This window comes from Protofrankia sp. Cj5, assembly GCF_917627405.1.
Lineage (GTDB): Bacteria > Actinomycetota > Actinomycetes > Frankiales > Frankiaceae > Protofrankia.
Window position 1 is genome coordinate 1 of sequence record NZ_CAKJTO010000021.1, and the last position, 52164, is coordinate 52164.

Sequence of the window (52164 nt, forward strand, 5' to 3'; positions counted from 1 at the left end):
TCGGTGGTGGGGTCACCGGTGCTTGCTCGGTCCGCCGGTCGGTCCGCTGGTCGGTTTGTTGCTCATGAGACGGAGCGTTTGTGAACAGTGAGGCTCTGTGAACAGTGAGGTGTGGAGCGCGGAGCCCACGTTCAAGCCTGCGCCGGCACGCGCACGGGGTGCCGGTACTGGCATGCCGCTAAGAGGCTCCGGCAATAGGGCGTTCGATCAGGGAGCGGGGCTGGGGTGCGTGCATCGCGAGGCGACGGAGGTGAGGCGCCCTGTGTGGGGCGTCGACCGACGAGCCGGGGTACCCGTGCATCGCGCGGCGATGGACGGGGAGCGATGACGCGAGGCGCCGACCGGGCGGCGCGAGCCGGACAGTCCTATTGCCCTCGCCTGCTCGCTGAGACCGGCCGCGGTGCCGCCACACGCGTCGTCGCGGCAACCCGACAGGGGCCTGGGCCGAACGGGGCCCGGTGGAAAGACGCAGCCAAGCACCGCATTTCCGTCATTTGACGGGATTGGACGCTCTCCCCACCCACCGGCGGCACCGTGCGGGCGAACGGATGGCACAATCACTGCCATGTCCGACAGGGGGGCGGCATCCCCGGTGCGCTGGGATTTCCTTCTCTCCTACGCGGCCGAGGATCGCCCATGGGCCGAATGGCTGGCCTGGCAGTTGGAGGCGGCGGGCTACCGCGTGCTTATCGAGGCCTGGGATCTCGTACCTGGCTCTAACAGATCAGCTCATGTACAGCGGGGTGCTCTGGAGGCGGAACGCACCATCGCCATCCTGTCCGCCGCTTACCTGAACTCCTGCTACGAGCAACCCGAGTGGCAGGCCGCGCTGGAGGCCGATCCAGCTGGATTCAAGCGAAAGCTGTTGCCGGTCCGCATCGAGGACTGCGAGCGCCCAGGAGTGCTTGGGCCGATAGCTGCTATCGACTTGTTCGGGCTGGCCGCCGATGTCGCACGCAAGAATTTTCTGCACAGCATCCGGGCTGCGATCAAGGGTCGAGACAAGCCCGCTGCAGAGCCGGTGTTCCCGTCGGCGCGCGCCATAACCGAACCGGCATTTCCGGAGCGGACCGGGGACAAACCGGCGCCAGGTGAGCCGAGCCGGCCGGCAAGCCTGCCGACGGATCCAGGAGACCTCGTGCGGCGGGTGGCCGCACAGCCCCTGGCACACCGGCCTTCCGGCGGCGTCTCAGCGACACAACGTCCGAGCCGTGACCGAGCAGATGAGCTGACCGGGTCCGACGTGCGGGAGACGGCGCTGAGACATCCCCGCGGACACGTCTCACGGAGGATCAACGACCCACGGCGGAAAGACGGGCCAACGGAGGCGGCCGGCTCCGGCGCGGCGGAACGGAGCAGGTCATCAGGAGAGATCGAGCCCGCGGCGCTGACCGCAGCGCCGACCGCTCAGATCCGAGCTGACGGCGGCGCTTGGTCCCGTGTGCCGGTAGACGGGGTCCGGTATCTCGCGGGCGTGTCGGGAGCCGCTGTCCGTGCGGCGCTCAGTCCGCTGCCCGACGGCGCGCCGGCTGTGGTGATCTACAGGCCTTCGGCCGAACGGTCCGTCGCGCTCCAGACCAGCCTGGTCGCTGAGCTGGACGCGGTGGCACGGCGGCTTTTTCCATCCTGGCTGCCCGGCGCCGAGTTGATCGATACCCCGGGCGGTGCGGGCGTCGCCGCGGTCCGGAGGCTGGCCGCCCGTATGGCCGCAGGCTCGACCATGTTCGCTCGTTATCTCGCGGACCTGGCTGAGCGCTCGTTGACCGACGAACTCACCAACGCCCGTTTCTCGCTGGAGACGCAGGCGGCCACGCTTACCCAGGTCATCGCCGGTAGTTTCGGACGGCGGCGGCTGATACTGCTGGTCGATCTGCCGCGATCCGATGATGTGCGGCGCGAGCGCGCGTTGCTGAACACCCTTGAGTGGTTTGCCTATCAGGGGCATGCCGGCGCCTGGCTGACTGGCGGCCCGCTGCTGGATACCGATCGGATTCCGGCCGTCGCGGTCCCCGTGCCGGTAGCGGCGCAGCCCCCCTGGCCCACGGCCGTTGCCAGCCGCCTCCCCAGCGAAACAGGCCGGACCCGCGGCACTGGCACTGGCGGCCCGCAGGGCGACAGCGCCCGAGTTCCAGCGGCTGAGCACCCGTGTTCGGTGGACTCGGCGTCCCTGGCCGATCCACCGCATCCACCGCATCCACCGCCTGACGGCCAGCTTCCGTAAGAATCGGCAGAGCATAAAGAAAGAGGCTCCAGGGCATGGCACATGACGATCTGACACCCAGTGAAACCGGCATCCTGCTGGTGCTGCTCGCGCACGGCCGAAGAATTTCCAACAAAGAGCTGGACGAGCGCTGGAAACTTTCTCTCACTGGTTCCGCGCGGCAGAAACTAAACAATCTCAAGTTAGTCGAGAGCAGTAAGGAAAAGGGGCACGGAAATGTTCTTTTCCATGAGTTGACTGACCGGGGATGGGCACGCGGCCGGCAGGAGCTGGCGCCTCGCCGGCCGATTTCCAGCTCAATCAAATTTGGCTACCTCGCAGCTTTCACGGAAGGCGTCGAGCGGTTTCTGATCCGCGAGCGCATGCCAGTTTCGGACTTCTTCCGGGCTGAAGCGCCATGGGTGAGCGTGCTGCCCGCGGACAGTGCCGTTACCGCCACAACCGATAGTGGCGGTAACGGTGCGTCGGCCACAGCGACCGGCTCAGCCAGGCCGCCCGATGCCGCTCCGGGCGCGATGAGCGCTGCCGACATCGAGGCCGCCGTGCGGACGGCGTATGCCCAGCTCGCGAGCCGACCTGGTGATTGGGTACGGCTTGTCGGAGTTCGTCTCCTGCTTGGCGATGTCGAGCGGGAGACGGTCGACCGAATACTGCGCGGGATGGTCCGTCAGGCCGACGTGTGGATCGTCCCCGACGAGGACCAGAAGGCCCTGACAGCGGCGGACCGGGAAGCGGCCGTCCGGATCGGTGAGCACGACAGCCACCTGCTGTTGATTGGCACAGCATGATCAGTGAGCTGGAAGCCATCGCAGCCCTGCAGCTTGACTGGGTCTATGACCTCGAAGACGTGTGGCAGCCCTCGCCGGTCCACGTCGAGGGTGTGCACACCGACACCCGCCGCAGGATCTCCGACACCATCGCGGACCTGGCTCAGACGCCGACAGCCAGGCCGCTCGGTGTGGTGGTCCGTGGTCAGGCTGGTACCGGGAAGACCCATCTGGTTGGCCGGTTGAGAGAGCAGGTGCAGGGCGCTGGCGGCTATTTCTTTCTCATCGGAGCGCCGACCGGAAGCAGATTCTGGGAGAACGTCGTCACCTCGATGATCACGGATCTTTTTCGGCCTGTTGACGGCGACCAGACCCAACTGAGCAGATTCCTGCGCGGGTTGTGCGGGCTGCTGGGCGTCTCCGCGGAACTGACCGCGTCGGTGGTCGGCGACAGCGTTCTCACACCGGCCTGTCTCAAAGATTTCATCGTAGCTTTACACGTGTTCGACCGGCAGCTCGCCCGTGAATGTCAGCACACGCTACGAGCGCTCGTCCTGGTCAATTCTCGTGATCTGGACGACCAGACCGTCGGGGACGGCTTCCTGCTCTCGGTGGAGGAGCAGGAGCCAGGCGAACGGGCCCGGCGCGGCATGATACCCACCGCCAAGCAGCCGCCTGAGGTGGTGAAGGAGATCTCGCGGCTGCTGGCGCTCACCGGGCCGAGCGTATTCGCGGTCGATCAGGTAGACACCATCGTCGCGGAGACGACAGCGTCGGTGGACGGCAAGCCGGACGAGAATCGCTCTCTCCGCGAGCTCAACCTCCTCGCGGACGGGCTACTCGTCCTGCGCGAACGGACCGAGCGAGCGCTGTGCGTCCTGGCTTGCCTGCCGGTGACATGGATCATGTTCGAGCAATGGGCTGTGACGTCTGTCCGGGACCGGTTCCGCGCCATCCCACCCCTTGGCCACATCGATGATCCGGCGCTGATAACCCAGCTCCTTGTTCGACGGTTCCACGATCACTTTCAGCGTATCGGTTTCGAGCCGCCGTACCCGACCTGGCCGGTGGCTCAGGCCGCACTCGACCAGGCGCCCAGCTACACACCACGCGAGCTGCTTCAGCGGATCGAACGGCATATCCAGTCGTGCCTGTTGATGGGTACGGTCAAAGAGCTGGAGTCGTTTGCTGGAGACGATCCGCTGCCAGTACGTTATCCTCTGCCGCCAGCGGTGTTCGCGGAGTTGGACACGGCTTTCGCCGGGTTGCGCTCGACTACGACGGCCATCACGCCCGGCAACGAGGACAGCCTTGTACCGGAACTACTGGCGGCCGGTCTCACTGCCTGGATCATCGAAAACGGTGGTGCGCCCGGAGGTTTCGCGCTTGAGCCGAAGCCAAGCGCAAGGCCTCCACTGCACGCGCGGCTCAGCCGCACCATCAACCGGGATACCGGCGAGCAGATGCAGTGGGCATTTCGAGCGGTTACCAGCACGCACGGCAACGCGGCTCTGCACCGTATCCAGAGCGCCTGCGTGATGGCCGGGCTCACCCAGAGCAGCGCACGCCGGCGGTTGTTCCTGCTGCGCAACGTCGAGTGGAGTCGCGGCGTCAAGACCCAGCAGGCCCTTGCGGCGTTCGAAGCGGCCGGCGGTGTCACACTCCCCATCAGCGACGAGGACGTGGCAACCTTCACCGCGCTGGGCAGGCTGCTTCAGCAGCCGCATCCAGCTCTGCGGGAATGGTTGAATGCGCGCCGTCCAGCCAGTACGACAGCCTTGCTGATCGCAGCCCTCGCCAACGCGGCACCGGATGGGAACGACGCCCATGCGGAGCCCGGCCCGATCCGTCCGGCCGAGGATCCAGGCAACGGCGCCAACGCCAGCTCAGCAGGAGCCGGCTCCTGCGCTGTCGCTCACCGCCGTGTCAGCAGCTCGTCAGTGAGTGGTCCGCCGCTTGGTGACCAGAACAGCTACGAGAGCCATCCGTTCGAGGCGCCGGAAGAGCGGAGTGCGAATCCTGCCGACCAGGGTGCGGGCTCTCGGGCGATCACCGTCGGCCGGACAGTGGCCGCCGGCCGGCCGGCCCGTATTGATATCGAGGTGTTCCGGAAACACGTAGCGATCTTTGCCGGTTCGGGATCCGGGAAGACCGTGCTGATCCGCCGCCTGCTCGAGGAGTGCGCGCTGCGTGGCGTGTCATCGATCGTGTTGGATCCCAACAACGATCTGGCGCGGCTGGGGGATGCGTGGCCGAGCGTGCCGAGCGGCTGGCATGACGCGGATGATGCGCTGGCCGCCGAGTACCTCGGCAGCACTGACGTGGTGCTGTGGACGCCCCGTCGGGCCGGCGGCCGACCGCTGAGCCTCCAGCCGTTGCCCGACTTCGTGAGCATACGGGACGACCAGGACGAGTTTGACGCGGCGATCGATGCGGCCGTGGCCACGCTGGCGGTTCGGGCCGGTGTCGACGGCCGCACAAGCAGGGCGAACATCAGCCGAGCCGTGCTCAGGGACGCGCTGGAGCACTTCGCCCGCGGCAGCCGCACCAGCCTCAGCTCCTTCGCGGATCTGCTGGCCGACCTGCCAGATGGTGTGACCGCTCTCGACCCCCATGACAAGCACGCGAAGAGCCTGGCGCAGGACCTGAGAGCCGCGATGGTCAATGACCCGCTGTTTGGTGGCGACGGTCAGCCGGTGGACCCCGCCGTGCTGCTGACCCCGCCGGCCGGTAGGCGAGCCCGCATCTCGGTGATCAGCCTTGTTGGCCTGCCCAACGATGATCAGCGGCAGAGCTTCGTCAACCAACTACAGATGGCCCTGTTCGCGTGGGCCAAGAAGAATCCGGCCGTCGACCGGTCGCTCGGCGGTCTGTTCGTGATGGATGAGGCGCAGATATTTGCCCCGTCCGGCACGGTCACCGCCTGCACGGCGAGCACTCTCGCGCTGGCCTCGCAGGCCCGTAAGTACGGCCTTGGTCTGCTCTTCGCCACCCAGCACCCGAAAGGCCTGCACAACAGCATCCCGGGAAACGCCACCACGCAGTTCTTCGGCCGGCTCAGCAGCCCGGTGCAAATTGACACGGCCCGAGCGATTGCCCGCAACAAGGGCGGCGACGCACCGGACATCGGCCAGCTTGGCGTTGGTGAGTTCTACGCCACCAGCGAGTCCTTGACCTTCGAGAAGATCCGCACCCCGCTCTGCCTGAGTCACCACCCGGCATCTCCGTTGACAGATGAGGAGGTCGTCAGACGGGCAAGGGGAGATTGAGCCCTGGCGCATCCCGTCGGGCCTGGACGATTCCCCCGTGGGCCGGGCCCGGAGACCACGACCCGGCCGGCCACTCCCGAATGTCCCGATCATCCAGTGAGCCACCGAACCAGCTGACTTCAGCTGAAGTCAGCCGCGCGGATCCGACGATCTACCGGACCCGACCGGTTATCAATGGTTGATCGATTGTTGCGTTTCCAGTGGGTGTCCGCGGGCTTCTTGATTTTTTTGGATTCCGCCGCGGCCAGTATTCGTCGGCCTGCATGCGGTTGGGGGCGGAAATTCGGCACGTTGCGTACTCGGTCCCGCGCGTAATATCCGGAGGGTGATTATCCGCAATGACGAACTCGTGGCCTGGTGCCGCTCCAAGGCCTCATTCGCCGCGTTGTGGATTAATAATTCTGAAGTATTGTGAATAGACATCCAGGTGAACTGGACATATGCTTCCGTTCGATTGAGAGCGCCCGGCAAGAGGGGGGTTGATCAGGGAGCGGGGTTGGGGTGCGTGTATCGCGAGGCGCCGGAGGTGATGGGCGTCGACCGACGAGCCGGGGTGCCCGAGCACCGCGCGGCGATGGATGGGGAGTGATGCCGCGAGGTATGTGCCCCGACCCCCGCGATAACCCCGCGATGCCGCGTCCCCTCTTGCTGGTCGCTCTCTTAATCGTCATGTCCACGCGACCTTGGGAGGGTGTCGGATGGGCGGAGTTCTTGTAGCGGATGCCGATGGCAAGTTGCACGTCCGCACGGATACGGATGATACGGATATCGAACACACTCCTGGTGCCGCCGACGGTGACACCAGGAGTGTGTCGGTACGCCGGGACAGACAGCTGGTCCCATCGGTGAGCCGTTTCCGGGGCCTACGGGTGCCGGCTGATTCGGCAGCACCCGATGGCTGGGCAGAAGAGTTCAACCGCCTCCAGCGGAACCTTATCAGCCTGTGTCAGCGGACAGTTCGGTGGCAGCGGGAACGTGACGAAGCCATAGAGCTGTTGATGCGGGAGCGGTCGGAGTACCGCGATGCGGTGCGGCAGCGGCGAGAACGCCTGCGTAAACTGACCGACGCCGCGGGCCGGCACTGGGGCGACTATTTTTCAGGACTCAGTTCCGGAGATACTTTCGCCACCGACGATGTGGATGTCGATCCGCAGGCAACGCTGTGCTATCCGGCGACGTGGCTGCTGCCGGATGAGCCGCTTCCGGAGGCTGCGGAAGTCGTTGACAATCCGGCGGCACCCGATGAGTGGGCCGAAGAGATCAGCCGTTTCCAGCGGAACCTCCTGAATCTCGAGCGGCACGCGGACCGGCTGCGGCGGGAACGTAACGAAGCCAAGATTCTCTGGGCATGGGAGAAAGCGGCCCATATTGATGCCGAGTGGTGTCACGAAGAATATTTGACTGATCTGCTTGCCACCGTGCACCGGTACCGGGACGTGTGGCCTATGCAAAATTCCCGACCATATGATCTAGGCGATGACATCGTCGCGAGCCGGTGTGGGATGCCGGAACTGGCCGGTGCTCTTGATGCGCAGGGGCTTCCCGGACTGGGCGGGGACGTCTCGGGTGTGTCACCATCGGATGATGATCTTGATTTGCTCTTTTAGGGCGTGTTTCGACAGCCAGGCCAGCTGTCTGGCTCGCCGTGGCCAGGGCCGCCTGGACGCGCCTCGCTGATCGAACGACGACTTCCGAAACACGTCGTAGGGCGTTACGGCAAGAGGGACGTGGATCAGGGAGCCTGGTTGGGGCGTGTGCCTCGCGAGGCGCCGCCCGGTCGGCGCAAGCTGGACAGTCCTATTGCCGAAGCCGCTAAAGATTGCCAGTCATTGCTGCTCGTGGGTGCCGGGCGCATGGGACGGTGTGGGGTGCCAGCAGCTGGCCTGGTGTGTTCCGCTCGGTCCTTCAGCCTGCCTTGGCCGCCTGGTCAGTGAATGTGAACGAGTGGCCTGAAGTTTCAGGTAGACGCCGGTGGCCGAGTTCTGGCACCCCATGGGGACGTACCGTGTGCCCAACCGGGCTCAGCCGAGCGGCGCCAGCAGTTCTTTCTTGCCTTCGAACGCGAAGAGCAGCAGGTCGACCATACGGAAAGTGTGGTTGTCCGGTCCGAGTGATGGCCGCCAGCTCGGATCGCGGACGATTGAGGCATTGCTGCCCTCCATCGCGCGATGGAATACCTCCGCCACGATCCGGCCACCTACGCCGGTGAGGCGGCCGCCGTTCAGTTCAGCTTCCCGCAGGATGTAGAACCACAGCGGGGTGTTTTTTGCGAACGAGTCCTTCTGGTCGGCCGTGAGCTGGTCGAGGGACGCGCCCTGGTTGCCGGCGATGATTTGAGCGGTGGTCAGGGGCGGGACCTCTAGATACTCGGCCAGTTGTTGGCCGCTGCCCAGTCTGACCATACCGGCGCGTGTCAGGTTACGGAACGCGAGGTTTAGTTGACGTCCAGCCGCGTGGACTGTGGCATCCCGGCCGCCGAAGGTGCCCAGAGGCAGCTGCTGCAGCGGGTTGACCAACAGGGTGTCGATACGTTTGGTGATGTTGAAGTCATCAGAGTCGACAGTGAGATCGTCACGCTTGGCTTCGCTGAAGTCGTATAGCCGGCGGAAGTCGGCAACCCAGTTGCTGGGCAATTTCAGGCCACCGATGTTCGGGTCGTTCAGATTATTCACCGAGCCCGCCGGCGCCAGGATTCCGCTGGTGCCGGAGAACGCAAAAAGGAGTAGCAGAGTGGCCGGTATACCCTGTTTCTTGTTGAAGATCGCGTTCCATTCATAAGCGTCGCGTACCATGCTGTGGCCAAGCCGGTAGGCCGCGACGGAGAATTCGATCGGCATGGTGGGAAGGTCGCCAGGCTGGATGTTTCTGCCACCATGCTGTGGGTACCAGCCGAGGTCGCCATAGGCTGCCGGTACCTCGAAGAACCGGCGTCCGTTTGTGAAGACATCGGTGACGATCGCAGGATCGACCACGCGTGGCAGGAAGTCGGTACGCAGCATCCACTGGTAGTGCCTGACGACAGTGTTCCGGGCGGCGGAGAAAAGCTGCACGCTCGGTGTGCTGCCGGCCAGCGTACGCACGACGCGATTGTGAAACCTGATGAACGCAAGGTGGGTCTGCGCGACCGCGAGGTTCTCATCATTACGTTGGTCAGGGATGTTCGCCAACCGTTGATCGGCCAGCGTTGGGCCCGTGCCGACCCGCGGCAGGTCGAAGCCGTCATGCGGGGCCCGGGCGAACGGGTTATCGGCTCCTGGGGCGCCCTGGCCCACCCCCGTCGTCGACCCGCTCTTGAGGCTGACTCCGTCGTCGGCGTAGAACCGCGGATCCTTCTGCGGGCCGCGACCGTAGAGCGAGTCGAGATCAAGCGACGGTGACCGGCCCTGGACCAGCTCATCAACGGTGACGTCCTGGCCGAGTCGGTCGCTGTTGTTGTCCCTGGTCAGATCGTGGTCGACGAACTGGCCGAGATAGGTGAACCCGGAGGGGATGCCCGAGCCAGGGCTTCCATGATCTTTCGTGCTGGACTCGGGGTCACCACCGGCCGGGTCGGTGGTCATCGCGGTCGCCACCGTTTCCGCGATCAGTCGCTGGGTGTCGTCAATCGGCGCCCCGACCGGTCCCAGCCGGGAGAATCGGAACTTGCGCACCTCGGCAATCGCCGATGGGCGAACAGTGATCGGCTCGTCGTTACTGTCGAGCGTCAAGATTCCTTCGCCGATGACGTAGTAGTCGTCTCGGTTATGGCGTTTCATGCGCAATCCCTTCGATATGGTGATCGGCGCGCCGGGAAATGTCGGGTTTCGGTTTCAGGAAATTGATTTCTTGGCTGACTGGGTTTATTGAGAACTTAGAGCGACCGGTAATAGGGGACGCGGTGTCGCGGGGCCAGGGCACGCACCTCGCGTCATCGCTCCCTGTCCATCGCTGCACGGGTGCCCCGGCTCGTCGGTCGCCACCCAACACCTCCGGTGACTCCCTCCGCTGCCTCGCGATGCACGCACACCAGCTCCGCTCATTGATCCACACCCCTATTGTCGGGCGCTCTCCTAGATGACTCTAAATCGCTATATTATATTTTGAATTGTTTCTTGAGATCTTCGTGTGAGATTATGAATAATTTTTGATTTTTATCATTTATCCGTTCTCGAAATATTTAAAAACTCCTGTCGGGGAGGCGCCGGTGAGAATTAGCTAAGATGCCGGTGAGCCGCCGGTGGAAGAAGCCGCTCCGCTCTGCTGGCAGAGTGCCATGAATGCGTTGTTTGGATTTCGATTGGTAACAGCTGGTCAGAAGACCGGTGTGGTGGCTCCGTGCAGAATACAGCTGTTCGGGAATGTCTTCCGCCAGTGGACGGCCCGACCAGCCCAGTAGCCGTCGGCGGTTGCTGTGACAGGGTCATAGATGAATGGACAGATTGCCCCCGGATCCCCTTGAAGCCTGCCAAGGTCACCGCCAGCATTCACGATAGCTTTACACGCCGGGCCCGGGTTGGGATGGGTTGTCGCGCTGTTCGGTGGACAGAACAGCGTGACCGGTGTGGCGCCAACGTATGGTGATTCGCCCTTGGCAACGGTGAGGATCAACGCCCCGGTCGTACGAGCCACTGGGCTGGCTGTGGCTGCAAACGTTGGAGCGGTGGCCGCACCGGCGAGCAGTAATGATGTCACGGCAAGTAAGACCCAGCGGGCAAGGTTCCTTTTCGCCGTCACAATAACCTCCTCCATCGTGATCGTCGATTCTCCCGCCGAGAACGTGACCCTCGACGGTGCTGCGACGCGGAAGGTGAGTCACCGGAAAATGGTCCGGAAGGTCCAGGGCTGTAGCCATATCCCTGTAACTCTTACGGTACGTTATGTTACAGGCCAAATTCATGTACATAGGTTTTATGTGTCAGAAAAATGACATCGAACATTATCCAGAAGTCGGATCGTAATCCACGTTGCTGTGTATGCGCGCCGCTTCGCCCCTTCCGGCCAAGGTTCGGGCGAGGTACGGGCAATGCTCACCGGCGCCCGAATGAGGTGAGTCCAGTGGGCTCCAGAATCCCGATATGGGCGGTGACCTGTGCGTTTGCCTGTAGCGCTGGGGTCGCGTCGACCAGTCGGATTCTCATGGTACAATCCCCGCCCTCTGCCCTGACGCGGTAAGCAGTGTCTTGCCGGCGGCGGCCTCGCGGAAACATCCTGGCGTGTCACTTTGCGGACATCGTGATGTTCTATGTGAGGACCCTTGACTCCTCGACGAGGATGTTTCCTCCTCGCTCGAGGAAGCTATCCCGCAGGCGCCGCGGCCGGCGTGCCGGGTAGTCGGAGGCAGGGGGCCGCATCGATCGAAGCGAGCCGAGAGCGGACAGCTCACGTCAGGTGGATCCACGTCGCGATCGAGGGGACTCCTTGTTGATCGACTATGAACAGCATGTACCAGCCGGGCGGCGCGATGTTGGGATTAGCAGTAATCGTGACGTCGAGTGAATCATTTTCTCGGGAAACGATCTGGAGGTCAACGAGGCGTTGGCCGCTGTCAAATGAATGAGTTGTGACACAATTTTTGATCAGCGAAGCCCACCGAATCGTGTTCGCCTGTGCTGTCGTAATCGTTACGGTTTGGCCGTAGCTCCATTCCTCCTGCGCCGTACCGATGACCGGTCGAGGTCCCTTGAACAGGTAGGGAGGGCTGAAGACCTCGATACGCATCTCCTCCTCCGGATCCGGAGGCTCCCAGTTGATCTGCTGCCCGCCTTCGGGGTTGCCGCCGGCCGCGACGACGCGACCGTCGGGTAGCAGCAGCGCCGTCGAGTGATAGAGACGTTGCACGGTGGCTGCGGCCATCAGGCTCCAGGTGTTGGTAGCCGGGTCGTAGATCTCGCCCTGCAGCCGGGCTAACGGCTCATCCTCCTGCTTCAGCGAACCACCACTGACAAAAACCGTACGGTCAGGCAGCAGGACGGTGTTCAGATGCAGACGGGGAAGTCCTATGGGAGCGCCGGCATGGTAGATGGGGTCGGCCGCCTTCAGGTCGACAATGGACACCGCGTCGGTGGCGTCGGTCTTATCTGGCTTACCCACCGGACCGCCACCGATGATCATTATTCGTTGATCCTGGGCCGGCGGAAGGATGACGCTGGCTGACTGATTGCGCATGTCAGGGGCGAGCAGGTCCTGGACCTGCTTGGTGGTCACCGGATCGTGCGTGAGATCTATGATGCAGGGATCCACCTGCAGCGGGTCGTCCATCCGGCCACCGGAGAAAAAGATCTTGCCGCTGGCGAGTAAGAACAGATGGGCGTATAAGGGCAGCCCGGGAAAACCGCCGGCGAAGTGTCGGATGTGCCAAGTATCTGTCGCGGCGGAGTAGATCTCAAGAGAGGTCTTCGGCAGATCACCGCCGTTGTCGCCCAGGCCGCTCGCCGCGAGGATTTTTCCGTCCCCCAGAGTGATCAGTGTTGGATACCAGCGTCCCTGTGCCATATTGCCGACAACGGACCATTTCTCGGTGGTGAAGTCGAAGATTGCGGAGTCCTTCCGGCCGCGGAACGGATTGTAGCCGATTGTGCCGCCGGCGGAGAGGAGCCGGCCGTCCGGAAGGAACGCGTCGCCACCACAGAAGAAGTCGAATGGTTTGTGGTTCGCGGTGCGCAGCGTCGGTGGGTGGGAGAAGGTATTATGCGGCGGACTCCACACGACGCTGGTGAAGATCCCCTTGCTCTCGTCGCCGAATATCGGGCTGTTGAAGCGGGTCGCGCTGCTTCCCGAGCCGGCGAAAAACAGCACCTTGCCCTTCGGGAGCAATGCGGCGTGTACGGCGAGGACACCGGAATGGAAGTCGAGAACCTCCCATGATCCTTCCCTTTCTGGGTCATGATCAAGATCGATGATCTCGTACAGGCCGGCGTTCTGCTGCGGACTGTTGTCAACCATAAATGCAAAGAGGCGGTGTTTGTTGTTCGTCTTGGCGACCGCGATGCCGCCGCCCTGGTTTTCGAAGGAGAACCAGTTCGGCACCCCCAGCCATGGCCCCCAGTCGTCGGCCGAGATCCCGTCATTACCAAGATTCTTGCCAACGCGGTAGAATGCCTGGTTCTGTCCGATGGGGCTGTCGATATTGAAGATGATCAGATCCTGGTTCCCATCCTCATCCAAGTCGACAACCGCGATACCGCAACCCTGGTTTTCCCAGGAGAACCAGCCCGGCACATCGATCCATGGTGACCATCCCGTGACATTGCCATTGATATCGACGTTTTTGCCGATGCGGTAGATCGCGCGGTTGCCTTGGGGAGGATTGTCGATCGTAAGCACGATCAGGTCGCGGTTGCCTTGGTCGTTCGGCGGTGTCACCGCGACCGCGATGCCTTGGTTCTCCCAGGGGAACCAGTCCGGGATGGTGATCCACGGTGTCCAGCCGCCAGCGACGTTGCCCGATGCGTCGAGATTGCGGCCGATCCGGAACAGGCCCTGATTTTGCCCGATGGGGTTGTCGACCATCGCGACGACAAGATCCTGCCGGCCGCTGCCATCCAGGTCGGCCAAGGCGATATTTCCGCCTTGGTTCTCCCAGGAGAACCAGTCCGGGATGGTGATCCACGGTGTCCAGCCGCCGGTGATCCGACCGGCGTCGTCGAGCGTCTTCCCCACACGATAGAGGCCCTGATTCTGTCCGGCTGGGTTGTCGACCATCAACACAACCATGTCCTGCGTGCCATCGTTCGCCAGGCTTCCGACGGCGATGCCGCCACCCTGGTTTTCGAACGAGAACCAGTCTGGTACCGGTCGAAACAGGTTTACCATGACCGTTCCTCCTCGTGATGCCGGCGCTGGGCGCTGTCACTTGGCAGGGTATCCTGAAAGGATCTTCATTGTTGTTCGTCTTCGTCAAGGAGGGGCTGTTCGTGGCTCGTGGCAGCTGATGTGCTCTTGTGTCAGGGCTACCATCACCCGGTGAGAATTGTAAACCACCACATGTGGCCACACCATCGTTTCCTGGTGGGATTTCGTCAGGTTGGGGAGATCATTTTCATCCGCGGGACGATCGCCGTCGATGATCGGCGAGTGGTGAGTGCGGATTAAAGATCTTGAAAAACTGACATATATGTGACCGCTTCCGTGCCTGCTCCCGACGGGTTGGCGCTTGCGTTCGGGGTCTCTTCGGGGTGTCTTCGGGGTGGTGGCCAAAGGCTGCCGGAAAGCGCGATAGAAAAGGTGCCGATGACGAGGCCGCGTGCGGCGAGGACTCTCTCGACATCCCGGCAGGACGGGGCATAGCGCGGATAACAGCCGGGCGGGGCTGGCTGGGCCGCGGCCCGCTGGCGTGGCACGGTCCGTCGTGTGGCGATGGGTAACCCGCCCAGGAGATGCTCGGCCTGGGCTGAGGTCCAACAACATTGGGAGACCACGACGGCAGGGTGAGTACCGTGACGAACTGGCTGCGATAATGGGCGGCGCGACGATTTTTCCCGTTGGCCGGATGCCCAATGATCTGGGCGGCTCTCTTCCCCCAGGCCTTGGCGCCACGCCGGATCGCCGTCACACCGGGCGGGGACGGCGAGGTGCCCGCCGGGCCGCTATCGCCGTGCTGTCTGTGCTCCTGGTCATGCTCTTGGTCGCGGCCGGCGGTTTCGGGCTGCTTCTTGCCGTGACCCCATCCACGGCTGACGCGCGACAGCGTGTACAGGCGCTGGCCGCGGCCGACGGTGCGGCACCGCTGGCTGGGCCGCTACCCGATCGGGTCGTGCGGGCGCTTCTCGCAACCGAGGACACCCGGTTCTTCTCCCATCACGGCGTGGACCCGACCGGCGCCGTGCGTGCCACCGTGGCTTCCCTCGCCATGAACGGCGACGTGGGGGGCGCGACCCTCGAGCAGCAGCTGGCCAAGATTCTTTATACGGGTGGGCGACGCGGCTTCACCGACCGCGTCGAGCAGGTGGCTCTGGCGGTGAAGCTCGACGTCCGGTACAGCAAAACCGACATTTTGCGGATGTACCTGGACACGGTCTATTTCGGGCACGGCTACTATGGCGTCACCGACGCGGCCTGGGGTTATTTTGATCATGATCCCGTCGTGCTGACCTGGACGCAGGCGTCGATGCTGGCCGGATTGGTGCAGGCCCCGAGCGCCTACGACCCCTACCGGCACCCCGAGGCCGCGCGAGCCCGCCAACGCCACGTCCTCGACCGTCTCGTCGCGACTGGTGACCTCACCCGCCCCGCGGCGGACGCCGTCCTCGCCGAGCCTCTTGACCTACGTTGATGGGGGCTGCCCGTTATTGTCGAGCTCCGTTGGAGCCTATGGATTCCAGCCGAAAACCTGACGAATGCGGATGATCCGTGCCTATGCGGGGCCGCCTCCGTCGGAGAGCTTGACAACCGGTGGAGGGCGGGCCGAGCGATCTGCTTGGCTCGGCGCGCGCGATGCGTCTCCGGCAGGCGCCTGTAGTGGTGGGGCGGGCTGGCGGTGCTGTGCCGACTCTCCACGACGCACCGGGCAGGGGCCGGCCTACGACGTCGTCGACCGACTTCCGCTGTCGACTGTCGACGCTGCCGGGACGCACGCGCCGCCAGCCTGAGGGCATCGTGTGGGACATCGTCGAGGCCCTCGCAAGCGGCATCGTAGGCCAGAGGTTCTTGTGTTGCTGACCCATTGCCATCGAAACCGGACGATGGGTTATCGGATCGTCCATACCGCCCCAGAATCCTGCTGAAGCTCCGCCAGCTACCCCAGGGCGGATACAACCAAGATCTAGATAGGTGGCCCCGGATGTGCCCGTGGAGAGTGGTCAGCCGCGGTCTGTGTCTTCGGAGTGGAAGAGCAGATCCTGGTAGGTGCGGCGGTAGCGAACGTCTTTGCTCTTGAGGCTGCTTGGACTCAGGGGGCCGGCGCGCTGTCCGCGCTGTGCTGAGAGCAGGGGCTCGGCAAGCTTGATCATGATTGGGCGGGTTTCTGGCCTGCCCCAACAGCCCGATTCGAACCCCCTGCTTGGGGTCCCGCTGCGAGGCGGCCGGTGCACTGACCGCTGGAGACTGCCCTGGAACCGGTGGGCGGATGCAGCGTCGACCTATTGTTTGATCATTGTTGAGCGGTGGCTGACGCGATGGACTTTGCCGATACCACAGTGTCATCGAGACGCACCGGTCAGCCTCTCTCCGAGTCCGACGGCCGCCAGGTCAGCCAGCCGTTGCCCCTGGCATCGTGGCAGACCACTCCGGCAGGTACGATCAGGGACTGCGGGCCGTTAGCTCAATAGGTAGAGCAAGAGACTTTTAATCTCTGGGTTCAGGGTTCGAGCCCCTGGCGGCCCACCACGGAGAGTGATTAGCCTCTGACCTGGGCAGATAAGTTGCACCTACCAGCCCAGGGCAGCGACTGCTACCTAAACGCCCAGCTCGGCTGCATGATCATTCGGTTCGTACGAAAACATGGTCTCCGCTTGACCGGACGCTTTAGTTGCTGTACGTGACATCGGACCGCCCGCTGGCGCTGTGGAGCGCGCCGTCGACGCCAGCCTGATGTAGAGGGTCGTGTCGATGTGCCTGGCAGGCGTACCGCTGACCACGGTGTGATCTGTCGAGATCGCGGCGCTCCCGACGCTCCCGACGCCGACTGCCCCGAAAGGGCCGGGTGCGCACGGAGTGTCGCCACGTTCGGGTCGAGGTCATCGTGCGATCAGCGAGACCGCTTCCCGTGCGGGTCCCGCCGGCGCGATCCGACCTCCCAACGGCTCGCAGATCTTCTTCTCGATCGGCTCGGCGCCGCGCTGGTCATGGCTGTGGGGTGAGCGGGAGTACGAGTAGCTGTCCGGACCAGCTGCCGATGTGGAGGTCTCGGGCGCCGTGAAGTCCTGCTGCTTGTAGTAGCGCCACGATGGAAGCGACGCTGCTCGACGTCCGCGCAGACTGGGACTGGAGCAGCTCCTGGGCTGGGACTTCCCCACCATGGCCATGGCCGCGACCCGGATCGGCCGCCCCGACCTGGCCGTTGACACCCTGCTCACGAACTCGGCCAAGAACCAGTACTCACCGGCCGGCCACGCCCTGCCGATCGGCAGCGCCCTGCCGATCGACCTCCCGGCAAACGGCGGCCTGCTCGCGGCCGTCTCCCTCATGGCCGCCGGCTGGGACGGTGCCACCGACTGCCCAGGATTCCACGCGACGCCGGCTGGACCATCCGCCACGAGGGCTTCACCGTCTGGCCCTGACATCGGTCGAAATTCGAGAACCAACGCGGCGGACTGGGGGACCATCCACGACTGCGCACATACTCGACGAGATCAGTCCTGCGGGCGATGTTCGGAGCGGTAGCGGCCGGGGGACTGGCCGACGACGCGTTTGAAGGCGCGGGCGAAGGCGAACTCCGAGTCGTAGCCGACGTCGCCCGCTATGCGGCGCAGCGGCGCCCGTCCCTCGCGCAGCAGCCGGGCGGCGACCGTCATCCGCGGGCTGCGCCTGACGATCCTGCCCCAGCCCGGACCTCGCCGCACGGATTGCCGCGGCCGAGCAGGACTGCTGCCCGTTCATCGCCTTCACCTCGCTGCTGGCGCGCTGACCGTCCCCGCTCCCCAGACCGCCGCCAGCCTGCTGGCTGACGCACAGCAGGGAACTGTCCTGTCGGCCGCGAACGTAAATTCCTTTCCGCGCGGCGGAGAGTTGCTTATGCAGTCACCGGCACGCCGCCCGATCGCCGGTCAGGCGGCACCGGCCATGTCGGCGGGGGGAAATAATGAGCATGTCATTCCGGTGGAAATGTGATGCCTGCGGTGCGCAGTATCTGGCCGGCGGGGCCGACCAGTCGGCCATCCGCGGCCATCCGGAGTACCTCTTGGGCTGGTTCGGGGGCTGTCTGGGGCGGGATCACGAGCAGCACGAGTCGCGGCCCGTAGCCGCCCGACAGCGTCACCGTGTGCGGATCGAGGGTGCGAAACCAGCTGACCCGCACCGACGGGCCGGTGGCCGTCGTGAACCGGCGAGGAATGTCGGTCCAGATGTCACCGTTCACCGACATCCGGCCGACCGTCTCACCCGCGTCCGACAGTGCTGCGACGAGCGCGGGAAGCTCGCTGGCCAGGCGCCAGGATTGCGGCCACCACGCGCCGTCGAAGGATTTTCGACCGAGTGCCACGGCCAGCGACAGCCTGCCGCTGCCGGCAGCGAGCCCCGGGCGCGCGCCCACCGCCGCGGTCCGCAGCCTCGTGGGAGCGCCGCCGTCATCGTCCATACGCGAGGAATCAGCCTGGTCGAGAAGTACAGTCATCGGGCCTGTCATCATGACGGCCGCCTCACTCCGGCGACGAGAACCACCGGATGGCCCAGACCGGTGCCGACATCGACTTGGCATCGATACCCGTGACTTTCCGGTCTGTTATGACAGTAGCACCGCGGACCCATACCCGAACGATCGCGATTTTCGTCCCGGCGCTCGTCGCGGGAGTGCGGAAGGCGGGCCGTCAGCGCACCGACGGTGGTTCGGCTTCGGTAGCCCGGTGATGTCGAGCCACGCGGCGGAGCTGGAAGATGCGCCCCACGCCTGGTATCGCGAGGAGCAGCGCGCCAGCGATCGCCGCGAACAGCAACGCGACCCCGAGTGGTAGATGGCCGTCGATTCCCAGGAACGACACGGTGACCCGCTGGCCGTTCTCCACGATGAAGATCAGAAGAAAGATCAAGATGAGAGCCGACAGGATCGCGGCGGTCCAGATACGGCTCGTCCGGGTCGACCGCACCACATGATCCTCGGGCACGCGCGGTGGGCCATCGGCTTCGGGCTGTTGGACGAAATCGGTAGCCATGACGGCTCCTTGTCCCGGGAAATTGACCCAGAAATTGGGGGCTGGCCCGATCGGCGACTGCCGCCGGCGTCCCGTCTTTGAGTATACGCCCCGATATCAGCATGCTGACATGCGCGCGAGCGGCACCCATCGCCCGCAAGGCTGAGGTTGACAAATGACGCCGGAATCTCGTCCGCACGGCCGATCGATGGGAGCTGGCGGTGGAACCGGCGCCGAGTCTCGGACGGCTATTAATCCGAGCATGGATGCCTGGCGCCGGTGCAAAGCGGTGGTTAGGCGTACAAGTCCCCCGGGGTTCGCCGGAACTTTGCCGTCCTCTGCTGCCGAACTGGCTGAAGCTCCCAACCACATCGACGTTATACCGATCGGCGATATCTCAGACCGTCGCCCTGCGCGGCATGGCCGCGAGGAGTTCATGCGCGCGAGCGGCGTGCGCGTGCTCCACGAGAACTTCGTACTTGGTGGCCACGATCTGGTTGACCGAGGCGAAGTCGCGGCTGCCGTGCCGGGTCGCCGTGCTGTAGCCGAGCTGGCTCCAGGCCAGCCCGAACACGGCCCCGAGCAGCGGCGTGGTGAAGAAAAAGCCGAGTTGGTTCCGATCGCCGAACAGGCTGAACGCGATCCCGACGAACAGTCCGATCCAGAGCCCGGACAGCGCGCCGGCCGCGGCGATCTTTCCGCGGGTCAGGCGTCCGGTGACACGTTCGATGGAACGCAACTCGGTGCCGACAATTTCCACGTTCTGCACGGGGAAGTCCAGGTCAGCGAGGTAGTCGACCACCTGCTGGGCGTCGGCGTAGTGGTCGTACACGCCCAGGGACATGGGGTATTCCAGATCCAGGCGGGCGGCGGTGAACATCTCGCTTTTCGTCATACAGGAGTCCTATTCGGTGGTGGCGCGCGGTGCGGCGGCGATCAGGAGGCGGGTGAGCTGACGGTCATCCAACGCACTCCACGTTGGCTCGTCGGGGCTGACCGTCTCGACCTTGGCCCCGATCCGCGTCTTCACGCCCACCTGTTGCGGGCGGACCCGGCTGGCAGTGCGGGTGCGCCGGGCCCGGAGCAGGGTGCTCACGAGGTACGGCGTGCAGAGGATCACGGACGCGATGATGATGATCATAAAGTCAGTTCCAACCAGTTCCACTGCACGGACGACGTGGGCATCTATCCCTGGGCTGAGCTGATGGGTGGGTCGGTGGCAGGGTCGGCGGCTGATATGAGGGTCCGGGTGGTCGGGGTGGGGTGCACATCGAGCCGGTCGACCAGGCGGGTCAGGGCGAAGCGCCGGTAGACCCGGGGACGGGCTCCGATGATCATGATGGGGATGCCGGCGTGGGCCGCGCGGTTCGCGACGCCGAGCAGGACTGCCAGGCCCGAGGTGCCCAGCGCGGACACGCCGGCGAGGTCGACGATCAGCAGCGAGGGTGGCCGCTGCAGGCCGGCCGTCAGCGCCGCACGGAACGCGGTGCGGGTGGCGCGGTCGATCTCACCGTGCGCGCGCACGATGGTCCGGTCGGCCGGGGCGTAGATGTCGGTATGGAAGCGGGAGGCGAACCTGTGCGGGCGCCGCGCCTTCGGCGTGGGGACCGGGAGGAGAGTCTTCGTCATGGTCAGTGGCGCGACGTGGTGCGTCGACGTCCCCGTGGCGCATGTCCAGTCGTCCCGGTGATCAGGCGAACGGCCAGCAGAACGATGACAGCCCCAACGATCGCGGTGATCCACGTCGACACGTTGAAGAACGTGTGGAGGGAATGGACGTGGAAAAGCACCTTGGCGAGCCAGCCGCCGAGCAGGGCGCCGGCGATCCCGGCGATTCCCGCGACGACCCAGCCGGTACGTTCCCCGGTCAGCCTTTCGGCGATCAGGCCGGCGATGAGTCCCAGCACGATCCAGGCGATGATGCTCATGGTGCTCCCTGCTGTCTGATTCCGGCGGCTTGGCGGTGTGCGGGATGGACGTCGAGCGTCACGACCAGGCCGGCGTCGAGGAACTCCTGGAAGACCGCGGGCTGGGCGCCACGGACAGTGATCCGGCTCCCGCGCCGCGCGGCCCGGGACGCGGCAGCGAGCAGCACTTCCAGGGCGGCCGCGCCGAGGGACGGCACTTCGCCGAGGTCCACGACCAGCAGCGGTTGCCTGGCGTGCATCCCGTGGTCGAGGGCGTCCCGGAATGTCGCGGCGACCACGCCGGCCGCGGAGAGGAGGTGGACGGTCGTGACCTGGTCGTGATGCGAGGTGACGATCCCCACCGCGGCCCCGGAGGGACCGGAACCCCGACGCAGGACCGTGAGGCCTTGGCGTGCGTTTTCGGCTCCGAGCTGGGCCAGCACGCGGGGCCGTTCGGTGCTGTCGAGGGGTCCCAGTAGAACGTCGAGAAAATCGCGCCGGTACTCCACTACGTTCGCCCGATCCCAGCCGACGGTCGATGATCAAGGCGTGCCTGGCCACGCGGCGGCGACCCACCCAGCGGCCCGGTCGGGGATGACGAGGAAACGCAGACGGAAATAGTGGCGCAAAGGCGATCGGAGGCCTTGGACACTGTCACAGATGACACCCTGAGGACGATCACTTGGCGGCGCTCGAGCGTGAGTAACACACTCGCGGTCCCGCGGCAGCTACGCGGCGTTCCCGATCCCGAGCCGGCTATGTCCTAGCAGGCCGAGCATAGCCCGAAGAGCACCCGAATGTCGACGAGGCGTCAACAGGCGGCCACGCTGCCGCGCGCGGCAGCGTGGCCGCGGTGTCCGCCCGCCCGCCCGCGCGATGCATCGGTGTCCGAACATCCCCACGCTCGGCCCAACCACGGACGGAAGTTCACGATCGAACGCGTGCTAGGGCGCTGTGGTAGCTTCGGCATCGGCCGGATCTCTACGAATATCGACGTCGAGTCGGTGTCGCCTCCCGGCTGCGGCCATCTGGCGGCTCTTATCGCCGGGGTTAGGTGACCGTCATGAAGACGGGCCGAACATCCACACTTCTCTACCAGGTCGACGCCGCCCAACTCAGCGACACGATCGCGCACCCACCCATCGCCCAACCACCTGCGGGCTATCGTCCCGGGCCGGCCGCTGGCCCGGCACGGAGGGCAGACATGCAGGTGACGCGGCCATGACAGAGTTCGACGATGAGATCACCGTTGTCGCGCCGGCACTGAGTTTCGAGCAGGAACGGGCCGATGACCTCGACCTGCGGGCGGGCCTGGCCGGTCTCGCCGGCCTGGTGTCCGGGTCCCTCGACCTTCAGGAACTGCTCACCCGGGTGGCGAGCTTCGCCACCCGAGCGATCCCCGGCGCCGACGGTGCCGGGGTGACGTTGCTGCGCGCCGACCGGGAAGGCACCAAAATCGAGGCACTGGCCGCGAGCGCGCCGTTCGTCCGGGACATCGACGAGATCCAATACGTCGTCCTCAACGAAGGCCCCTGCATCACCGCTACCCTCGACCGGCGCACGGTCCGCTCGGGATCCCTGGGCGGCGACCGCCAGTGGCGGCGTTTCGGCCCGCGGGTCAGCCGCCTCGGGGTGCACAGCGCCCTGTCGCTGCCGTTGCTGCTACCGGACCAGGTGGTGGGCGCGATCAACGTCTACGCCCACGGCAAGGACGTCTTCGACGACCACGCCGCCGAACTCGGGGAACTGTTCGCGGCCCCGGCCGCGGTCGCGGTCCACAACGCCCAGGTGCTGACCCAGGCTCTGAACCTCACGATCCAGCTACAGACCGCCCTGTCGAGCAGGCCCGTCATCGACCAGGCCATCGGACTGCTCCGCGGCCGTACCGGCGCGACCGCGGAGGAGGCGTTCGCGCGGCTGCGCGCGATCAGCCAGCACGAGAACGTCAAACTCGCCGTCGTCGCGCAGCGCATCGTCGATGAGGCGGTCCGTCGCGCCCGCGCCCGCAGCCACCAGACGTAACCCGACCGCCCGTCCGCCGCGGTTGGGCGGCCGGCCCAACCGAGTACCGTGAAAGACGGCACCCTTGGATGCGGGGCCCTGACTCGTGTCCGGTGCCCCACCCAGCACCGCGACCTGCGGTACTCGGCTCCGTGGCCGAAAACAGGCGTTCGGGGACGCCGTTTCGGAGAACCCCGCTGTGGACATTTCCACCGCTTGGGCCGCGGATCTCGCCGCTCTCACGGAATCACTGGACGAACCCGGCACGGATATCTCACAAACCCTGCGGCAACTCGCCGCCGACACCAAGACTGCGGTCCACTCCTATCTTGGGCTCTCGGCCATGTTCTCGGTCGGCGGACGGCGCCTGGAATTCACCGCGCTTGAGGAGGACGCCGAGCCCGAAGAAATCCGCGCCTCGCTACGGATATCACTTCCGACTAACGTCTCCGGAACCGAAGATCCCGCGGCCACCGCATCCCTGATCCTCTTCGCCGCGACGCCCGGAGCATTTCTTGACCTTGCGACCGATCTGAGCTGGCTCGCCGGGAGCCTCGACACCGCCGCCTTCGTCCTCGACGAAGACCTCACGGTGCCACCCGATCCGGACACACCCAGCGGGCTGAAAGCCCTGTCCACCGTCGACCAGGCCATCGGCGTACTGATCAGCCAAGGCAACACCCTGGAACAGGCGCATCAGCACCTCGACCTGCTAGCCGCCTACACCAGCGTCGACCGGCCCACCGCAGCAGAGACGATCCTCGCCGAACTAGACCTGCCGAGCACGACAGGCCTGCGCTCCGACGAACGGCGCCCACCGCGCGCACACGGCCCCGACCGGGGGCCGACACCCACCCAGCCGCCACGAGACCCGTAGCGCCGGATCCGTTTCGCGGCGTAAACTCAAAGTCGGGCTGACAGGTGGCGATCGCCGCTGACAGCCCCGAATTCCTGGGGCCACTGTCCCAGGAGAAGGAGCCGTCGTGGCTACCAGCACGGTCAGATACGACGCCGCCAAGAGGTCAACGCAGCACCACAGGATCTCGCTCGGTCGAGGCAAAGCGTCATGAACTTGATCCCGGTCCGGGACGAATTTCCCGAGCGGATCACAATCCTGATTCAACGCCTCCAAACCGCCTACGACGGGACGGTGCCAGGCCCCACCGTCGAGGCGGTAGTGCGCAGCTGCTACGCACCGTTGACACACGCGACGATCACGCATTACGTCCCGAACCTCGTCGAACACGCGAGCCGGGACCGGTTGCAACAGCTCATCACGTCCTAGCCGCTCAACCGGCTCACCGGCGAACCGACGCCGCCGCTACTCGGGAGGCCAGCCCCGAGGCGCAGTCGTGGATCAGTCTGATCCGATCGCCGCCATCGCGCGGGGCGGCGTACCCTCGGCGCCAGATGAATACCCACGGCCTGGCCAAATCCGAACAGGCCAGGGGTGGGACGACCTGATGACGCGGTTCGGATCATTCTGTCCACCCGGCTGCGCCGGAGCGGGTGGTGGCGCGTCCGGTGGGACGTTCTTCCCGCGGGCCAGCCCACCTGACGCCTGGGACCGGCTGGTGGGCGCCGCCCGCCGGTCAGCGATCCCCAGCCGGCCGGTCGCCGCTCGCCGAGGCCGACACAGGCGTGGAAGCCGACCTCCGAAATCCCTCTGTGATCCCAACGGTCCGCGCCGGCTGCCACGTCTGCGGACGCTCGGGCTGCCGTTCGACTCCGAGGCTGCGCGGATGGCGGTACGCTGACGTTGGTTGGGTAGCAGCCAGTCCAGGCCAGATCCCTCGCAGCCTCGCTCGGGATCTGTGAGCGTTCGCTCGCCACTGGGCAGCCTCCGCTGATCGTGATCCACGAATGGGATGACCATGCGCGCTCTCGGCCCGTCTCCTCTTGTCGCTTCTCCATCCCGGGTTCGTCCCGTGCGAGGAGCTGGCTTCAGCTTCGGCGCGGACCCGTCGCGGGGTCCTCGCCCGATCACAGGCCGAGTTCCAGCACCAACCACCGTGGGTGACGCAATGAGCCACGCCATGACCGAACCGATGACCGACGTGACAACGGACACTGCGGACGAGGTGGCTGTCACCTCGGCGCGCCGAGGTGAGCTGACGTTGCTGGACGCCTATTGGCGGGCCGCGAACTACCTGTCCGTCGGTCAGATCTACCTGATGGACAACCCGTTGCTACGGGAACCACTGCGCGCCGAGCACGTCAAGCCGCGGCTGCTCGGGCACTGGGGCACGACGCCTGGCCTGAACCTGCTGTACGCGCACCTGAACCGGGTGATCAACGAGCGGGACCTCAACGTGCTATTCGTGACCGGTCCAGGCCACGGCGGTCCGGGCCTGGTCGCGGGCGCCTATCTCGACGGCACCTACAGCGAGACCTATCCGGCGGTCAGCCGGGACGAGGACGGCCTGCGGACCCTGTTCCGGCAGTTCTCCTTCCCCGGCGGCATTCCCAGCCACGTCGCGCCGGAGACCCCGGGCTCGATCCACGAGGGCGGCGAGCTCGGCTACTCCCTCGTCCACGCCTACGGCGCCGTCTTCGACAACCCGGACCTGGTCGCCCTGTGCGTCGTCGGCGACGGCGAGGCCGAGACCGGTCCGCTCGCCGCCAGCTGGCATTCGAACAAGTTCCTGAACCCGGTGACGGACGGGGCTGTCCTGCCGGTCCTGCACCTCAACGGCTACAAGATCGCTAACCCTGCGGTGCTGGCCCGCATCGACACCGCCGAACTCGCCCAGCTGATGCGCGGCTACGGGTACGAACCGCACTTCGTCAGCGGCGACGACCCGTTCCACGTCCACGAACAGCTCGCGGCCACTCTCGACCAGGCGTTCGATGAGATCGCTTCCATCCAGGACGGCGCCCGCACCCACGGGAGCCGGGACCGGCCGCGGTGGCCGATGATCGTGCTGCGCACGCCGAAGGGCTGGACCGGACCGAAGATCGTCGACGGCCTCCCGGTCGAGGGCACCTGGCGTGCCCATCAGGTACCCCTCGCCGAGACCCGTACCAACCCCGTCCACCGCGCCCAACTCGAGGAGTGGATGCGCGGTTACCGGCCCGAGGAGCTCTTCGACGCCGCCGGCAGGCTCCTCCCTGAACTCCAGGCGCTCGCCCCACGCGGGGATCGCCGGATGAGCGCGAACCCGCACGCCAACGGCGGCCGGCTACTGCGCGACCTCGCCCTGCCCGACTTCCGGGGCTACGCCGTCCCCGTCACCCACCCGGCCACGCAGACCAGCGAGGCCACCCGGGTACTCGGCGTCTTCCTGCGCGACGTCATCGCGAACAACCCGGACCGGTTCCGCCTCGTCGGCCCGGACGAGACCGTCTCCAACCGGCTCACTGCCGTCTTCGAGACGACGGACCGGGCCTGGGACGCCGCCACGCTGCCCGGCGACGACCACCTCGCGCCGGACGGACGGGTCATGGAGATCCTCTCCGAGCACCTGTGCCAGGGCTGGCTGGAGGGCTATCTGCTCACCGGCCGCCACGGGCTGTTCAACTGCTACGAGGCGTTCATCCACATCGTCGACTCCATGGTCAACCAGCACGCCAAATGGCTCAAGACCAGCCGCCGCATCCCCTGGCGCGCCCCCATCGCGTCGCTGAACTACCTGCTGTCCTCACACGTCTGGCGCCAGGACAACAACGGCTTCTCCCACCAGGACCCCGGCTTCATCGACCACCTCATCACCAAGAAGTCGGAGATCGTCCGGGTCTACCTGCCACCGGATGCCAACACCCTGCTCTCCGTGGCCGACCACTGCCTACGCAGCCGGGACTACATCAACCTCGTCATCGCCGGCAAACAGCCCGCGCTGACCTACCTGGACATGGACGAGGCCGTCGCGCACTGCACCCGCGGCCTCGGGATCTGGCCGTGGGCCAGCACCGGTCACGACAACCCCGACGTCGTGCTCGCCTGCGCGGGCGACATCTCCACCCTCGAAACGCTCGCCGCCGCGGACCTGCTGCGCATCCACCTGCCCGCTCTGAACGTCCGGGTCGTCAACGTCGTCGACCTCATGCGCCTGGTCCCCGAGACCGAACACCCGCACGGGCTCTCCGACCGCGACTTCGACGCGCTGTTCCCCCCGGACACCCCGACCATCTTCGCCTTCCACGGCTACCCGTCGGTCATCCACCAGCTCACCTACCGCCGCAACAACCACCACGGCCTGCACGTCCGCGGCTACAAAGAAGAAGGCACCACGACCACACCGTTCGACATGGTCATGCTCAACGACCTCGACCGATACCACCTGGTCATGGACGTCATCGACCGGGTCCCCACGCTCGGCAGCCACGCCGCGACGACACGCCAGCTGATGTCCGACACCCGCATCGCGGCCCGCGCCTACACCCGCGCGCACGGCGAGGACGACCCGCTCATCTCCGCATGGACCTGGCCAGCGACAGCGACCCCGGGTACCTGAGCGAGACAGCGCATCTGATCCACGAGAAACGAAGGAATGTGAGCGCGATGGTCGACATCGCCCATCAGCACGACACCCCGGCCGAGACCATCAACCGACCCGCTGGCACGCCGACGCCTCCGCGCGTCGATGACAACGGGCGCCCAGCTCCGGCCGTCCGCTACCTGCTGGCAGGCATCCGGCTCGCCCTGGGCTGGGTGTTCCTGTGGGCATTCCTGGACAAGACATTCGGCCTGGGCCACGACACGACCTCGGCGAAGGCGTGGATCCACGGCGGTAGCCCCACCAAGGGATTCCTCGGCTCCGCCGCCAAAGGCCCACTCACCGGCTTCTACCACTCGCTGGCCGGCACGACCTTCGCCGACGTCCTGTTCATGATCGCCCTGGTCGCGATCGGCACAGCACTGATCCTCGGCATCGGCATGTGGCTGGCCGCGACCGGCGGGGCAGTCCTGACCGTCATGATGTGGAGCGCCGTCCTCCCACCGGCCAGCAACCCGTTCCTTGACGAACACCTCATCTACGCCGCGGTCCTCGTCGTCCTCGCCTTCCTCGGCGCCGGTCGCACCCTCGGACTCGGCCGCCTCTGGGCCACCACCCCCCTGGTCCGACGCCTGCCCTGGCTCGTCTAGAAAACCCGGACGATGCGCCGCGAGATCCCTGACCTCCCGACGAGCGCGATCCTGGACTCGACCGATGTCACGACCGTCCGGGTCCCTGGCGGTGAGCACTTATGACGGCTACGGCCGTGTCGACCAGGGAGCCGGGCGTGGCGCCGGATATCAGCGCTGTCGCGGGAGTGGCCGGAGCCGACCTGCTGCGCCAGCTCGGCAGCTCGGCGGGCTCGGGCCTGTCGGCGAGCGAGATCGTCCGGCGGCGCGCGCGGTGGGGGCCGAACGCGGTTTCCTCGCACCGGGCTCGGCTGCTTCCGGTGCTGTGGCATCAGCTGCGGTCACCGCTGCTGGCGCTGCTGCTGACTGCCGCGCTGGCGTCCTACTTCGTGGGTGAACGCGGCGACGCGGTCATCATCGGCGTGATCGTCGCCCTGTCGGTGACGCTGGGGTTCGTCAACGAGTTCCGGGCCGAGAAAGCCGCCGAGGCGCTCCACGATCAGATCCGCCACGAGACCGTGGTCATCCGCGACGCGACGTCGACCTCGATCGACGTCACCGACCTGGTGCCGGGCGACGTGGTGGCGCTTCGCCTAGGCGACGTCGTCCCGGCCGACATCCGCCTGCTGGAAGCCACCGGGCTGGCGTGCGACGAATCAGTGCTGACCGGCGAGGCACTGCCGGTCGACAAGGACACCGAACCGGTGCCCGCCGGCACGCCGCTGGCCGAGCTGACCGGCTGCGCGCTGATGGGCACCGTGGTCAACGCCGGAAGCGGGACCGGCGTCGTGGTCGCCACCGGGCCACGCACCGAGCTCGGCAAGATCGCCGCCGGACTGAGCACCCACCCGATGGACACCGAGTTCCAGATCGGGCTGCGCAAGTTCTCGATGCTGCTCGTCTACGTCGCCGGGGCGCTGACCACGTCGATCTTCGTGCTCAGCGTGGCGCTCCATCGGCCGATCATGGATGCGCTGCTGTTCTCGCTGGCGATCGCCGTCGGCATCACCCCCCAGCTGCTCCCGGCGGTCGTGTCCAGCAGCCTCGCCGCCGGGTCGCGACGGATGAGCGCGCGCAAGGTGCTCGTCAAACGGCTGATCTGCATCGAGGACCTGGGCAACGTCGACGTCCTGTTCACCGACAAGACCGGCACTCTGACCGCCGGACACATCGACTACATGCGCGCGGTACCCGCCACGGACACCGACGCTGAGACGGTCCTGCGGTGGGGGCTGCTCGCCACCGAGAACATGCCGGCGGCGGGGACGGACGTCGTGGGCGGAAACCCGCTCGACCAGGCGCTATGGCGGGCTCCGCCGGTTCCCGGGCAGCTGGCCGCGCTCGGCGCCTACACCCGCCTGGGCACGCTGCCCTTCGATCACGACCGGAAAATGGTCTCGGTCCTGGTCCGCGACACCGCCGACCAGATCACCCTGGTAACCAAGGGCGCCCCGGAATCCGTCCTGGACCGCTGCCTCGACGTGCCCCAGACGGCGCGGGACCAGCTGGCCGCCGAGTTCGCGGCCGGCAACCGGGTCGTCGCCGTCGCCACCCGCCCCACCACCGAGGACCGCGCACCGACGGCAGCCGACGAGCGACACCTGCGGCTGGCCGGCCTGCTGGTGTTCCTCGACCCTCCCAAGCCCGACGCCGCCGGCGCGCTCACCCGACTGGCCGGGCTGGGCATCGCGGTCAAGGTCGTGACCGGCGACAACGCGGCCGTCGCGGTCAAGGTCTGCCACGACCTCGGCCTGGACAGCGGCAACGCCATGACGGGTACCCAGCTGGACGAACTGGACGACGACGCGCTCGCCACGGCCATCGGCGCAACGACCGTCTTCGCCCGGGTAAGCCCGCAGGACAAAGCCCGGATCGTCCGCGTGCAGCGCCGCAGCGGCGGCGGAGTCGCCTTCCTCGGCGACGGCGTCAACGACGCGCTCGCCCTACACGCCGCCGACGTCGGGATCTCCGTCGACTCCGCCACCGACGTCGCCAAGGACGCCGCCGACGTGATCCTGCTGGAGAAGAACCTCGACGTGCTCGCCGACGGCGTCGCCGAAGGCAGACGAATCTTCGCAAACACCATCAAATACGTCCTGATGGGAACCTCCAGCAACTTCGGGAACATGTTCTCCGCCGCCGGCGCCTCACTGTTCCTGTCATTCCTGCCGATGCTGCCGTCCCAGATCCTGCTGAACAACCTGCTCTACGACACCAGCCAGCTCGCCATCCCCACCGACCACGTCGACGAGGCGCAGCTACGCGCACCCTCGCAATGGGACATCGGCTTCATCCGCCGATTCATGATGTTCTTCGGCCCGCTCAGCTCCGTGTTCGACTTCGTCACCTTCGGCGTCATGCTGTGGATCTTCCACGCCGGCGCCGGCGAGTTCCGTTCCGGCTGGTTCGTGGAATCCCTCGCCACCCAGACCCTCGTGATCTTCGCGGTCCGGACCCGGCACGTGCCGTTCTTCCGCAGCCGCCCGAGCCTGCCGCTGGCTCTCGCGGCCGTGACCGTCGTGATCATCGGGTCGGTGCTCCCAGCAAGCCCGCTCGCGCACCTCCTCGGTCTCAGTCCGCTGCCCCTCGCGTTCTTCGCGGCGCTGGTCGGCCTGGTCATCGGCTACCTCGCGCTGATCGAGGCCGGCAAGCGGGTCTTCTACCGCGGCGCCGGCATCACCCCACCCGCTCGCCGGCGTTCTTCCACGATGCGGGCACTACACCGCCGCGCTGGCCGCTTCAGCCTCCGCGGACACGCCGAGCACACTCCGAAGAAGGCCGGATGACCCGACCACCAGACCCGGTGGGTGAGCGGCGCCTGCCTGCCGTCGGAGCCGTATCGACGGGCCGCAAGCTGCTCTGCTCGACGACAGCGCCTCGTCGAGCAGAGCGTTGTCGGGCGAGGCTCCGCGTCGCCGGCGGAATGTCCTCGCCGGCGGACCGGGCTCGGTCCTGGCCGTGGTTTCGTGAGTAGTCGCGCCCGGCACCCTCAGGCAGTGCTCTGCTGCCGCTCCAAGGAGAACACATGAGGACCGCAACCAGCTATTGACATCGCCGTCAGGTCGATAGCGCGCGCAGCCAACGACATTTCGCGACCGGGCACTCCGTCCGGCGCCGGACAGTCGATCGGGCCCGGCGTACGATTATGCCGCTGGGAAACAGCCAGCCCGGGCCGGGGCTGCCGCGCGTCAGCGTCGCGGCCCTATGGGCTGCAGGCCTAGCCGCCGGGCGCATCGGTGATCTCTCCTGTAGAGGCACCTCATGTCCGCTCACAACGTTTCCACCTCCGCGCCGTCCACGCCTGTGGGCATGCTGCTGACCGAGCCGGCACCGTGAATTTTCATGATCGTGGCGACGCGGCGATCGCGCCTGTGGCGGTCGACCTCGTCGGATCGTGCGCGGCGCTGGGAAGTGGCGGCTCATGCGAGCGCGACCGCGCGTAGAGCCCGACGTCGACGAGCGACTCACACACCTGTTGCCATATCCGGGTCTGCTGCCCCCGCGGACGTCCGGCGTCCCGGGGATGCAGGTCGCCGCGCGCTGTCTCCCGGCGGCTGACAGCGTGGGGGCACTGGGCGACTTCTACGACATGTTCCCTGTGCGCCTGTTCGCCGGCGCGGACTCCGAGTCCTACACGCAGCGAGTACGCACGCTGCGTGAACCGATCGTGGAACGCTGGGACGCCGTGATCGGAGACGTCAGCGGCCACGGGCCGGAAGCTGCGATGCTCGCGGCGTGGGCACGCCAGACGATCCGCGCCATCGCGACGGCTGAGAAGACTCCGTCGCGGGTACTCGACCGCCTCAACACCGCGTTGCTGACCCGCGAGCCCGACGGCGAGCGTTTCCTGACCGCCACGTACGTCATGCTGTTTCCAGGGTCCGCCGGAGTCCGCGTGCTCCTCACGTCGGCGGGGCATATGCCCGTTCTGCTGCGCAACTCCGCCGGCGCGGTGCGCGCCGTCGGGCATCACGGACTGCCTCTGGGCCTGTACGCCAAAGCCGGACTGAGGAATGTACGGATGACCCTGCGAACGGGAGAGACGCTGCTTCTCTACACGGACGGCGTCACCGAAGCTCGACAGGACCGCGAACAGTACGGCGAAGAACGCCTCCGGGCTCTCCTCGCCGCGACGGGACAGTTCAGCCCGCGAAATCTCGTGGACGAAATCGAGGCGGATGTGCTCGCCTTTACGGGCGGATCCCATGCCGACGACATCGCACTCCTCGCCCTGCGCGCCACCGATCTACACCCAATACTGTGAACTCGACGAGTGACGCTACGGGTCTCGCGGCGGTTCGGTGGGTACCGCCTCACTATCAGGCCCCCGTGCGCGCGCCGGGCGCCCATCGCCGCCTCCCGGGCCTGTCGGACTCGTGGTGTCCAGCTCGGCGAGGATGGCGCCGGCCGCGGCGAGCCGGTCGGCGCGAGTGTCGGCGGCCAGCAGGTCGAGGTGCGCCGAGGCCTGCTCGGGCGTACTGCCTCGGCCGATCAGCACGCCGATGGCCTGCTCGATGATCGACAGTGCCCTCAGCCCGCTCGGTGCGGCCGGATCGTGCGGCGCTGTGAGGTCCTCGTCGAGGACGAATCCGCCGGGGCCGCGGTTGAGACCGTCGCCGGTCAGCCAGCTCAGATCGGTCGCGAGGTCAACGAAGGCTCCCGGTATCGCGGCAAAGAGGATCAGAAAGATCGTGGTCTCCGGGTCTTCGGCCGCGGAGACGCGCGGCGGCAGGGACAGCCGTAGAGAGGCACGGATGTCTTCGGGTTCGGCGCCCTCTTCGAACGCGGTGAAAGTGAGCACGCGCCCACCGGCGAAAAGTACGGCCGATAGTCCGATATAGGAGCCAACGGCAATCTTGGCGTCGACAGAGAGTTGCCGCAGAGTTTGCGAGACATCCACGCCGGGCTCGTCCAACGATTCGGTGAGAGCCGCGAGGTCCGCGGCCAAGGCTGTGGAAATATCCACGGCGGGGTTTCTCCGAAACGGCGTCCCCGAACGCCCATTTTCGGCCACAAAGCCGAGTACCGCAGGCCGCGGTGCTTGGTGGGGCACCGGACACGAGTCGGGGCCCCGAATCCAAGGGTGCCATATCTCAGGCTACTCGGTCGAACCCGCCGCGTGATCACAGAGGATCGACAGTCGAGCTACATGTCGCGGTTGCGGGCGCGGGCACGACGGACCGCCTCATCGACCATGCGCTCGGCGACGGCGGCGAGTTTGACGTTCTCGCGCTGGCTCATCGCGCGCAGCCGCGCGAACGCCTCCTCCGCGGTCCCACCGTTGCGCCCACGCAACAGTCCGATGGCCTGATCGATGACCGGCCTGCTCGACAGAGCGGCCTGCAGCTGGATCGTGAGGTTCAGAGCCTGGGCCAGCACCTGGGCGTTGTGCACCGCGACAGCCGCCGGGGCCGCGAACAGCTCGCCGAGCTCGGCGGCGTGCGCGTCGAAGACGTCCTTGCCGTGGGCGTAGACGTTGATCGCTCCCACTACCTGGTCCGGTAGCAGCAACGGCAGCGACAACACACTGTGCACGCCGAGGCGGCCAACCCGCGGGCCGAAGCGCGGCCACTGCCGTTCGCCGCCGAGCGATCCCGAACGGACCGTACGCCGATCGAGAGTGGCGGTGATACAGGGACCTTCGTTGAGGACCACGTACTGGATCTCGTCGATATCCCGGACAAACGGCGCGCTCGCCGCCAGCGCCTTGACCCGGTCGTCATCCCGGTCGGGGCGCAGCAACGTCACCCCGGCGCCGTCAGCGCCGGGGATCGCCTGGGCCGCGAAACTCGCCACCCTGGTCAGCAGCCCCTGCAGGTCCAGGGAACCGGACACCAGACCAGCGAGGCCGGCCAGGCCAGCACGCAAGTCGAGGTCATCGGCCCACGCCTGCGCCGAACTCAGCTCCGGCGTCAGCATGACAAGGTCATCATCAAACTCGGTCATGGTCGCCAAACCAGGCATCCCCCGCCGTCAACGGACCGACTGCCGTGGGCCGGGGCCAGCCGCGGCTGTGCCCCACCGCCGGTGGTCGCCTCGGGCCGGGAGACCCTCAGGGAAATCTGGAGCTCGACGGGTTCGCCGCCACCGTCGTCGCGGAAAGCGAAGCCAACCTGACCGAGAGGTACAGCAATGTGGCCCGCCATCATGACGGTCGCCTCAGTCCGGCGATAAGGGCCGCCGGATGGCCTCGGCCGGCACTGAGACCGGCCTGGCATCGAGATCTGGAAGATTCCGGATTCATAGGATTCCGGTCGGCCTTCACTTTATCATGGTGCGCCCGTGCTCGGATGTCGGCCCGCTCCCTGCCTGCGACAGGGTGGGCCGCGCGGGAGCCAGGACGTGAGGCTCCGGCTCCTGACTACAGTCGCCGTGGACCCGCACGACACGAAAAAGGGGACGCCCGGACGCGACCCCCGTTCCGATCAGATATCTACGCTGGCGAGATGGTCGGCGCTGCCTCCGCACCACTCGACTAGGAAAAGTGTCGCATCGTCGGTCGTGACCCCGCGCCGTTCCCGCATCAACGCATGAGACAGACTCCGCACCATCTCCCGCGCGCTGTTACCCCGGGCACTCTCAACGAAATTGATCAGACGTTCTTCGCCGAACTGCTCGCCGCCCTTCTCATGCTCCTCGATGAGACCGTCGGTGAAGAACAGCACCCGGTCACCACGCCACAGCGTCTGTTCATTGACCTGCGGTATATCGCCACCGAAGCCGACCGGAAGAGTACCCGGACCCTCCAGAGCCTGGATAACCTTACGATCGCGGATCAGCAGCGCCGGCGGGTGACCCGCATTGACCCATTGCAGACGACCTGTTCCAATATCCAGACGCATCATCTGTGCCGTGACGAAGTGATCGGGCCCGAACTGCCTATGGATGGCCGCGTCCATGAACATGTACAGCTCAGCCAGCCCGATGTCGGCGCGTCTGGCGTGCCGGTAGGCGCCAATAGCGACCGTTGCCAGCACCGCGGCGTCCAGGCTATGGCCCATGGCGTCGATGACGGCCGCATGGAGGATGTCTTCGTTGAGGGCGTAGTCGAAACTGTCGCCCGCGATGTTGTAGGCGGGTTCGAGGATGCCGGCCACTGTGACCTGCGGGGTAATCATGGTCAGCGGCGGCAGCAGCGACCACTGGATTTCCGCGGCCACACTCATGGGTTCGCGGCGCCGAGCCCGAAAGAACTGGTCGGTATAATTACTTTTGGTGACAATCATGTCGGCGACAAGGCCGGCGAGCCGCCTCAGCAAGCGCCGGTCATCATCATCGACCCGGTCGAGAGTGAAGGCCATCACCCCTACCTGGTCGCTACCGTCCAGCAGCGGCAGGAACATCCGTATTCCATCACCTTGCTGCTGCTCGACGGGCATCGCGCGAAGGAAGGCCATGCCGGCAGGAGAGTCATCGATCGACTCGGGCTCCCCGACCGAGAGGCCCCTGCCAGGCAGCGGCGTCAGCATCAACTGCTCATAGTCCTGCAGAAGGATCGAGACATCCCGGCCACCAATCCTTCCGATCTCCTCCGCCACCAGAGGGGCGATCAGCTGCGGCGGCATCTCGTGAGCACGGTCCAGCAGCACACCCAGCAGTCGCTCACCGAACCCCTCCGACCGATCCACCATGACCTTGCTGGACTGTCGTTCACCTTCTACCACAAAAACCTCTTCTCCCCGGCGACCAACCCTGGCCCGTGCGAGCGTCCCTAGATGACGTCGGCCGGTCACGTCGACACCCCGATTCACTCCCGATCGGCGGAGCGGAGGACTGTCAAGTCCCGGTGGAGTCGGGGCGAGCCGTACCCTTTGACCTTCATCTTTCCGACGTTCGTTCCGTTCCCAGTCGGCACCGGCCGCCGAGCTCAAGGCACGGCGGTCGTCCTGCGCGCTCGGCTTCCTCATTTCCGATTGGGTCCGCAATCGGGTCGATGAATGAACGACGGAGCCAATCGAGACGGAACCGGCCCAGAGCTCTACGGCGCCGCCGGGCCGGCCTGACTGTCGAGTGCGCTGTGGGTATCGGTGCGCAGCCGGGTCACCAGACCGCGGGCGGTGCCGGTGCCAACGGCTAGCCGCTTGCGCAGCGTTTCCGCGGAGATCGGGCGTTGGTGCTGCTGCCAATGCAACACATCCTCGGCCCGGGCCCGGTAGCAGGTCCTGCCTGTGTGCCTCGCGCGCGGGCTCGCGCGACAGCGGGACCGCGACAGCAGTCCCATCCCCGACCGGCTCGACAGCAGGCGCAGCGTGGCGATCCTTGACCCCTGTCGGGGACGGGTTGTCGGCAGCCGGCGTCTCGGCCAGATGCCGGCGGTCGGCCGCTGTGATTTGCATGGCGTACAGGAGACCCGGGGCGACCTCGGCCCAACCGATCAGGAGCACCGGTCCGACGGCGTCGAATGCTGCCTTGCCGTACCGGCCGGCAATCAAGGGTTCCGCGATGTTCAACGCCAGCGTTACCATGCTCGCGAAGATGAGAAGCCTCCGTGCCGAGCGCAGCACTTCTACTGGCCCGCCGTTCACAGCGAGTTGCCGGCTGCCGAGCAGCAGGCCGACGACCGACAGATCAACGGCGGGCGCGACGAGCGGCGCTACCCATATCGGAACGCCGAGACGTAGCCCGAGCGCGAGCACGTTCCCGAAGCCGAAGAGGAACGTTAGCGCAACGACCACGCCGACGATCACGGTCACGAGACGGATCGAAGAGTCCGGAACCGCCAGGTCTACGGAACGCCTGTTCGATTCGGTAGATGATGTAGAGGTCCGCGCGGTCACTGGACATCGACCCTGGCCAGGGCCCGCGTAGCGACCGGACGGACAGTAATTTCAGGGCCAGCAACCAAGATCAAACGGTTCGGATGCTGGTACACATGGTCCACCCTCGCCCAGCCCGTTGATGCGATGAAGGAGCGGGGCCTCCGCTCCTCGTGACACTCCCAGCTGGGTAGTTCCTGGGGGTTGCTCACGTCATCGACGAAGGAGGCCCCTGTGAAGACATCGTATGACGGCCGTCAGATCGACGGCGCACGCTGATCAGACCTGCAACAACACCGGCGCGATCAAAGGACCTGACTAGTTACCCAGGCGAGGCGTGACACACCCAGACCGAGGTCATTCGCTGATCACTGGTTGGCGCTCTACGTGAATCCGCGCCAGCTCAGCGCGAAATCGTGCCGAATCAACGGGGTCTGTCGCCGCCGCCTCGACCAACGACTGGCAGGTTGCCGACGCCAGTTCGGCTGGCAGCGTCTCAAAGATCGCATCAGCCTCCTCCTGGAAACACTCCAGCCGTTCCTGGGCAGTGAACAGCCTCCAGGCCTCTCGGTACGGGCGAAGCAGTGTGATGACGGCCAGGTCGCGGCGTCGACGCTCGCTCGCGGTCGGCTCACGCCCGGCGAAGCTGTTCTGGCCGTGGATCCGGTAGCAGACCGCGGCCTCAGGTGCCGAACGCCACCTTCGGACAAGCCGCCGAGCCGCGCCACCGAACATCAGAACGTCATCTGCTCTGATACGCCAGTCCGAACCGTCGGCAATGTGCACGAGCTCGGCGAACAGCTGCGACCGCACCGCGATCGCCGAGGTTGGCGCGCCGAACCACTGGCCGAGGAACACCGTTCGCAGCCAGTCGGCCGGCTGGTCGCCGTAGCCCACGTCAAAAGTGAACGGGACGACGTCCGTCGGCACTATCGAGCCCGCCGACGCGGTCGCCGCTACGAACCGCAGGCCCGAGAACACCATCTCCGGCCGAGCATAGGAGTGGAACTCCTCCTCGACTCCTTTGAGATAGCCCTCGGACCAGAAGTCATCCGCGTCCAGGAGGCAGACAACGTCGGACTCGTCGGCGAGCTTCACCGCCGCCCGCTGGAAGGCGCAGAGCTGACCCCGATTCCGGTCCTCGGCGTAGAGGACACACGGGATGTCGGCGGTACATTCCTTCGGGATCTTGAGTGAATCGTCAGTGGATCCGTCGTCGACCACCACGACGATTTCCGGCCTCCGGTTCTGCGCCTGAACCGAACCCAGAGCGTCGGGCAGATATCGGCCGTAGTTGTAGTTGGTAACAAGTACACCGATCCGCATCTTCTGATCAGTTCCCATCCCGACGACGCACCGAATCCACATTGATGAACTCGTGAAACTCGTAACCACAGCCGGCCCGGCCCGCCGAGCGCGAGAGCGCTAGCGCCAGGGGCGCGATCCGGGCCTTCTCGACCTCGAAGACCTCGTCCTCGAAGTCAGTCTGGCGCCGGACATAACACCACGCACAGTGGCGCAGCAGGCCCTCAGTACCCGAGACGCGGACCGCTGCGTGCCTGCGTCGTAGCGCCTGGAAACCGGGCCCGTTCCAGATGTCGAGCACGCCAATATCTGGCGAGAGCTCCGCAAAGATCTGGCTGTCATGCCCAATGAGGTGGTCGCAGTAGCCGACTCCACCCCGATAGTCGATGTAGACGACCGACCAGGGGTGTGTGCAGCGCGTCATGCCCGGAACATCCGGCGCAAGATCCTCGGTCAGGGAAGCCCCGAGGCGCAGCTCAAGGCCTGCCTGTCGCGCGCGCTCCGCCGCCTCAATGAGGGACCGAACAAGTAGGTCCGGCGGGACCTGAGAAAGATGAAGTGGATTGTCCCGGTCGGCCACGACCGGAAAGAGAGGGCGGGGTCAAACGGTCGTAGCGACAGCGCGTTCGTGACCAGTCGGAGCCGCGTCCCGTAGGAGAGCGCCTTCTCGACATTCCAGCCGAAATCACGCAGCAAGGTACTCTCGCCCCAGCCTCTGAGATCAACCAGGGCGGCGCTCGGAAACAGCTCCTCAGCGATCTCCAGAAGAATGTCTCTCGGCATGTTCATGCCACGGAAGCTATCGGACGAAGATCGGCACATCGCGCAGTGGAGATTGCAGTCACGGGTGAGTTCCAGGAATACCACCAACGGCCTACATGTGAGCACTTCGGCGCCGGACTCGTACTCGGCCACACAGCGGCTCACGTTTTCTTCTCGTGACAGCTGGAGCGAAGAATGGTCGCCGTTCAATGACATCTACCTCCCACGGCGGTGACGCCCGACGAACTCGGGCGCTGAGCCTGACCTCACGTCCAGCCTGGGCAGACACCCCGCAACATGTTTCGCGGGATGTGTAACCAGTATCCGGCTCCAACGCGACGGTGTCGACCAGTTCGAGGTGAGTCCGTCAGCGCTCGCCTCAAACTCGCCGCGTCGCCGCGTCGCCGCGTCACGGCCAACGTCGACCGGACCGGCGAACCGACCGACCGGCCGCCGTCTGTCAAGGGCCATTGAGAACGGCCCCGTGGTAGCCACCAGATCTGCCCACTGGCGGCCAGTGGAACAGCCCGGCTCGGTCCAGGTCAAGGATTTCACCCCTTGCCGGACAGGGCCTGGGCGAGGCGGACGCTGTCGCCGCTGGTCTGGCAGAGGTGGGCGTGGTGCAGCAGCCGGTCGACGGTCGCGGCGAGGGTCTTGGGCATGATCTCGTCGAAGCCGGCCGGGTGCAGGTTCGAGCTGACGGCGACCGAGCGTTTCTCGGAGGCGGCGCCGACGAGCCGGTAGAGCCCTTCGGCGGCGTCAGGTCCGACGGGCAGCAGCCCGATGTCATCGACCTATGCGGCCTGCCGCGCCTCCGAGGGCTCGTTCTTCATCGACTTTCGATTCGTTCGAATTCTGGGTATGCTGGTGCAGGAGGTGGAAGACCATGGCCACTGGGGTGTCCGAGCGCACCGTCCTTCCCCCGGACGAGTCCCTCGACGACCTTGTCGCGTTCGTCGGGCGGATCAGCCGTACGGACAACCACGCCGAACTGGTCGGACCCGACGGATCGCGCACCCTGCTTCCCCCAGCCGTCTATGAAGTACTCCAGCATGTCGTGCTCGCGATGGCCCGCGGCCAAGCCGTCACCATCGCCCCGCACCACCAGCAGCTGACCACCCAGGAGGCGGCCGACATCCTCGGCGTCTCGCGCCCGACCCTGGTCAGGATGCTCGACGAGGGGCGAATTCCCTACACCCAGCCCGGTCGGCACCGCCGGGTCCTGTTGCCCGACGTGCTGACCTACCAGGAACTACGCCGAGCCGCACGCGAAGCCGCCATGGACGAACTAGTCACCCTTTCGGAGGAGTTCGACGGCTACCGCGCGACTGACAAGCCATACCACCGAACAGAAACGCCGTGACCTTCGCCGCACTGCTCGACACGTGCGTCCTGTTCCCCATGCACCTGCGCGACAGCCTGCTCCGCCTCGCGATCGCCGATCTCTACCGCCCCCTGTGGTCACGGCACATACTGCGGGAACTTCAGAGCGCGCTCGTCCGCGAAGGCTCGGCGTCACCTGACCAAGCCGGTCGGACAATCGGGCTCATGCGCGAGCACTTCCCCGAGGCAGAGGTACTCGGCTACGAGCTGCTGATCCCGGCGATGGCCTGCCACCAGAAGGATCGCCACGTCCTCGCGGCTGCGGTCAAGGCCGGCGCGGGCCTGCTGGTCACCGACAACATCTCCGACTTCCCGGCCACGTCGGCCCTACCCCACGGGATCGAGGTACTGACGGCAGACCAATTCCTCCTCGAACTCCTCGACGCCTCACCAGTCACAGTGATCACCACGCTGCGCCGGCAGGCCGACGGGTACAAGCGCGAACCCAAGACCCTCGACGGCCTCCTCGCCACCCTGAGCAGGTCCGGCCTGCGGGGCTTCGCCAGCGAGGCCCGCCGACTGACGTCCTGAGACGACCGTCGGCCAAGCCGTGCGGCCTGCCCCGATCACAGTCGCCGGACGGGCCGAAGTATCCGGAACCGCCAGGTGTGCGGAACACTCGTTCGATCCGGTGGACGATGTTCCGAGCGGCGTGGTCACCGAGCATCATCCCTGGCCAGGGCCCGGATGCCGACCGGGCGGACCCTGATTTCAGGGCCATAAATCAAGATCAGTCGGTTCGGATGCTGGTACGGATGGTCCACCAGGATCGCCTGTGGCACAGGCACTTCTCGTCAAACAGTCGGGCATCAGAGGCACTGAACCCCACGTTTACCCCACTGTTTCAATGCTTGTCATCATCCGTTGATGTTCCTCGATGGCGCGCGTCAGCGGACCCGGGCGGAGTCACCGGCACCTGTTATGCGCTCTCCGTCGCTCCGTTGGAGACCGGGGTTCCACCTCCCGGCACGGGCTGAGGCGCGGACAGCGGGTGGCGCTCTGCCTGCGCCCGGATTGTCCCGTCCCGGATGCGTGTGAGGGCTTGCGGGCCTAGGGTGGTGGTGACGGAGAGCCTCAACTCTGGACGGGACCGTGAGTCTGATCGCGTTGGTGCGCCCGGTCGCCTGTTCGCGCTCCCTGGCCCGGGACTGGCCCGGCGTGGTCCTCCCGGTCGTCGCCTGCTGGCCCTCCTGCGCGTGTCTTGGCCGGTAGGAGGTCGTGGCGTGGAAGGAGTCCGACGCCCGCATGGCGGCGTTCGACGCGTTCGCGCGGCTCGGGGTCGGGACTCCACCGGAGCTGGACCTTCTCCGGTTCGGGGAGAACGCGCTCTACGCCTACCGGGACCGGGGTCTCGTGCTGCGGGTGGCACGCCCGGAGAGCCGGGTCGAGCAGGTCGCGCGGACGGTGGAGTTCGTGGTGCGTCTCGCGGCCCGCGGGATGGAGGTAGCCGAGCCTGCCGCCGTCTCGGGTGTCGGTCAGCCGGTTGTCACGTCGACGGATGTCGTGATCTTGTGGGTGTATTACGAGATCGACGCAGGCTGCCGGGTGACACCGCGGGAACTGGGCGGGCTGCTCCGCCACTTTCACGATTGTGCCGCACCGGATGGGGATCGTGTCGGGCCGTGGGAGCCCTTCGCGCTGCTTCGCCCTCGATTGGACGGCGCGCGCCGGGACGGTATCGAACAGAGCCTGATCGACCCCCTTGAGGCGCTTCTCGCGTCGCTGGAATCGCATGTTCCTGACGTGGTGTCCACGCTGGGAACCGGCGTCATCCACGGTGACATGCACTACGGAAATGTCATGTGCCTTCCCGGCCGCAGGCTGCTCCTCATAGATTTCGATCAGATATCTGCCGGTCCGCTTGAGTGGGATCTCGTGCCGAACCTGGTGACCTATCGGCGTTTCGGGATGTCGGACGAGGACTACGCAAGCTTCTCCGCCGCATATGGGTATGATCTCCGCGCGTCGCCGCATGCCGGGACTTTTATCGCGCTGCGGGAGTTGGGAATGATGACGTGGCTGCTCCAGCAGTACGGGACGAGCGCGAGCCTCGATGCGGAGATTCACCGTCGGATCGATTCCATCAATGATCCTGGCTCGCGTGCGACCGCTTGGCGAGCGTATTGACCTGGCCGGTTCCGCCGTTCGATCCTACGGTGGCACGGTCCGTGCACCGGCTTTCGACTGTCATTGCCACGACCGCTGAGACCGTCGACCTTTTACGGGCGGAAGGCCAGCCGCTCTCTGAGCTTCTCCGGCTCGGGCGGCTGGAACCCTTCTATGTTGCCGCGGCCCGGCAGCTTCCGCGGGTCCTGGCCTGTCGGGATATCGACGCGGATTCCCTGACGTTCCGTAGGGGTGAATCGACAACCGCTACCGTGTGTAGGGCGCGACTGTGGTTATTTGATGCACAGGCGGGGCCGGTCGTGGTCGTGTTTTCCGTTGATGTCGAGTGCGCGCCGACGGTGTTCATCCCGTTCCTCGAGGACTGCTATTATGATCATGTTGCTGTCGGATCTTTTTCGCTGGAACGCTACGTAGCCGAGACGCTCGAAGAGGCTGACGTCCAGACCGTGGAGAGCGCTGGCCTGACGGCGCTTGGCCCGCAGCGGCACCAGATGGTGTTCACGTCCGCGACGCTGCCCGAGGATCCGATCCAACGGATCGTCTACCGGGCGGACCTCGACTGGAATCCTGAGTATTCGTCCATCCGGTTTCCCGCCGGGTTGAACCGGAGACCCGCCAGCGGCGCGGCCGTAGGTGCTTACGTCTGCTATTCGCCCAGCAGGACTATATTGAGAACTGTGCCCTTCTGTCCGCGGTACAGATTGTCGCCGCGACCGGCAAGGTCCGTCAGATTCGCCTGGCTGCCTATGATGCGCTCTTGCGGGTCCGTGACCTTTCCCGTGACCGTGGCGCTCTGAGTATGGCGGAACGCCGCGCGGAACTCGCCAGGATCAATGAGACGATGGCGGAACAGGAATTGCAGCTCACCTTCGGGGTGGAGACGGCGTGCGAGATCGGTATTCTGATTCCGGCGCTGCGTGTGGAGAACTTCCATCGTCAGCTCATCGAGTGCGCGGGGCTTACCGATAATGTGTCCACGGTATCGGCGATGCTGGCCCGTCTGGCGTCGGTCCTGAGTGCCGAACAAGCATCACAGGGCTTGCTCGACGCCCGAAAGCAGGATCTTCGACGGCTCCGGTACGGAGTGGCGGTCGGCTTCCTGTCCGTCGTCGCCGTGCCGATCGCGATCATTCTGGGGTTCTTCGGTGGTTCATACCGGGAAGTGGATGCTGGGAGATCCATTTTCGACTGGCGACGCTACTACCCGATGTACCTGTCGGTCCTTGGGCTTATTTTCTTTGCTGGCGGAGTTTTTCTGTACCTTTTCTGGCGCGAGCGTCGAGAACTCCGTAGGGTAGCCGGTACGGCGCTCCCTTGACGTGGACGTCAGAATAACCTATCCGGTCGATGGGCGAGGTCAACCGGTCGTAGCGACGCCCGCCTCGTGCTGGGAGCAGGGGGTTGGTAAGCTGATCGCGATCGGGCAGGCTCCTCGCCTGCCCCACCAGCCCGATTCGAACCCCCTGCTTAGTGGTCGCCGCCGGAAGTTGTTCGGGGGGTGCCGGATGACAGACGGATGTATCGTGAGGCGGAGAAGGCCCAGGTAGCGGTGTTCTACCTGGGCCGACGACAACGAGGCGAGGCGCCCTCTGGCGCCGGCAGACCCTGGACGAACTTCCGGCGGCGACCACTTAGGGCCCAGCACGAGGCGGGCGTCGAGTATCGCCTCCACCACTTGATACCGCCGTCGTGTGGAGGTGCCCGGCTGAGCGATAGCCTCGAAGACCCGGAGGGAAGCGTTTTGCAGAATGGGTGGGGGAACCGATGGCTGTGATGCGTTACAAGGACACCGCGTACCCAGTGAACGAGCTGGTCCAGCACGTCAAACGCGGCACCCTCGCCCTGCCGGACATCCAACGGCCGTTCGTCTGGCAGCACACCAAGGTACGGAATCTGCTGGACTCGATGTACCGCGGTTTCCCTGTCGGGAATCTTCTGTTCTGGGAGACAGGGACCGAAGCCGGAGCCCGGCAGATCGGCGAGTCGGGTCGGACCAGTGCTCCTCGCCTGCTGATCGTCGACGGCCAGCAACGGCTGACGTCGTTGTTCGCCGTAATGACCGGGCAGCAGGTGCTCAAGGACGATTTCACGACGACACGCATCCGGATCGCGTTCCGGCCGAGCGACGAGACGTTTGCGGTGACGGATGCGGCGATCGAGAAGGACCCGGAGTACCTCGCCGACGTGAGTGTTCTGTGGAGCCCTGAGGTCAGCAACCGACAGGTGGTCCGGGAGTTCCTGGGCAAGCTGGAACGCAAGCGTGAACTCGACGATGCCGAGCGCGACCGGTTGGACGAGGCGATTGGTCGGTTGATCAATCTGACGAACTACAACTTCCAGGTGGTGGAGTTGTCCGCCGACCTGGACGGTGACGAGGTCGCCGAGATCTTCGTGCGCATCAACAGCGAAGGCGTGACGCTCAACCAGGCCGACTTCATTCTCACTCTGATGTCGGTGTTCTGGGACAAGGGCCGCCGGGACCTGGAGGAGTTCTGTCGCAGTTGCCTGCTTCCGTCGCGGACCGGGGCATCGCCGTTCAACTGGTTCATCGAGCCGAAGCCTGACCAGCTGCTACGCGTCGTCATTGCGGTGGCCCTGCGCCGGGCCACACTCAAGCAGGTCTATACCGTCCTGCGCGGCCGCGAGGCGGAGACCGGCAAGGAATCCCCTGTGCGGCGGGACTCGCAGTTCGCCCAGCTCCAGGCGGCCCAGGAGCACGTTCTCGACCTGACCAACTGGCACGAGTTCCTGGACTGCATCGAGCGTGCCGGCTTCCGCAGCACCAAGATGATCTCCAGTCAGAACGCGCTCATCTTCTCGTACGCGCTGTGGCTGATCGGACGCATCGACTTCGGTGTCCCCATCGACCGTCTCCGCGAGGTGATCGCGCGCTGGTTCTTCATGGCTCACACGACCGGTCGGTATTCGGGTTCGGTGGAAACCCAGGTCGAGCGAGACCTCAGCCGACTGCGCGATCTCTCAGTTGGCGACTCGAACGCTTTTGCGGGCACCCTATCGAAGATCATCGACGATACCTTCACGCAGGACTACTTCACGATCACCCTGCCGAACGAGCTGGCCACGTCGGGGGCGAAGTCCCCAGTACTGCTGGCCTACTTCGCGGCGCTCAACATCCTCGATGCCGACGTACTGCTGTCCACCGGCAAGATCCGGTCCCGGATGGATCCGGCAGTGCTTCGCAAGAAGGGCATCGAACGTCATCACCTGTTCCCACAGAACTACCTGAAGAAGGTCCTCGGCGTCACCGACGCCTCCCGGATCAACCAGGCGGCCAACATGGCCATGGTCGACTGGAATGACAACATCGCTATCCTGGACAAGGCGCCCGACGACTACTGGTCCGGACAGCTTGCCGCGAAAGGCATCGCCCCCGACATCCTCGACCGGCAGGTCGAATGGCATGCACTGCCGACCGCGTGGACCAAGCTCAGCTACGACGAGTTCCTCGCACAACGCAGGGTTCTCATGGCGAAAGTGATCGGGAACGCGTTCGACCTGCTGAGCACGACCAGTTATCGGGCCGACTACCCGCCGAGCCCCCTCCCAGGCGACGCGGAGCGCCGCACGAGCGCGTTCCACGGCATCAAGATCGCCGATCTGTTGGCCGCCGGATTGCTCGCTGCGGGCACGACGCTCACACCGTCGCGGGGCGACGACGTCGTCGCAACAGTCGACGCCGACGGGAACATCGTGGTCGACGACGAGCGCTACGACTCCCCGTCCGGAGCTGCGAAGGCGGCAACCGGCCTTGGTCTCAACGGCTGGGTGTACTGGGTGGCCGACACGGCGCAAGGCGAGTTCACGCTCGCCGAGCTACGGGCAGCATATGCCGGCGACGACCCGTCCTCCGCAAGCTGATAGGCGGCTGCCGATTCGCTCCAAGTGTGTTCGACGACGGAAGGACCGCCGCATACCGTTCCCAACGGGTGACGAAGTACAGGCCTTCGGAAAATTCTTAGAGCGTGTTTCTAAACTGCCACCCCATAGATGATGTTGTAGTTGTGCAAACACGCTCACGTACCCATACGGATAGACACGGCGTGGCACCCCCACACGGCAGCGGACTCCTGGTAAAGCGCGGGTGTCGAATCCAACCGCCCTACCAGGAGCCCGAGCGCCAGTATCGTCTGCGTGCACGTGTGTGTCCTGCCCCGCCCACCCCGAATCCCGTCGGCCGGTGGTCGTAGCACCACACGACGGTTTCTACCCGTCCTCGACGATCACGGATGCGCAGTGGAGGGTGCTCGAACCGCTCCTGCCCGCGCCGGGTAACCGGGCGGGGAAGGGTGGCCGGCCCGAGAAGCACGCTCGACGGCGTGTCCTGGACGCGATCTTCTATCTGGTGCGGGGTGGCTTGGCTTGGCGACAGCTCCCCGTGGAGTTCCCGCCGTGGCGAACGGTGTACGGACTGTTCGTACGGTGGCGGACGGCCGGTAGCTGGCAGGCTATCCACGACGCGCTGCGTGACCGGGTGCGGGTGGCTGCCGGCCGCTCGCCGTTCCCGACGGCAGCGATTATCGATTCACAGTCGCTTAAGGGCGCCGATACTGTGACTAATGGTAGCCGCGGGTATGACGCTGGAAAAAAGATTAATGGGAGAAAACGGCATATAGCGGTGGATACGCTCGGGCTCCTGCTGACCGTAGTGATCACAGCGGCCAGCGTGCAGGACCGTGACGGCGCGCCCCCGCTGCTGGCCCGACTGCGGGAGCGCTTTTCCCCTGGTCAGCGTAGTCTGGGCCGATGGCGGGTATGCCGGCCGGTTAGTCAGGTGGGCCAGGCAGGTGCTGAAACTGACCGTCACCGTCGTCAAGTGCGGCGACGATGTCAGCGGGTTCGTGGTGTTGCCGCGCCGGTGGGTCGTGGAGCGCACTTTCGGTTGGATCATCCGGTATCGGCGGTGTGTTCGTGACTACGAAAGGTTGCCGGTCCAGCACGAGACCATGGTCTACATTGTTATGATCATGCTGATGTCGCGGCGGCTCGCGCAGCGACCGCCCTCGCGGCAGCGCCGGAACCTGGATGCGCGGACCGAGGGAGCCGTCTCCGATGCCGACCCGATCCGGTAGGCAAGCAAGGTCAAAATTAGTTATTAATCTTGATGAGAGTTTCCAAACGCCCTCTAAGAGAACTCAGGCAGGTTTTCCATCTTCTTCGCGAGCAGGTAGGCGACGCGTTCGGCGTTACGGTCGTAGGGAATCCGCACCAGCATGACGAACCGCGTGCTACGGTCGACCGACGTCGCGATCTGGGACTTGTTTCCCTTCCTGATTATCAGGTCCCCTTTCCAGAACCCGGGCACGGCACGGTCATCGGCTTCCCGCGGCCGTTCGCTGATGTTGACCATGTCGACTTTCTCGTAGACCATCGTTCACCGCGTCAGGAAGCCGTGGCAACGCTTCGAGCTTTCTTTCCTTCGGACGTGCCAGCTTCTCCTCGCGGCGTCGCTGCGCCTCGACCGCACGGTATGCCATCGCGCCGCCGTTACGGTCGATCTCCCGAGATATTGTTGAGTGGTGCCGGCCGAGCAGCTGCCCGATATACCGCGCCGACTTGTGCCGGCTCAGTTCCCGGGAGATAGTCTCCCGCTCCTCGATCTTCAACAACTCGCGCGAAGCCAGCTACCGTCCAGTCTGTCGACACTGCCGAGATCATCCTATCGGAGTGTCGCTACGACCGTTTGAACTCGCCGATCTTTTTATTGCGCGGCACTACGTCCGTGGACTGCTCTCGGACGTCCCGAAGAAGAACTCGTGGGAGCTGTCCTACTATCTCGGGTACCGCACGCCACGCCCCCTCGAACACCTTCTCGACGGGGCGAAATGGGACGCCGACGAACCCCGGGACTTCATCCCCGGCTACCCTCACCGACCACATCGGCTCCGCCGACGTCGCGCTCATCTTCGACGACATCCAAATCCTCAAAAAGGGTAACATGTCGGTGGGAGTCGCGCCCAAGCACTACGGGCTGACCGGCGACGTCGCCACCTATGCCTCCGACCTCGGCCACGCCTACGCCGGCCGGGAACTCCACGTCCCCGGCTCCTGGGCCGCCGACCCCGCCCGACGGGAGGCCGCAGGCATGCCCGGCGACTGGGAATTCGCTACCAAACGCGAAGGTATGAACTTGAGGTTATACCGAGCCGGTGCTGATCGACTGGTCCCGCGAGTTCGACCGGTGGCTCAGTGGGATCGAGGAGCAAGGCGGCCCGGCGCTGCGTTGGACCACCGCCATGCTCGCCGAGCTTCAGGACCTTGAGAAGAAGCCGGTCGACGATTCGGCGACGTTCAAGCGCATACGCCAAGCGCGCCGGCACGAACTGTGGCGCATCAGCCATCCCTTCGACAAGCAGGTCGCCGTACGGATCGTCTGCTGGTTCCCGGACGAGGCGACCGTTCGCGCTTGTCGGCTTCGACAAGGCCAAGCACGGCGACGTCTGGTACTCCAGCGCGGCCGTCCGTGGCGAGGTGCTTGTGGACCAGTGGCTTCGCGAGCACGGACAGGAGGGCACATGACGACCAGCCGCAGTACCGAGACGTTCGTCTCCGGCGACGAACGGGTCCGGCGCCTTCGCGAGAGGGCCGACCTCGCCGACCAGGTAGAGTCCGCCCGCGCACAGATGCGTGACGCGGACCGCGCCCACGCTATGGGACTCTCCGCGATTCGACGGGCGGCGGATCTCACCCAGACCGAACTCGCCCGGCAGCTCGGGGTCAGCCAGGCGGCCGTGGCGAAGACAGAGCAGCGGCACGACCTGTTGCTGTCGACCCTGCGGGCCTACCTGGAAGCCATCGGCGGCCACGTGCGGATCGTGGTCACCTTCCAAGGCGGACGCGAGGTCGAACTCGACCTCAGCCAGCTGGGATCGACGCCCTCTGGCGCATAGCCGGCGACAACCTGACACCAGCGGAACACGCATGGCCGGAAGGTCGTGAAGGTGTCCCGATTTTATTCATACCTCTCGTGTTTCGCACCTATGCGGCGGCTGCGGCGCAGGCCAGGGAGTAGTCCCGTAATAGATCGGGGTCCACGTGATCTGGGCGAACCGCGGTAAATCTGGCTGCGATCAAGGTTCTGCGCAGCTTGACGATCATGTCTTCGAAGGATGGTTCGGTCTTGCTGCCCTACCACGGCTCAGCGAGCCGGCGGGCGAGCACGTCCTCGGGCTGCTAGCCGTGCAGGGCATACCAGACGATGACCAAGGTCTGCACCAGCATGCGGGAGTGCCCGAGCAACGGTGTAACACCCAGCGCCAGCGGGCCGTTTCCGCAGGCGAAGGCCCCCTTGCTGGTAGTTACCGGAAAATCTTCTGACAGTCCCGTCCTGGCGTCTACCGGTGGTTGTGTCGGCAGCCCGCGGCGCCTTGTCAGCTGGTGTATGGATTCCTCAAGGTCATGGGCGTGCGCGCGATGTCAAGTGCCGGCCGAGGGAAGCGGGGGCCTGCCGTGTAGTAGCGGGCCCGGGTTCGGCCGACCGGTTCTAGGACTTGGGCGGTGGTGAGGTCGCGGAGGTCGCGTTGCGCCTGCTGCAGGCTCAGGCCCTCGGCGTGCTCGTACCGTGAGCGGCGGACACGTCCAGCCATGGCCACGTCGTGCAGGGCGGTGACCACTCGCTCTTCCAGACCGGTGCTCTCGGTGAATTCGGAGAGTGCGCGCCATACCCGCCCGGAGCGGTCGAGGCGGCCTTGAACGGTCTGGGCCTGCTGGTGGTAGGCGGTCAGGTTGAAGCGGATCCAGCTGGAGACGTCCTGGTCGGGACGGTACGTGGGGCCCCGGTCGGCGAGTTCGCGGTAGTACTCCCAGGTGTTGCCGGGGCGGCCGAGCCACGCCTCGATGGACGAGAACTCCGGGGCGAGGGCACCTTCGCGGGCGATCATGAGCGTCTGCAGCGAACGGGACATCCGGCCGTTCCCGTCGGCCCAGGGGTGGATGGACACAAGGTGCAGATGTGCCATGGATGCTCGCACCAGCGGGTGGGTGCCGTCGTCGGCGTTGAGCCGGTCGATAAGTTCCTTCATCAGCGCCGGGACGACATCGGCGTCCGGGGCTGTATAGGCCGCGATGCTGGGGTCGCGGGCGTCCGTGACGTAGACGGGGCCCCGGCGCCACTGGCCGGCTGGCTTGCGCACGGTGTGACGGTGGCCTTGCAGCATCCAGTGCAAAGCGTTGAGTATGCCTTTGCTGTAGCTGAAGTCCTCGGCATCGTGGAGCGTCTGGATATACGTCATCATTCGCTGATAGGCGAGGGTCTCCTCCCGGTTCTCGTCCGAAACCTCAACATCTCGCTCGCCATCCATCAGATCCTGGACGTCGATCGTGGATACCTTGAAGCCCTCGATGGAGTTCGAGGCCGCGACGGCATCGGCGGTCAGGAACTTCCGGAGTCCCTCAGTCCATTTCGACGGCGTGGTCTGGATTTGGTGCCGCAGTGCATCCCGCATGCCGTCGATCTCGCTGAGCACCTGATCGTCGGCAGGTCTGAGGGCTGGCGTGGGGTAGAGCATGCATTGACGATAGTTTGACGCAGTCATTACGTCAAAACGGGCTGGGCCACCAGCGTTGAGTCAGGCTTTCAAGCAGCTCATTCGCGATCCTTTTGCAAGATCCAGAAATCGCGATCTGGCTCTCTACCAGCGGAAACGCGTGGACCTTCATCCCGGTTACTCGAACACGCCCGCCCGCCGAGCGAAGCTCGGCATCGGGGGGTCCTGGGGTCGTCCCCAGGGCAGACAATGCGGCCCGCAGGGAAGCTGAACGGAGTTCAGCGACCACAGCGGGCCAGCTCGTGGAGGTGAGGGGATGGAACTTGAACCCCGATCTGGCCCGTTATCTGCGCGAACGTTTGAGGTAAGCGCGTTCGGCGTATCGCCGCCGGCTGGACGTATCCCTTTTCATCCTTCGGCAGCCCGCGGTGCACCGGGTCGGCGAGTTCGGCGATGTGCCTTACCAGCCGGCCCGCGCCAGATCGAACCGGGCGACCTGCAATCCCAGCCGGAGCCCGGCCCGGTCGGAGGTGCGGAAGTGGATGCCGGCCCAGACCCGTGCGTTCAGCACGTCCTCGGCCACCTGGGTCCAGGAGGTGTACGTCCGAGTGAAGCCCGGGGCGGTGGCGGCGGTGAGCGTGAGAGGACGCGGCGGCTGCGGCCCGAGCAGTTCGGTGAGCACGGTGACCGCCGCGCCGGTGTAGCCGTTGTGGCCGCTGGGGTACTCGGAGTTGTCCGGGGGTGGGAACAGCGAGGTCCAGGTGGGATCGGCCCGGGTGTCGGGGTTACCGTCGATGGCGGCTAGGTGTATGGCGGTGACCGGGCGCCATCGGAGGTAGACGTACTTAGCCTCGTACACGGCGATGTAGGCGTCTGCGGTCACCGCGTGGAACGTGGCGAGCAGGCGGGCGCGGTCCCCCGTTGACCGTGGTACACCCGCGGCCAGGACCTGGCGCAGCATCTGGGTCCAGTTAGCGAGGGCGGCCGGCTGCCAGAGCAGCGCCACGCTGGTCTGGTCGGGGGTGCGGACGGTGCTGTCGAGTCGTCCGAACGCCTTCGTCTCGGCGAAGTCCCGTGCGTACTGCGGGGATGTCAGCGAGGGTGGCGGGGAGGGGCGGAACCGGTCGGCCCGGTCGAGCAGGAATGGCCGCGCCCTACCCTGTCCCGCCTGGACGGCCGGGTTGAAGCCCGGTGGGGTGGGCCGCCAGATCCCAGGAGCGTCCGAGGGCGGAGTGAACGGCGTGTTCACCGATGCGGGATCCAGGCCGTCACCGGCACGCTCGGCGAGCATCCGGGCGGCTGCCGCGCGGCCCGCCGCGACGCCGCGGGAGGTGGC

Annotated in this window: 42 protein-coding genes, 1 tRNA gene and 3 pseudogenes; 22 read left to right on the top strand and 24 right to left on the bottom strand. The window is 65.7% G+C overall.

Going from position 1 to position 52164, the window contains the following annotated elements; genetic code table 11:
* Window positions 1–565 precede the first annotated feature (565 nt).
* The 4 genes from MJ777_RS06905 (at window position 566) to MJ777_RS06920 (ending at window position 7864) form a co-directional block, all read left to right on the top strand.
* Entirely contained in the window at window positions 566–2221 is a 1656-nt protein-coding gene (locus tag MJ777_RS06905; RefSeq protein WP_239374268.1) for a toll/interleukin-1 receptor domain-containing protein, read from the top strand.
* 35 nt (window positions 2222–2256) lie between these two features.
* The gene (locus MJ777_RS06910; RefSeq protein WP_239311088.1) at window positions 2257–3009 is read left to right on the top strand and encodes a hypothetical protein; all 753 of its coding nucleotides are present in this window, start codon (window positions 2257–2259) and stop codon (window positions 3007–3009) included.
* Window positions 3006–6257, top strand: coding sequence for a helicase HerA domain-containing protein (locus tag MJ777_RS06915; RefSeq protein ID WP_239374287.1), 3252 nt, complete (start codon window positions 3006–3008; stop codon window positions 6255–6257). Before MJ777_RS06910 ends, MJ777_RS06915 begins: the two co-directional genes overlap by 4 nt.
* Before the next feature lie 698 nt (window positions 6258–6955).
* Complete coding sequence (locus MJ777_RS06920) at window positions 6956–7864, top strand: hypothetical protein (protein ID WP_239374289.1); 909 nt, start codon at window positions 6956–6958, stop codon at window positions 7862–7864.
* A 414-nt stretch (window positions 7865–8278) separates the two neighbouring features.
* On the opposite strand, the gene MJ777_RS06925 is transcribed toward MJ777_RS06920, so the two are convergent.
* The 3 genes from MJ777_RS06925 to MJ777_RS06930 form a co-directional block, all read right to left on the bottom strand.
* Window positions 8279–10012: a heme peroxidase family protein gene (locus MJ777_RS06925; protein WP_239374292.1), complete on the bottom strand. Its 1734-nt coding sequence runs from the start codon at window positions 10010–10012 to the stop codon at window positions 8279–8281.
* A gap of 535 nt (window positions 10013–10547) precedes the next feature.
* Window positions 10548–10985 (bottom strand): SSI family serine proteinase inhibitor, encoded by a 438-nt coding sequence (locus MJ777_RS23025; RefSeq protein WP_370652666.1) that lies wholly within the window; start codon window positions 10983–10985, stop codon window positions 10548–10550.
* Window positions 10986–11615: 630 nt separating this feature from the next.
* Window positions 11616–14048 carry a galactose oxidase early set domain-containing protein gene (locus MJ777_RS06930; RefSeq protein ID WP_239374295.1) on the bottom strand — a complete coding sequence of 811 codons (2433 nt, stop codon included), beginning with the start codon at window positions 14046–14048 and terminating at the stop codon, window positions 11616–11618.
* Between the two features lie 643 nt (window positions 14049–14691).
* Here MJ777_RS06930 and MJ777_RS06935 point away from each other — a divergent pair.
* Complete coding sequence (locus MJ777_RS06935; RefSeq protein ID WP_239374297.1) at window positions 14692–15507, top strand: biosynthetic peptidoglycan transglycosylase; 816 nt, start codon at window positions 14692–14694, stop codon at window positions 15505–15507.
* Between the two features lie 976 nt (window positions 15508–16483).
* A tRNA-Lys gene (locus MJ777_RS06940) sits at window positions 16484–16559 on the top strand.
* Between the two features lie 350 nt (window positions 16560–16909).
* On the opposite strand, the gene MJ777_RS06945 is transcribed toward MJ777_RS06940, so the two are convergent.
* The 9 genes and pseudogenes from MJ777_RS06945 to MJ777_RS06985 form a co-directional block, all read right to left on the bottom strand.
* Window positions 16910–17359 carry a hypothetical protein gene (locus tag MJ777_RS06945; protein ID WP_239374299.1) on the bottom strand — a complete coding sequence of 150 codons (450 nt, stop codon included), beginning with the start codon at window positions 17357–17359 and terminating at the stop codon, window positions 16910–16912.
* Between the two features lie 165 nt (window positions 17360–17524).
* A pseudogene (locus tag MJ777_RS06950) lies at window positions 17525–17689 on the bottom strand (helix-turn-helix domain-containing protein); the annotation flags it as partial.
* Between the two features lie 293 nt (window positions 17690–17982).
* Window positions 17983–18504: a DUF5994 family protein gene (locus MJ777_RS06955; RefSeq protein WP_239309721.1), complete on the bottom strand. Its 522-nt coding sequence runs from the start codon at window positions 18502–18504 to the stop codon at window positions 17983–17985.
* A 193-nt stretch (window positions 18505–18697) separates the two neighbouring features.
* Window positions 18698–19039, bottom strand: a complete 342-nt coding sequence (locus tag MJ777_RS06960; protein ID WP_239374302.1) for a lipopolysaccharide assembly protein LapA domain-containing protein — start codon at window positions 19037–19039, stop codon at window positions 18698–18700.
* A 376-nt stretch (window positions 19040–19415) separates the two neighbouring features.
* Window positions 19416–19913 carry a general stress protein gene (locus MJ777_RS06965; protein ID WP_239309724.1) on the bottom strand — a complete coding sequence of 166 codons (498 nt, stop codon included), beginning with the start codon at window positions 19911–19913 and terminating at the stop codon, window positions 19416–19418.
* 9 nt (window positions 19914–19922) lie between these two features.
* Window positions 19923–20159 (bottom strand): hypothetical protein, encoded by a 237-nt coding sequence (locus MJ777_RS06970; RefSeq protein WP_239309726.1) that lies wholly within the window; start codon window positions 20157–20159, stop codon window positions 19923–19925.
* Window positions 20160–20203: 44 nt separating this feature from the next.
* Complete coding sequence (locus tag MJ777_RS06975) at window positions 20204–20647, bottom strand: STAS domain-containing protein (protein WP_239374305.1); 444 nt, start codon at window positions 20645–20647, stop codon at window positions 20204–20206.
* Window positions 20648–20649: 2 nt separating this feature from the next.
* A complete protein-coding gene (locus tag MJ777_RS06980; RefSeq protein ID WP_239309728.1) occupies window positions 20650–20946 on the bottom strand; it encodes a GlsB/YeaQ/YmgE family stress response membrane protein in 297 nt (98 codons plus the stop codon).
* Complete coding sequence (locus MJ777_RS06985) at window positions 20943–21434, bottom strand: STAS domain-containing protein (protein ID WP_239309730.1); 492 nt, start codon at window positions 21432–21434, stop codon at window positions 20943–20945. The genes MJ777_RS06980 and MJ777_RS06985 overlap by 4 nt, the downstream gene beginning before the upstream one ends.
* A 712-nt stretch (window positions 21435–22146) precedes the next feature.
* Here MJ777_RS06985 and MJ777_RS06990 point away from each other — a divergent pair.
* The 7 genes from MJ777_RS06990 to MJ777_RS07020 all read left to right on the top strand — a co-directional run bounded on the left by MJ777_RS06990 (window position 22147) and on the right by MJ777_RS07020 (window position 32255).
* Entirely contained in the window at window positions 22147–22947 is an 801-nt protein-coding gene (locus MJ777_RS06990) for a GAF and ANTAR domain-containing protein (RefSeq protein WP_239309731.1), read from the top strand.
* 178 nt (window positions 22948–23125) lie between these two features.
* Complete coding sequence (locus tag MJ777_RS06995; RefSeq protein WP_239309732.1) at window positions 23126–23803, top strand: hypothetical protein; 678 nt, start codon at window positions 23126–23128, stop codon at window positions 23801–23803.
* Between the two features lie 189 nt (window positions 23804–23992).
* Window positions 23993–24211 carry a three-helix bundle dimerization domain-containing protein gene (locus MJ777_RS07000; RefSeq protein ID WP_239309733.1) on the top strand — a complete coding sequence of 73 codons (219 nt, stop codon included), beginning with the start codon at window positions 23993–23995 and terminating at the stop codon, window positions 24209–24211.
* 763 nt (window positions 24212–24974) lie between these two features.
* Window positions 24975–27380, top strand: coding sequence for a phosphoketolase (locus MJ777_RS07005; RefSeq protein ID WP_239309744.1), 2406 nt, complete (start codon window positions 24975–24977; stop codon window positions 27378–27380).
* 47 nt (window positions 27381–27427) lie between these two features.
* Entirely contained in the window at window positions 27428–28012 is a 585-nt protein-coding gene (locus tag MJ777_RS07010) for a DoxX family membrane protein (protein WP_239374341.1), read from the top strand.
* A 101-nt stretch (window positions 28013–28113) separates the two neighbouring features.
* On the top strand, window positions 28114–30777 hold the full coding sequence (mgtA, locus tag MJ777_RS07015; RefSeq protein WP_239309734.1) for a magnesium-translocating P-type ATPase: 2664 nt from the start codon (window positions 28114–28116) through the stop codon (window positions 30775–30777).
* 635 nt (window positions 30778–31412) lie between these two features.
* The gene (locus MJ777_RS07020; protein WP_239347624.1) at window positions 31413–32255 is read left to right on the top strand and encodes a PP2C family protein-serine/threonine phosphatase; all 843 of its coding nucleotides are present in this window, start codon (window positions 31413–31415) and stop codon (window positions 32253–32255) included.
* 15 nt (window positions 32256–32270) lie between these two features.
* On the opposite strand, the gene MJ777_RS07025 is transcribed toward MJ777_RS07020, so the two are convergent.
* The 8 genes and pseudogenes from MJ777_RS07025 to MJ777_RS07060 all read right to left on the bottom strand — a co-directional run.
* The gene (locus tag MJ777_RS07025) at window positions 32271–32957 is read right to left on the bottom strand and encodes a hypothetical protein (protein ID WP_239309736.1); all 687 of its coding nucleotides are present in this window, start codon (window positions 32955–32957) and stop codon (window positions 32271–32273) included.
* Between the two features lie 179 nt (window positions 32958–33136).
* Complete coding sequence (locus tag MJ777_RS07030; RefSeq protein ID WP_239374311.1) at window positions 33137–33937, bottom strand: GAF and ANTAR domain-containing protein; 801 nt, start codon at window positions 33935–33937, stop codon at window positions 33137–33139.
* Window positions 33938–34416: 479 nt separating this feature from the next.
* Window positions 34417–35655: a PP2C family protein-serine/threonine phosphatase gene (locus MJ777_RS23030; protein WP_239309738.1), complete on the bottom strand. Its 1239-nt coding sequence runs from the start codon at window positions 35653–35655 to the stop codon at window positions 34417–34419.
* Between the two features lie 314 nt (window positions 35656–35969).
* A pseudogene (locus MJ777_RS07040) lies at window positions 35970–36768 on the bottom strand (hypothetical protein).
* Window positions 36769–37104: 336 nt separating this feature from the next.
* The gene (locus tag MJ777_RS07045; protein WP_239374314.1) at window positions 37105–38091 is read right to left on the bottom strand and encodes a glycosyltransferase family A protein; all 987 of its coding nucleotides are present in this window, start codon (window positions 38089–38091) and stop codon (window positions 37105–37107) included.
* Window positions 38081–38476: an SPASM domain-containing protein gene (locus MJ777_RS07050; RefSeq protein WP_239374317.1), complete on the bottom strand. Its 396-nt coding sequence runs from the start codon at window positions 38474–38476 to the stop codon at window positions 38081–38083. Before MJ777_RS07050 ends, MJ777_RS07045 begins: the two co-directional genes overlap by 11 nt.
* 29 nt (window positions 38477–38505) lie before the next feature.
* A complete protein-coding gene (locus tag MJ777_RS07055) occupies window positions 38506–38967 on the bottom strand; it encodes a hypothetical protein (RefSeq protein WP_239374320.1) in 462 nt (153 codons plus the stop codon).
* 398 nt (window positions 38968–39365) lie between these two features.
* Window positions 39366–39608 (bottom strand): annotated as a pseudogene (locus tag MJ777_RS07060) (ATP-binding protein); the annotation flags it as partial.
* A gap of 92 nt (window positions 39609–39700) precedes the next feature.
* On the opposite strand from MJ777_RS07060, the gene MJ777_RS07065 reads away from it, so the two are divergent.
* The 7 genes from MJ777_RS07065 to MJ777_RS07095 all read left to right on the top strand — a co-directional run bounded on the left by MJ777_RS07065 (window position 39701) and on the right by MJ777_RS07095 (window position 47414).
* Window positions 39701–40177: an excisionase family DNA-binding protein gene (locus MJ777_RS07065; RefSeq protein ID WP_239309742.1), complete on the top strand. Its 477-nt coding sequence runs from the start codon at window positions 39701–39703 to the stop codon at window positions 40175–40177.
* On the top strand, window positions 40174–40728 hold the full coding sequence (locus tag MJ777_RS07070; RefSeq protein WP_239374323.1) for a PIN domain-containing protein: 555 nt from the start codon (window positions 40174–40176) through the stop codon (window positions 40726–40728). Before MJ777_RS07065 ends, MJ777_RS07070 begins: the two co-directional genes overlap by 4 nt.
* Before the next feature lie 687 nt (window positions 40729–41415).
* The gene (locus MJ777_RS07075) at window positions 41416–42324 is read left to right on the top strand and encodes a phosphotransferase enzyme family protein (protein ID WP_239374326.1); all 909 of its coding nucleotides are present in this window, start codon (window positions 41416–41418) and stop codon (window positions 42322–42324) included.
* 299 nt (window positions 42325–42623) lie between these two features.
* The gene (locus MJ777_RS07080) at window positions 42624–43121 is read left to right on the top strand and encodes a hypothetical protein (RefSeq protein ID WP_239374329.1); all 498 of its coding nucleotides are present in this window, start codon (window positions 42624–42626) and stop codon (window positions 43119–43121) included.
* Window positions 43122–43123: 2 nt separating this feature from the next.
* Window positions 43124–43642: a hypothetical protein gene (locus MJ777_RS07085; RefSeq protein ID WP_239374332.1), complete on the top strand. Its 519-nt coding sequence runs from the start codon at window positions 43124–43126 to the stop codon at window positions 43640–43642.
* Between the two features lie 446 nt (window positions 43643–44088).
* A complete protein-coding gene (locus MJ777_RS07090) occupies window positions 44089–46203 on the top strand; it encodes a DUF262 domain-containing protein (protein ID WP_239313108.1) in 2115 nt (704 codons plus the stop codon).
* 319 nt (window positions 46204–46522) lie between these two features.
* Window positions 46523–47414 (top strand): IS5 family transposase gene (locus MJ777_RS07095; RefSeq protein ID WP_370651755.1). Its coding sequence is split into 2 segments (ribosomal slippage): window positions 46523–47065 and window positions 47067–47414, totalling 891 coding nucleotides; the frame shifts between segments, so codons are not numbered across the junction.
* Between the two features lie 53 nt (window positions 47415–47467).
* On the opposite strand, the gene MJ777_RS07100 is transcribed toward MJ777_RS07095, so the two are convergent.
* Both MJ777_RS07100 and MJ777_RS23035 read right to left on the bottom strand, forming a co-directional pair.
* The gene (locus MJ777_RS07100; protein WP_370652668.1) at window positions 47468–47713 is read right to left on the bottom strand and encodes a transposase; all 246 of its coding nucleotides are present in this window, start codon (window positions 47711–47713) and stop codon (window positions 47468–47470) included.
* Window positions 47655–47951, bottom strand: coding sequence for a helix-turn-helix domain-containing protein (locus MJ777_RS23035; RefSeq protein ID WP_370651756.1), 297 nt, complete (start codon window positions 47949–47951; stop codon window positions 47655–47657). Before MJ777_RS23035 ends, MJ777_RS07100 begins: the two co-directional genes overlap by 59 nt.
* Window positions 47952–48064: 113 nt before the next feature.
* Here MJ777_RS23035 and MJ777_RS07105 point away from each other — a divergent pair, with 113 nt between their 5' ends.
* Together MJ777_RS07105 and MJ777_RS07110 are read left to right on the top strand one after the other, a co-directional pair.
* Window positions 48065–48604, top strand: coding sequence for a transposase (locus MJ777_RS07105; protein WP_239374335.1), 540 nt, complete (start codon window positions 48065–48067; stop codon window positions 48602–48604).
* Window positions 48492–49232: a helix-turn-helix domain-containing protein gene (locus tag MJ777_RS07110; protein ID WP_239313736.1), complete on the top strand. Its 741-nt coding sequence runs from the start codon at window positions 48492–48494 to the stop codon at window positions 49230–49232. Before MJ777_RS07105 ends, MJ777_RS07110 begins: the two co-directional genes overlap by 113 nt.
* 480 nt (window positions 49233–49712) lie before the next feature.
* Here MJ777_RS07110 and MJ777_RS07115 read toward each other — a convergent pair whose 3' ends face one another.
* Together MJ777_RS07115 and MJ777_RS07120 are read right to left on the bottom strand one after the other, a co-directional pair.
* A complete protein-coding gene (locus tag MJ777_RS07115; protein ID WP_239313742.1) occupies window positions 49713–50849 on the bottom strand; it encodes a Fic family protein in 1137 nt (378 codons plus the stop codon).
* A 439-nt stretch (window positions 50850–51288) separates the two neighbouring features.
* The coding region (locus MJ777_RS07120; protein ID WP_239374338.1) for a vanadium-dependent haloperoxidase at window positions 51289–52164 on the bottom strand (876 nt) is incomplete at its 5' end.

Bases quoted from the DNA above. Each gene is read 5' to 3' on its own strand.
- MJ777_RS06920 (WP_239374289.1), top strand. From the start codon at position 6,956: ATGGGCGGAGTTCTTGTAGCGGATGCCGATGGCAAGTTGCACGTCCGC.
- MJ777_RS06925 (WP_239374292.1), bottom strand. From the start codon at position 10,012: ATGAAACGCCATAACCGAGACGACTACTACGTCATCGGCGAAGGAATC.
- MJ777_RS06970 (WP_239309726.1), bottom strand. From the start codon at position 20,159: ATGATCATCATCATCGCGTCCGTGATCCTCTGCACGCCGTACCTCGTG.
- MJ777_RS07050 (WP_239374317.1), bottom strand. From the start codon at position 38,476: ATGACGCGCTGCACACACCCCTGGTCGGTCGTCTACATCGACTATCGG.
- MJ777_RS06980 (WP_239309728.1), bottom strand. From the start codon at position 20,946: ATGAGCATCATCGCCTGGATCGTGCTGGGACTCATCGCCGGCCTGATC.
- MJ777_RS07020 (WP_239347624.1), top strand. From the start codon at position 31,413: ATGCGAGCGCGACCGCGCGTAGAGCCCGACGTCGACGAGCGACTCACA.
- MJ777_RS23025 (WP_370652666.1), bottom strand. From the start codon at position 10,985: ATGGAGGAGGTTATTGTGACGGCGAAAAGGAACCTTGCCCGCTGGGTC.
- MJ777_RS06910 (WP_239311088.1), top strand. From the start codon at position 2,257: ATGGCACATGACGATCTGACACCCAGTGAAACCGGCATCCTGCTGGTG.
- MJ777_RS07030 (WP_239374311.1), bottom strand. From the start codon at position 33,937: ATGACCGAGTTTGATGATGACCTTGTCATGCTGACGCCGGAGCTGAGT.
- MJ777_RS06955 (WP_239309721.1), bottom strand. From the start codon at position 18,504: ATGACTGTACTTCTCGACCAGGCTGATTCCTCGCGTATGGACGATGAC.
- mgtA (WP_239309734.1), top strand. From the start codon at position 28,114: ATGACGGCTACGGCCGTGTCGACCAGGGAGCCGGGCGTGGCGCCGGAT.
- MJ777_RS07000 (WP_239309733.1), top strand. From the start codon at position 23,993: ATGAACTTGATCCCGGTCCGGGACGAATTTCCCGAGCGGATCACAATC.
- MJ777_RS06945 (WP_239374299.1), bottom strand. From the start codon at position 17,359: ATGAGGGAGACGGCCGCGAGCAGGCCGCCGTTTGCCGGGAGGTCGATC.
- MJ777_RS06930 (WP_239374295.1), bottom strand. From the start codon at position 14,048: ATGGTAAACCTGTTTCGACCGGTACCAGACTGGTTCTCGTTCGAAAAC.
- MJ777_RS07100 (WP_370652668.1), bottom strand. From the start codon at position 47,713: ATGGTCTACGAGAAAGTCGACATGGTCAACATCAGCGAACGGCCGCGG.
- MJ777_RS07085 (WP_239374332.1), top strand. From the start codon at position 43,124: ATGGCGGAACGCCGCGCGGAACTCGCCAGGATCAATGAGACGATGGCG.
- MJ777_RS06960 (WP_239374302.1), bottom strand. From the start codon at position 19,039: ATGGCTACCGATTTCGTCCAACAGCCCGAAGCCGATGGCCCACCGCGC.
- MJ777_RS06915 (WP_239374287.1), top strand. From the start codon at position 3,006: ATGATCAGTGAGCTGGAAGCCATCGCAGCCCTGCAGCTTGACTGGGTC.
- MJ777_RS07045 (WP_239374314.1), bottom strand. From the start codon at position 38,091: ATGGGAACTGATCAGAAGATGCGGATCGGTGTACTTGTTACCAACTAC.
- MJ777_RS06965 (WP_239309724.1), bottom strand. From the start codon at position 19,913: ATGACGAAAAGCGAGATGTTCACCGCCGCCCGCCTGGATCTGGAATAC.
- MJ777_RS07005 (WP_239309744.1), top strand. From the start codon at position 24,975: ATGACCGACGTGACAACGGACACTGCGGACGAGGTGGCTGTCACCTCG.
- MJ777_RS07090 (WP_239313108.1), top strand. From the start codon at position 44,089: ATGGCTGTGATGCGTTACAAGGACACCGCGTACCCAGTGAACGAGCTG.
- MJ777_RS06990 (WP_239309731.1), top strand. From the start codon at position 22,147: ATGACAGAGTTCGACGATGAGATCACCGTTGTCGCGCCGGCACTGAGT.
- MJ777_RS06905 (WP_239374268.1), top strand. From the start codon at position 566: ATGTCCGACAGGGGGGCGGCATCCCCGGTGCGCTGGGATTTCCTTCTC.
- MJ777_RS06975 (WP_239374305.1), bottom strand. From the start codon at position 20,647: ATGACGAAGACTCTCCTCCCGGTCCCCACGCCGAAGGCGCGGCGCCCG.
- MJ777_RS07065 (WP_239309742.1), top strand. From the start codon at position 39,701: ATGGCCACTGGGGTGTCCGAGCGCACCGTCCTTCCCCCGGACGAGTCC.
- MJ777_RS07010 (WP_239374341.1), top strand. From the start codon at position 27,428: ATGGTCGACATCGCCCATCAGCACGACACCCCGGCCGAGACCATCAAC.
- MJ777_RS06935 (WP_239374297.1), top strand. From the start codon at position 14,692: ATGGGCGGCGCGACGATTTTTCCCGTTGGCCGGATGCCCAATGATCTG.
- MJ777_RS07115 (WP_239313742.1), bottom strand. From the start codon at position 50,849: ATGCTCTACCCCACGCCAGCCCTCAGACCTGCCGACGATCAGGTGCTC.